At 38.1% G+C, this 57671-nt stretch carries 38 protein-coding genes; 35 read left to right on the top strand and 3 right to left on the bottom strand.

Annotated features, from left to right (window positions below; genetic code table 11):
- Positions 1-210 precede the first annotated feature (210 nt).
- The 27 genes from HDC90_RS18005 to HDC90_RS18135 all read left to right on the top strand — a co-directional run bounded on the left by HDC90_RS18005 (position 211) and on the right by HDC90_RS18135 (position 31005).
- Complete coding sequence (locus HDC90_RS18005) at positions 211-393, top strand: hypothetical protein (protein WP_184468883.1); 183 nt, start codon at positions 211-213, stop codon at positions 391-393.
- Positions 394-490: 97 nt separating this feature from the next.
- On the top strand, positions 491-1471 hold the full coding sequence (locus tag HDC90_RS18010; protein ID WP_184468885.1) for a deoxyhypusine synthase family protein: 981 nt from the start codon (positions 491-493) through the stop codon (positions 1469-1471).
- A 255-nt stretch (positions 1472-1726) separates the two neighbouring features.
- Positions 1727-3022, top strand: a complete 1296-nt coding sequence (locus HDC90_RS18015; protein ID WP_184468886.1) for a c-type cytochrome — start codon at positions 1727-1729, stop codon at positions 3020-3022.
- Between the two features lie 48 nt (positions 3023-3070).
- Positions 3071-6112, top strand: coding sequence for a TAT-variant-translocated molybdopterin oxidoreductase (locus tag HDC90_RS18020; RefSeq protein WP_184468889.1), 3042 nt, complete (start codon positions 3071-3073; stop codon positions 6110-6112).
- 26 nt (positions 6113-6138) lie between these two features.
- Positions 6139-7611, top strand: coding sequence for an NrfD/PsrC family molybdoenzyme membrane anchor subunit (gene nrfD, locus HDC90_RS18025; RefSeq protein WP_167297154.1), 1473 nt, complete (start codon positions 6139-6141; stop codon positions 7609-7611).
- A 2-nt stretch (positions 7612-7613) separates the two neighbouring features.
- Positions 7614-8150 (top strand): DUF3341 domain-containing protein, encoded by a 537-nt coding sequence (locus HDC90_RS18030; RefSeq protein ID WP_090498415.1) that lies wholly within the window; start codon positions 7614-7616, stop codon positions 8148-8150.
- Positions 8122-8727: a cytochrome c gene (locus HDC90_RS18035; protein ID WP_167297153.1), complete on the top strand. Its 606-nt coding sequence runs from the start codon at positions 8122-8124 to the stop codon at positions 8725-8727. Before HDC90_RS18030 ends, HDC90_RS18035 begins: the two co-directional genes overlap by 29 nt.
- Before the next feature lie 14 nt (positions 8728-8741).
- Positions 8742-9956 carry a quinol:cytochrome C oxidoreductase gene (locus HDC90_RS18040; protein ID WP_184468891.1) on the top strand — a complete coding sequence of 405 codons (1215 nt, stop codon included), beginning with the start codon at positions 8742-8744 and terminating at the stop codon, positions 9954-9956.
- Between the two features lie 69 nt (positions 9957-10025).
- A complete protein-coding gene (locus HDC90_RS18045) occupies positions 10026-11255 on the top strand; it encodes a cytochrome c oxidase subunit II (protein WP_184468893.1) in 1230 nt (409 codons plus the stop codon).
- A 23-nt stretch (positions 11256-11278) separates the two neighbouring features.
- Positions 11279-13159, top strand: coding sequence for a cbb3-type cytochrome c oxidase subunit I (locus tag HDC90_RS18050; protein ID WP_184468895.1), 1881 nt, complete (start codon positions 11279-11281; stop codon positions 13157-13159).
- A gap of 81 nt (positions 13160-13240) precedes the next feature.
- The gene (locus HDC90_RS18055) at positions 13241-14299 is read left to right on the top strand and encodes a heme A synthase (protein WP_184468897.1); all 1059 of its coding nucleotides are present in this window, start codon (positions 13241-13243) and stop codon (positions 14297-14299) included.
- Positions 14300-14311: 12 nt separating this feature from the next.
- Positions 14312-15220 carry a heme o synthase gene (gene cyoE, locus HDC90_RS18060; RefSeq protein ID WP_184468899.1) on the top strand — a complete coding sequence of 303 codons (909 nt, stop codon included), beginning with the start codon at positions 14312-14314 and terminating at the stop codon, positions 15218-15220.
- 15 nt (positions 15221-15235) lie between these two features.
- On the top strand, positions 15236-15802 hold the full coding sequence (locus HDC90_RS18065) for a cytochrome c oxidase subunit 3 (protein ID WP_184468901.1): 567 nt from the start codon (positions 15236-15238) through the stop codon (positions 15800-15802).
- 31 nt (positions 15803-15833) lie between these two features.
- A complete protein-coding gene (locus HDC90_RS18070) occupies positions 15834-16541 on the top strand; it encodes a cytochrome c oxidase subunit 3 (protein ID WP_184468903.1) in 708 nt (235 codons plus the stop codon).
- A gap of 25 nt (positions 16542-16566) precedes the next feature.
- A complete protein-coding gene (locus HDC90_RS18075) occupies positions 16567-16920 on the top strand; it encodes a cytochrome C oxidase subunit IV family protein (protein WP_184468905.1) in 354 nt (117 codons plus the stop codon).
- Positions 16920-17615 carry an SCO family protein gene (locus tag HDC90_RS18080; protein WP_184468907.1) on the top strand — a complete coding sequence of 232 codons (696 nt, stop codon included), beginning with the start codon at positions 16920-16922 and terminating at the stop codon, positions 17613-17615. Before HDC90_RS18075 ends, HDC90_RS18080 begins: the two co-directional genes overlap by 1 nt.
- 74 nt (positions 17616-17689) lie before the next feature.
- On the top strand, positions 17690-18232 hold the full coding sequence (locus HDC90_RS18085; protein WP_184468909.1) for a DUF420 domain-containing protein: 543 nt from the start codon (positions 17690-17692) through the stop codon (positions 18230-18232).
- A gap of 179 nt (positions 18233-18411) precedes the next feature.
- Positions 18412-19011 carry an RNA polymerase sigma-70 factor gene (locus HDC90_RS18090; protein ID WP_184468911.1) on the top strand — a complete coding sequence of 200 codons (600 nt, stop codon included), beginning with the start codon at positions 18412-18414 and terminating at the stop codon, positions 19009-19011.
- 62 nt (positions 19012-19073) lie between these two features.
- Positions 19074-20234: a FecR family protein gene (locus tag HDC90_RS18095; protein ID WP_184468913.1), complete on the top strand. Its 1161-nt coding sequence runs from the start codon at positions 19074-19076 to the stop codon at positions 20232-20234.
- Positions 20235-20583: 349 nt separating this feature from the next.
- On the top strand, positions 20584-24210 hold the full coding sequence (locus HDC90_RS18100; RefSeq protein ID WP_184468914.1) for a SusC/RagA family TonB-linked outer membrane protein: 3627 nt from the start codon (positions 20584-20586) through the stop codon (positions 24208-24210).
- Between the two features lie 12 nt (positions 24211-24222).
- Positions 24223-25692 carry a RagB/SusD family nutrient uptake outer membrane protein gene (locus HDC90_RS18105; RefSeq protein ID WP_184468916.1) on the top strand — a complete coding sequence of 490 codons (1470 nt, stop codon included), beginning with the start codon at positions 24223-24225 and terminating at the stop codon, positions 25690-25692.
- Positions 25693-25697: 5 nt separating this feature from the next.
- On the top strand, positions 25698-27083 hold the full coding sequence (locus tag HDC90_RS18110; protein ID WP_184468918.1) for a substrate import-associated zinc metallohydrolase lipoprotein: 1386 nt from the start codon (positions 25698-25700) through the stop codon (positions 27081-27083).
- Between the two features lie 10 nt (positions 27084-27093).
- A complete protein-coding gene (locus HDC90_RS18115) occupies positions 27094-28446 on the top strand; it encodes a DUF4302 domain-containing protein (RefSeq protein ID WP_184468920.1) in 1353 nt (450 codons plus the stop codon).
- A gap of 119 nt (positions 28447-28565) precedes the next feature.
- Entirely contained in the window at positions 28566-28838 is a 273-nt protein-coding gene (locus tag HDC90_RS18120; protein ID WP_184468922.1) for a hypothetical protein, read from the top strand.
- A 4-nt stretch (positions 28839-28842) separates the two neighbouring features.
- Positions 28843-29244, top strand: a complete 402-nt coding sequence (locus HDC90_RS18125) for a DUF983 domain-containing protein (RefSeq protein ID WP_184468923.1) — start codon at positions 28843-28845, stop codon at positions 29242-29244.
- Positions 29245-29387: 143 nt separating this feature from the next.
- Complete coding sequence (locus tag HDC90_RS18130; protein ID WP_184468925.1) at positions 29388-30047, top strand: DUF2461 domain-containing protein; 660 nt, start codon at positions 29388-29390, stop codon at positions 30045-30047.
- A gap of 118 nt (positions 30048-30165) precedes the next feature.
- Entirely contained in the window at positions 30166-31005 is an 840-nt protein-coding gene (locus HDC90_RS18135; protein WP_184468927.1) for a flagellar motor protein MotB, read from the top strand.
- 541 nt (positions 31006-31546) lie between these two features.
- Here HDC90_RS18135 and HDC90_RS18140 read toward each other — a convergent pair.
- Complete coding sequence (locus HDC90_RS18140) at positions 31547-34138, bottom strand: hypothetical protein (protein ID WP_184468929.1); 2592 nt, start codon at positions 34136-34138, stop codon at positions 31547-31549.
- A gap of 240 nt (positions 34139-34378) precedes the next feature.
- Here HDC90_RS18140 and HDC90_RS18145 point away from each other — a divergent pair, with 240 nt between their 5' ends.
- The 4 genes from HDC90_RS18145 to HDC90_RS18160 all read left to right on the top strand — a co-directional run bounded on the left by HDC90_RS18145 (position 34379) and on the right by HDC90_RS18160 (position 53971).
- Positions 34379-47842 carry a putative Ig domain-containing protein gene (locus HDC90_RS18145; RefSeq protein ID WP_184468931.1) on the top strand — a complete coding sequence of 4488 codons (13464 nt, stop codon included), beginning with the start codon at positions 34379-34381 and terminating at the stop codon, positions 47840-47842.
- Between the two features lie 37 nt (positions 47843-47879).
- Positions 47880-48881, top strand: a complete 1002-nt coding sequence (locus tag HDC90_RS18150) for a PorP/SprF family type IX secretion system membrane protein (protein WP_184468933.1) — start codon at positions 47880-47882, stop codon at positions 48879-48881.
- 70 nt (positions 48882-48951) lie between these two features.
- Positions 48952-50952 carry an OmpA family protein gene (locus HDC90_RS18155; protein WP_184468935.1) on the top strand — a complete coding sequence of 667 codons (2001 nt, stop codon included), beginning with the start codon at positions 48952-48954 and terminating at the stop codon, positions 50950-50952.
- A 214-nt stretch (positions 50953-51166) separates the two neighbouring features.
- A complete protein-coding gene (locus tag HDC90_RS18160; protein ID WP_184468937.1) occupies positions 51167-53971 on the top strand; it encodes a lantibiotic dehydratase in 2805 nt (934 codons plus the stop codon).
- Here HDC90_RS18160 and HDC90_RS18165 read toward each other — a convergent pair.
- Positions 53960-55075 (bottom strand): sensor histidine kinase, encoded by a 1116-nt coding sequence (locus HDC90_RS18165; protein WP_184468939.1) that lies wholly within the window; start codon positions 55073-55075, stop codon positions 53960-53962. The two genes, HDC90_RS18160 and HDC90_RS18165, sit on opposite strands and share 12 nt — an antisense overlap.
- Positions 55076-55220: 145 nt before the next feature.
- Between HDC90_RS18165 and HDC90_RS18170 the strand changes: the two genes are divergently transcribed.
- Together HDC90_RS18170 and HDC90_RS18175 are read left to right on the top strand one after the other, a co-directional pair.
- Entirely contained in the window at positions 55221-55370 is a 150-nt protein-coding gene (locus HDC90_RS18170) for a hypothetical protein (protein ID WP_184468940.1), read from the top strand.
- 54 nt (positions 55371-55424) lie between these two features.
- Entirely contained in the window at positions 55425-55565 is a 141-nt protein-coding gene (locus HDC90_RS18175) for a hypothetical protein (protein ID WP_184468942.1), read from the top strand.
- 46 nt (positions 55566-55611) lie between these two features.
- On the opposite strand, the gene HDC90_RS18180 is transcribed toward HDC90_RS18175, so the two are convergent.
- Positions 55612-56355, bottom strand: coding sequence for a LytTR family DNA-binding domain-containing protein (locus HDC90_RS18180; protein ID WP_184468944.1), 744 nt, complete (start codon positions 56353-56355; stop codon positions 55612-55614).
- A gap of 376 nt (positions 56356-56731) precedes the next feature.
- On the opposite strand from HDC90_RS18180, the gene HDC90_RS18185 reads away from it, so the two are divergent.
- On the top strand, positions 56732-57106 hold the full coding sequence (locus HDC90_RS18185; protein WP_184468946.1) for a hypothetical protein: 375 nt from the start codon (positions 56732-56734) through the stop codon (positions 57104-57106).
- A gap of 22 nt (positions 57107-57128) precedes the next feature.
- A complete protein-coding gene (locus tag HDC90_RS18190; RefSeq protein ID WP_184468948.1) occupies positions 57129-57611 on the top strand; it encodes a type I restriction enzyme HsdR N-terminal domain-containing protein in 483 nt (160 codons plus the stop codon).
- Positions 57612-57671 lie beyond the last annotated feature (60 nt).

Consider the following 57671-nt stretch of genomic DNA (forward strand, 5'->3'; position numbering starts at 1 on the left):
CCTAAACCGGATTGACGGGAAAAGCCCGCAAGGCGAGGTACGAGGCGCGGACTTGTACCAGAAAGCCGGACTACCTTTAATAGAGGCTACTGCAACCGCTTTCCTGAAAAAAGATCCTTCGACTACGCTCAGGATGACAACTGTTGGTGAATAGACTCATGATACAGTTTATTGGCGATGGGGTAGGGGAAGTTTTAATAACAGCACAACATGGCCCACCTAAACCGGATTGACGGGAAAAGCCCGCAAGGCGAGGTACGAGGCGCGGACTTGTACCAGAAAGCCGGACTACCTTTAATAGAGGCTACTGCAACTGCTTTCCTGAAAAAAGATCCTTCGACTACGCTCGGGATGACAATGGTAAGAGGAGATTTAGCTGAGATAATTGGCTAAGGACTGCCAACTGGGGACTGTGAACCAAGACAAACGTTTTTACGTTTTCACCTTTCCACCTAAATACCTATTTTTGCGGCAAATAATACAAAACGAAATGAGCAATACAAGAGGACCAATATCTCAGTTTATGGAGCGTAATTACCTCCATTTTAATGCAGCGGCAATGATGGATGCAGCTAAAGGATACGAAACGCATTTAGACGAGGGTGGTAAAATGATGATCACACTTGCCGGTGCCATGAGTACTGCAGAATTGGGAATTTCACTTGCAGAGATGATTCGCCAGGATAAAGTGGCTATTATTTCTTGTACTGGTGCGAACCTTGAAGAAGATATTATGAACCTGGTAGCACATTCACATTATAAACGTGTACCAAACTATCGCGATTTAAGTCCACAAGACGAATGGGACCTTTTAGAGAACCATTATAACCGTGTTACCGATACCTGTATCCCTGAAGAAGAGGCTTTCCGTCGTTTACAGAAACATATCCATAAAATATGGAAAGATGCAGATGTTGCTGGTGAAAGATATTTTCCACATGAGTTTATGTACAAAATGCTTTTAAGCGGCGATTTGGAGCAATATTATGAAATCGATCCTAAAAATTCATGGATGCTTGCTGCGGCAGAAAAGAATTTACCAATTGTGGTACCTGGATGGGAAGATTCTACTATGGGTAATATTTTTGCCTCATATGTAATGAAAAATGAATTAAAAGCCACTACAATGAAAAGCGGTATCGAATATATGGGCTGGTTGGCCGATTGGTATATTGCAAACAGTGGGGGGAAAGGAATTGGTTTCTTCCAGATTGGTGGTGGTATTGCTGGCGATTTCCCGATCTGTGTGGTACCTATGCTTTATCAGGATATGGAAATGGAGAATATTCCTTTCTGGAGTTATTTCTGCCAGATCTCAGATTCGACTACTTCTTATGGCTCATATTCTGGTGCCGTACCGAATGAAAAGATTACCTGGGGTAAGCTGGATATCCACACGCCAAAATTTATCGTAGAAAGTGATGCAACAATTGTAGCGCCGCTAATGTTTGCATGGATATTAAAACAATAATTGCAAGAAATAAATAAACCAAATTGGTTTTTGGTATGCCCATTTGAGATAACCTATCAAAAATGGGCATTTTTATTGGCTTAATGGCTTGAAATGACATTTGTTTAGAATGATTATAAATTGTATTTCCAGTCACTATTATGTCATGGGATTTATTAATAAGTTATACTTTTGTTCAAGTTTTGGTGGGGCTATCCCTAGTTCAGCATCAATTTCACAACAAAAAGTAAATTAAATAAGTATAAAGTGTTCATTATGAGAGATATCTCGATGATTTTAAAAAGCGTTTGGAAGTCGTTATTCGTATTTTCAGCAATTTCTGTAATAGCGGTTTCTACCGTAAATGCGCAGGATGCTAAAGAAGGAAGAACGCTTTTCAAGGCAAAATGTTCTTCGTGTCACGCGTTAGATCACAAAGTTGTTGGTCCGGCATTAACTGGAGTAAGCGATCGTCACCCTGAAGCATTCCTGTTAAAATGGATCCCGAACAACGCGGCAATGATTGCTGCAGGTGATCCCGCTGCTGTTAAATTATTTAACGATAACGGTAAAGTAGCAATGACTACCTTCCCTGAGTTAGATGAGGCGAAAGTAAAAGATATCTTAGCTTACATTAAAGAAGGTGAGCCAAAGCCAACTGGCGATGCGGCACTTTCTGCAGCACCAAAAGAAGATAAAACTTCAGGTTTATCTATTGCAGGTATTGTAGCCATAGTTGTATTGGCTATTGTTATCCTTGTAATTTTAGGTCGCGCATCTAAATTATTAGAGCGTTTAATTCTACAGAAACAAGGTATCGAGATTGAAGAAGATGTACCATTAAAAGTTGGTGTGCGCAAAATGTTCAAAAACAAGAAGTTCGTCATGTTCTTTATCTTGTGTTTGATCATCTGTTTAGGTTCATTCGGTTGGATGGGCATGTGGAATACTGGTGTTCATACCGGTTACCAACCAGTTCAGCCAATTAAATTCTCGCACGAGTTGCATGCTGGTATCAATCAGATCGATTGTCAGTATTGCCACTCTGGAGCATTCAAATCTAAAAATGCATCTATTCCATCATTAAATGTTTGTATGAACTGCCATAAAGCGGTACAGGCAAGAGATAAATATGATGGTGAGATTTCTCCTGAGATCAAAAAAATCTACAATGCTTTAGGTTACGATCCGGAAACACAGAAATATGATGAAAGTAAAGCTAAACCAATGGAGTGGGTACGTGTACATAATCTACCTGATTTTGCTTACTTCAACCACTCTCAGCACGTAGTTGTTGCTGAAGATGCAATCCGTAAAGCAAAAGGATTACAACCAAACGAGCCTGTGTGTTTCGCTTGCCACGGTCCGGTTAATACTATGGAAGAAATTTATCAATATTCTCCATTAACCATGAAATGGTGTATTAACTGCCATAAAGAAACAGATATTTCTGGTCAGAAAAACAATGCTTTCTACGCTAAGGTTATCGAAGCGCACGAAAAAATTAAAAAAGGCGAGAAAATTACACCAGCTTTATTGGGTGGTTTAGAGTGTGGTAAATGCCACTATTAATAGATTAGAGTTTAGTAAGAACGTTCGATAAACAGTAATATAGCTTAAATGGAAAGCAATAAAAAATACTGGAAAGGCTTAGAGGAGTATAACAATACACCCGATTTTGTTAAGAATAACAAAAACGAATTCGCCGAGCCACTTCCAATAGAAGATGTTTTAAATGAAGCAGGGTTAAGTACCGTTACCCCACGCCGCGACTTTTTAAAGGCGTTAGGTTTTGGTTTAGGTGCGGTTACATTAGCTGCCTGCCAAAGTACACCGTTAAAAAAATCAATTCCTTATCTGGTAAAACCTGAAGAAGTAACTCCAGGTATTCCTAACTATTATACTTCTAGCTTTAATGGCCAGAGCATTTTGGTTAAAACAAGAGAAGGCCGTCCGATTAAAATTGAACCAAATCCTAATGCGGGTCAGTTTAACTGCGGTACCGATGCAAGAGCGCAGGCTTCTGTATTAGATTTATACGATGTATCTAAACTAAAAGCACCTGCTACAGTAAAAGGTGGGCAGGTTGAAGAAACTACCTGGGCAAAAATCGACAGCTATGTAAAAGGCGAGTTGGCAAAAGCACAGGCGGGTGGAAAGAAAATCCGTATTGTAGCATCAACGGTAAACAGCCCATCAACTAATGCAGTAATTGCACAGTTTGCAACCAAATACCCTGCTGCTAAATTAGTTCAGTATGATGCGGTTTCTTATACCGGTATTATCCAGGCTAACCAAAACAGTTTCGGTAAAGCGGTTTTACCTAAATACAATTTTGATAAAGCCGATTTAATTGTAAGTTTCAGTGCCGATTTCTTAGGTACTTGGATTAGCGGAGAAGAGTTTACTGCTCAATATACAGCTAACCGTAACTACAAATCGTTAGCAAATAAAAAAATGAGCCGCCACGTTCAGTTCGAAAGTGGAATGAGCTTAACAGGTACCAATGCAGATACCCGCGTTCCGGTTAAATTATCGGAAGAAGGTCCTGCCTTAATTGCTTTATATAATGCAATTACAGGTGGTGCTTTACCAGGCGGAACTTTAGGTAATAATGCAACTGCTGATAAAGTAATTAAATTAGTTGCTAAAGAATTATTGCAAGCTAAAGGTAAAGGCCTTGTAGTTTGTGGTTCGAACGACGTTTCTACACAAATTTTAGTAAATGCCATTAACGCCGCTATCGGAAGTTATGGTACTACTATAGATTTAGATAACTCATGCAATTTATATGCTGGTAACGATGCCGAATTTAATGGTTTAGTTGCTGAAATGGGTCGTGGCGAAGTTGGTGCAGTTTTATTCTTAAACAGCAACCCTGCTTACGATGCCGCAAATCCGAAAGCATTTACTGATGCCTTAGCTAAAGTTCCGGCAAAAATTTCATTCTCAGACCGTGCGGATGAAACGGCTACGCTTTGTGATGCAATTGCCATTAACCACAACTACTTAGAATCATGGGGCGACGCTAACGCTTACGAAGGATATTATTCTATCGTTCAGCCAACCATTAACCCAGTTTTCAATAGCCGTCAGGCAGAAGAAAGTTTATTAACCTGGGCTGATGCTCCAGTTAAAGATTACTATCAGTTTGTACGCAGCAACTGGGAAGCTAAAGTATTACCAGCTGCAGGTTTGAAATGGGAAGAGGTATTAGAGAAAGGTGTGGTTACTGTAACAGCGAAAACTGCTGGAGCGTACTCATTCACCCAATCTTTAGCACAAGTTGCTACTTCAATCGTTAGCAGCAGCAAAGCATTAGCTAAAGGTGGCGATCAGTTAGAATTACAGGTTTATGAAAACGTACCGATGCGTGATGGTAAAAATGCCAATAACGCGTTCTTACAGGAATTACCTGATCCGGTATCAAAAGTAACCTGGGATAACTTTGTAGCACTTGCACCAAAAACTGCAGAGAAATTAAAAGTTAAAGAATTTGATGTTGTAACTGTTAAAGGAGGCAACGGATATTCAGTAGATCTTCCGGTATTGATCCAACCAGGACAAGCACAAGGAACAGCATCTATCGCAGTAGGTTATGGCCGTACCAAAACTGGTAAAGCTGGTGACAATGTAGGTAAAAATGCTTTCCCTTTTGTTTCTTTTGTTAACGGAACAATGCAATATGCTACTTCGGTAAGCATCACCCCAACAGGTGGGCACTACGAATTGGCTCAAACACAAACTCACCACTCTTTCGAAGGACGTGCAGTGATTAAAGAGGCTACTTTTAAGGAGTACCTGAAAAATCCTGGAGCGGGTAACGAAAAGGGCGAGCATAAAGATTACGATCTTTGGGATCAATACGAAAAACCAGGTAACAACTGGGTTATGGCAATCGATTTGAATGCCTGTACAGGTTGTGGTTCTTGTATTGTTGCTTGTAACGTAGAAAATAACATTCCTGTTGTAGGCCGTGATGAGGTTCGCCGTCGTCGCGAAATGCACTGGATCCGTATCGACCGTTACTATAGCTACGAAACTAAAGATGGTGATGTAACGAGAGAGAAAGAAATTGCTAAGTTAGAAGACTTAGATCATGTTTCTGTTGTTCACCAACCAATGTTGTGCCAACACTGTGATCATGCACCTTGCGAAACAGTTTGTCCGGTATTGGCAACTGTACACTCAAGTGATGGTTTAAACCACATGGCTTATAACCGTTGTGTAGGTACACGTTACTGTGCAAATAACTGTCCGTACAAAGTGCGTCGTTTCAACTGGTTTAACTACTGGAACGATTCGCGTTTCGATAACTATTTAAATAACGAGTTTACTCAATTAGTTTTAAACCCTGATGTAACTACACGTTCTAGAGGGGTAATGGAAAAATGCTCTATGTGTATTCAACGTATACAAGGTGGCAAATTACAAGCTAAATTGGAGAAACGTCCATTAAAAGATGGTGATATTAAAATGGCTTGTCAGGAAGCTTGTTCAGCAAATGCGATTGTATTTGGTGATGCAAACGATCCAAATTCAGAGGTTTCAAAAGCATTACGTTCTGAGCGTATCTATTACGTATTAGAAGAGATTAATGTGAAACCGGGTATCGGCTACATGACAAAAATTAGAAATACAGATACAACAGTACAAGCGTAGGCTTTAGTATAAAGAAAATACAAATTATGTCAGGACATAACGAATCAATACTTAGAGAACCATTAATTACCGGAGATAACATCACGTATGCAAAAATTACAGATGATATTTTAAGCCCGGTAGAGAACAAGCCAAACAAGGCTTGGTGGATTGGTTTCATCGTTGCCGCATTAGGTGCTTTACTTTGGGTAGTAGCAGTAAGCTACACTTTCTGGAATGGTATCGGATCATGGGGTTTAAATAAAACAGTTGGTTGGGCTTGGGATATCACCGGTTTCGTATGGTGGGTAGGTATCGGTCACGCTGGAACACTAATTTCAGCAGTACTATTACTTTTCCGTCAGAACTGGCGTAACTCTATTAACCGTTCGGCAGAGGCGATGACTATCTTCGCCGTTATCTGTGCCGCTACTTACGTGGTATCGCACATGGGCCGCCCATGGTTAGCTTATTGGGTTTTACCTTTACCAAACCAATTCGGATCACTTTGGGTAAACTTTAACTCGCCATTGGTGTGGGATATGTTTGCGATCTCTACTTACTTCTCTGTATCATTATTATTCTGGTACACGGGTTTATTACCAGATATTGCTACCATCCGCGACCGTGCAGTGGGTACACGTAGAAAAATCTATTCTATCTTCTCTTTTGGATGGAGTGGAAGTGTTAAAACCTGGCAACGTTTCGAAGCGGTGTCGTTAATTCTAGCAGGTATCTCTACACCACTTGTACTTTCGGTACACACCATTGTATCAATGGACTTTGCAACATCGGTAATTCCAGGATGGCACACTACCATCTTCCCTCCATACTTCGTGGCGGGCGCGATCTTCTCAGGATTTGCGATGGTATTAACTTTATTATTGGTTGCACGTAAAGTATTGGGATTAGAAAACTACATCACTATGTTCCACATCGAGTCGATGAACAAAATCATCATCTTAACTGGATCAATCGTAGGTGTGGCTTATTTAACTGAGTTCTTCATCGCTTGGTATTCAGGTTCAGAGTATGAGCAGTATGCATTTATCAACAGATCTACCGGTCCTTACTGGTGGTCGTACTGGATGATGATGACTTGTAACGTAATCTCTCCACAGTTGTTATGGTTCAAAAAAATCCGTTTAAGCATTAAAGCTACCTGGATTTTATCAATCGTGGTAAACGTGGGTATGTGGTTCGAGCGTTTCGTAATTATCGTTACTTCATTACACCGCGATTATATTCCATCTAGTTGGGCAATGTTTTATCCAACATGGGTTGATATCAGTGTGTTCGTAGGTTCAATTGGTTTATTCTTTACCTTATTCTTATTATTCTTAAGAGTATTGCCATCAATCGCTATAGCAGAGGTTAAATTATTATTAAAAACTGCAAGTGAGCAAGCCAAAATGAAACAGATTAAAGAAGGGCATGAGAATAAAGAATACGTTGCAGAATACGTAGAGTCTTTAGAAAAATTTGATAGTGTTAAACAAGAAGATTACGCAAAAATATAACAATGAGTGATATCAAATATATTTTAGGCAGTTTTGGCGATCCTGACGAAATGATGCATGGCATCGAAAAGCTTCAGGAAAACAACATCAGCATTTATGATGTGTACACACCGATGCCTATACACGGAATAGAAGCCAAATTAGGAATTAAAAGATCTAGAATCGATATCGCAGCATTTTGCTTTGGTATTACCGGTACTTGCTGTGCATTCGCTTTGATTTATTTCTGCGCAGTTATCGATTGGAGAGTAAACATAGGTGGTAAACCATCATTTGCATTACCGGATTTTATTCCGATAATGTTCGAGCTTACAGTGTTATTCTGTGCTTTCGGTATGGTGTTAACTTATTATGCATCTACTCACTTATTTCCAGGAAGAGCACCAAGAGTAATGGATTTACGTGCTACTGATGATCGTTTTGTTATTGCAGTTGATGCAAAAGACAATGTAGAACATACTGTAATTGATGGATTATTAAAAGATGCAGGTGCTTTAGAAATAAAGTATAATGAAAGGAAGTACATTAGCTATGAATAAGAATAAATTTGTTTACACAGCGTTTTTAGCTATCGCTTTTGCAGCTACCTTTTCTGCTTGTAAAGATAAACGCAGTACTGGCTTAGAATATGCCAGAAACATGTATGATCCGATTGCTTACAATCCGGATCAACCAAACAAAAATTTTAAAGATGGTAAAACAGCCCAGTTGCCACCTGCACATACTAAACCAGTAGGTTTTACTGAATATGATGAGTATCCTAATACAAAAGAAGGATATGAGGCAGCAGGTGTAAGCATGGTTAACCCTTTACCAGTAGATACTGTTAATTTAGCTCAAGGTAAACACTTATTTACCGTTTTCTGTAGCCCTTGCCACGGAGAAAAAGGCGATGGACAGGGACACTTAGTTAAAATTGAGAAATTTAGTGGTGTACCTGCTTATCAAACAGGTTCATCATCTAGAGGTGGTAACATGGCCGATCTTACTGCAGGTAAAATTTACCACACCATTACATACGGTGTAAATAACATGGGCTCGCATGCTTCGCAAATCTCGCCAACAGATCGTTGGAAAGTGGTGATGTATGTTCAACAATTACAAAAAGGACAATAGTAAAGCAAATATAAATGGGAACTCACAATATTAATTTTAGTGAACAGTTTGAGTTTACAGGTAAAGTAAAAACATTAAGCATCGTTGGTATCGCTTTAGGTGCCATTGCTATCGCTTACGGTTTTTTTAGTGGCCATCAAGAGCGTACTTTTGCTAACCTGTTGCTTATGGCATATTACTTTGCATGCGTTTGTATGTCGGGTACATTTTTCCTGGCTGTTCAATATGTAGCTCAGGCAGGTTGGTCTGCATCAATTTTACGTGTACCGCAGGCTATGGCAAAAACTTTGCCTATTGCAGCTGTAATACTGGTTGTCGTAATTTCGGCAGGTTTGTACACACATAACTTATACCACCACTGGCACGCTGATGGACTAACTGTAGAGGGGAGTCCTAACTATGATGCCATCATTGCAGGTAAATCAGTTTTCTTGAATGTACCTTTCTTTTTAGGTCGCCAAGTAGTGTTTTTAGGTGTTTATAGTATTTTCTCGATCATGTTTGTTAAGTTTTCTTATAACGAGGATTTAGCAGGTGGTTTAAATTCTTATAGAAAGAGCTTTAAAAATGCTTGTATATTCTTGGTAATTTACGGTTTTACAACGCCAATCTTTGCTTTCGATACTGTAATGTCATTAGAGGCACACTGGTTCTCAACGATGTTCGGTTGGTATAACTTCGCCGCTATGTGGGTAAGTAGTTTAGCTACTATTGCAATTATTCTTATTTTATTAAGAAGAGCAGGTTATATGCAATGGGTTAACAATAGCCACTTGCACAATTTAGGTCAGTTTATTTTTGGTTTCTCTATCTTCTGGACATATGTATGGTTTGCCCAATTCTTATTGATCTACTATGCAAACATGCCTGAAGAGACTGTATATTTCTACAAGCGCTTTGAGTATTACAAGTTCTGGTTTTTCTTAAACCTTGCCATGAACTTCTTAGCGCCAGTATTATTATTAATGGACAGAGATAACAAAAGAACAGATGCAAAATTATTGTTCGTTGCTATCGTGGTATTGTTAGGTCACTGGGTAGATTATTACCAAATGATTATGCCAGGAACGGTAGAAGAAGGACATAATGGTTTCGGTATTATTGAAATAGGTACTGCACTAGGTTTCGTAGGATTGTTTACCTTTACGGTTTTAACATCATTGAGCAAAAAACCTTTAATTGCAAAGAACCACCCATTATTACAAGAAAGTTTGCATCATCAACTGTAGTGGTGATAAGATAAAGCAAATATTTAATTATTATTATAATTAGCAGTACAGCGTACTACTTTTAAGAAAATGAGTTTAAGAAAGTTTATAACGAATAAAACGACCGCAGCTTTAGCAGTATTGATTACTGTTTTTGCAAACACTAGCGTATTTGCGCAAGATGCAGCAGGTGCTGCCGCGGCACCGAAAGTTGATATGGGCGAGGTTTATAAATCGGTAATATTTTATATTCTGGTTTTCCTTGCTGTATGCTTATTCATTGCAATTATTGGTAAAGCAATAAAAGTGTATGAGTTAAGCCGCGAAGCACAAGGTAAACCTGTTGGCATTAACTGGAACAGGGTACACGCAAGTTTATTTGCACTGTTTTTAGTGATCGGTTTATATGGTGTATATTGGGAATATACAGTGCATGGGTCAATGTTACTTCCTGATGCCGCATCTGAGCATGGAAAGAAAATTGATGAGATGTTTAATTTAACATTAATCATTACCACTATTGTATTTGTAGTTACACACATCTTATTGTTCGGGTTTTCTTATATTTATAAATATTCTGCTAAAAGAAAAGCTTACTACTATCCACACAATAATACCATCGAAAAAATCTGGACGATCGTTCCGGCTTTAGTATTAACTGTTTTGGTATTAATGGGTTTCTTAACCTGGAGATCTATTTTCTTCAAAGTTGAAGATCCAAACAACAAACCATTACAGATAGAAGTTACTTCTGAGCAGTTTAAATGGTCTATCCGTTATCCTGGAGCTGACGGAATAGTAGGTAACAAAAATTACAAGTTAACTACAGCTACCAACCCATTGGGTATCGATTTTAAAGATATCAACTCTCGTGATGACGAAATGGCTGATGAGATGGTGCTTCCTGTAGGTAAACCGGTTAAACTGATTTTAACCAGTAAAGATGTAATTCACAGTTTTTATATGCCACACTTCAGGGTACAGTTAAATACCGTACCGGGTATGAGAACTATGTTTGAGTTTACGCCTACAAAAACTACTGCAGAAATGCAGCAAGAAACTAACGATCCTAACTTTAAGTACCTATTTTTATGTGCTAAAATCTGTGGATCTGGTCACTACAATATGCAAAAGGTTGTACGTGTAGTTTCTGAGGCCGAGTACAAAACTTGGATAGCTGAACAGAAAACATACTTAAACGACGATTTAAGAAAACAATTTAATTTGCCAGTGGCACCTGCAGCTGTAAAATCAGTAGCAGATTCAGCAACTAAAGATTCAGTAGCTGTAAAAACTAACCAAATGGCTTTAAATAAATAATATTAAGCAGGAGCGAACGAATTATGTCAACAATAGCATTACACGACGAACACAATCACGATCACGCTGATCATGGGCATCATAAAGAGACTTTGATTTCAAAGTACATCTTTAGTATGGATCATAAAATGATTGCTAAGCAATTTTTGATTACCGGTATTATTATGGCGGTAATAGCAATGGGCTTATCAATTTTATTCCGTATTCAATTGGCATGGCCAGATCAAAACTTCCCGTTCTTAGAAACATTTTTAGGTAAATGGGCTGAAGGTGGTCGTATTAAACCCGATTTCTACCTTGCTTTAGTAACCATTCATGGTACCATTATGGTATTCTTTGTACTAACAGCTGGGTTGAGTGGTACATTTAGTAACTTACTTATTCCGCTTCAAATTGGAGCAAGAGATATGGCGTCGCCATTCTTAAACATGCTTTCATACTGGTTCTTCTTTATGGCCTGTGTGATCATGATGTCATCGTTCTTTATCCAAACAGGTCCTGCATCTGGTGGTTGGACGGTTTACCCACCGTTATCTGTAGTTGCCAAGGCAATGCCAGGATCGGGAATGGGTATGACTTTGTGGTTAGTGAGTATGGTGCTTTTCGTTGCGTCATCTTTAATGGGTGGTATTAACTATGTAAGTACAATCTTAAACATGCGTACTAAAGGTATGGACCTTTGGAAAATGCCGTTAACCATTTGGGCTTTCTTTTTGACTGCTATTTTAGGTATTTTATCATTCCCTGTTCTTGTAGCTGGTGTGGTATTAATGGTATTCGACCGTAGTTTTGGAACAAGTTTCTATTTATCAGATATCGTAATGGGTACTGACATTTTACCAAACGAAGGTGGTTCGCCGATTTTATGGCAGCACTTATTCTGGTTCTTAGGTCACCCTGAGGTATATATTGTAATTATGCCGGCATTGGGTATCTCATCTGAGGTTATCTCTGTAAACTCACGTAAACCGATCTTCGGTTATCATGCAATGGTTTACTCTTTAATTGGTATTACTGTATTATCATTTATCGTTTGGGGTCACCACATGTTTGTAACCGGGATGAACCCATTGTTAGGTGGTGTGTTTATGATTACTACGTTGATCATTGCAGTACCATCGGCAGTAAAAACCTTTAACTATTTAGCAACATTATGGCGTGGTAATATCCGTTTCACCCCAGCAATGTTATTTGCTATCGGTTTGGTATCATTTTTTATCTCTGGTGGTTTAACCGGTATCTTCTTAGGAAATGCTTCATTAGATATTAACTTACACGATACCTATTTTGTTGTTGCCCACTTCCACCTGGTAATGGGATCTGCAGCAATCTTCGGTATGCTTGCAGGTGTTTATCACTGGTTCCCTAAAATGTTCGGAAGAATGATGAATGCTAAATTAGGATATTTACACTTCTGGTTAACTTTTATTGCAGCTTACCTGGTATTCTTCCCACTTCACTTCTTAGGTTTGGATGGTGTACCTCGTCGTTACTATGCATTTACCGAGTTTGAGTTTATGAAAAAATGGTTAACTGTTAACGTATTTGTAACATGGGCAGCTATTATGGCGGCACTTGCTCAGGTAGCGTTCTTGTTTAACTTCTTTTACTCAATATTCAAAGGAAAAGTATCTCCTCAAAACCCTTGGGAATCTAATACATTAGAGTGGACTGCTCCGGTAGAACACTTACATGGTAACTGGCCAGGAGAAATCCCAACTGTTTACAGATGGCCTTACGATTATAGTAAACCAGGACATGATGCAGACTTTATTCCTCAAACTGTTCCTTTCTCTCAAACAATGAGCTCTAATTTACCTCACGATTTTGAAGGAAATGAAGAAGCGGAGAAAATACAGCAAGATTGGGAATTAGCTAACCCTGTTGCAGAAAACAAGGGCTAGTTTAAGCTAAAATAAAATTTTAAAAGGGGTATCTGATTAAGTTTCTGCTTATCCGGATACCCTTTTCATCTTAATAGATATATGGTCAGCAGATCAGAACAACGTTTCATTAACATTAATCTGATAACCATCGTAGTTACGCTATTGGTTATACTTGCCGGTGGTATTGTACGCAGTACCGGATCGGGCATGGGTTGTCCGGATTGGCCAAAATGTTTCGATCGTTACATCCCGCCAACTGATGTATCGCAACTTCCTGCTAACTATAAAGAGAAATATGTTGCAGGTAGGTTAAAAAAGAATGAGAAATTTGCCAAATACTTAGAAAGTATGGGTAAGGTAGCCTTAGCTGATAGTATTAGGCATGATAAAAGTATCACGATACCTGAAGAGTTTAATCCAACTAAAACCTGGACTGAGTACTTGAACAGATTGGCTGGGGTAGCAGCTGGAATATTCTTGTTTTTAACAGTAGTTTATTCTTTTACTTACCGTAAAACAGCTAAACGTATTATTATACTCAGTATTTTAAATCTTTTAGTAGTAGGATACCAAGGTTGGTTGGGTTCGATAGTGGTATCTACAAACCTGGCACAATGGGTAGTAACCGTACACATGTTGTTGGCGCTGGTTATTTTAGCGATATCTATTTATACCTATAATTACGCAAAGCAATTAAACAAAGCGCCTTCTGTAATTATGTACCGTATAGCGTGGCTAAAGGGATTTTTGTTCTTTACCCTTGTAATTAGTATCGTTCAAATTGTTTTAGGAACCGAGGTTAGAGAAGGGGTAGATGTGATTGCAAAGTCGCTTTCTTACGGAAGCAAGAATACATGGATTTCGAAAGTAGGAGAAGTATTCTCTTATCACCGTGATTTAGCTATACTCGTAGTAATTGCCAATGCAGTAGTGTATAAAATGGTTATCGACCGTTTTAGTGGTAAAGCTGCACCGTTGTTAACCGCAAGGTTGATGTTAATAACGCTCCTCATACAGTTATTAAGTGGTTTTGCATTAGCATATATAGCTTTTCCATCTGCAGCGCAGGCATTGCATATTTTGTTCTCTACGCTGTTATTTAGTTTACAGTTTTACCTGTACTTATTGGTTTACCGAACAAGTACATATAAACAATAATATTTAAGAAAATTGAAGCAATATCTTTCAGATTTTTCTAAACTCATCAAATTCAGGCTATCGTTTACGGTAGTGTTTTCGGCGTCGATTTCTTTTTTAATCGGACAGAAAATGCAGGTAGGTAGAGGCCATATCCCTAGTATTGATTGGGGGAACTGGTTAATCTTAATTGCTGGTGGTTTTTTGGTAACCGCTGCTGCAAACTGCTTTAACGAAATTATAGAGAAAGACCTGGATAAATTAATGTCGAGGACTAAAGATCGGCCTATGCCTGCTGGTAGAATGACTACCGGACAAGGATTAATTTTAGGTGTATTCATGGCATTTTTAGGTACCTGGTTACTCGGTAAATTAAACCTGGAAACAGGTTTACTCTCTGTATTCTCGATACTGTTATATGCCTTTGCTTATACGCCACTGAAAAGAAAATCTCCAATTGCTGTATTTGTAGGTGCTATTCCTGGTGCTTTACCACCACTTATCGGTTATTTGGCTGCATTTGGTAGTTTAAAAGCCGAATTATTCCACGAAATTGACTATTATATTGCAGGCATTCTATTTTTAATCCAGTTTGTATGGCAGTTTCCACATTTTTGGGCCATTGCCTGGGTTTTGGATGATGATTATAAGAAAGCAGGTTTTAGGCTGTTACCAACCAAGAAAAGAGACAAAACCTCTGCCTTACTTACTTTTTTAAGTACTTTGGTTTTAATTCCGGTGAGTTTATTGCCAACTATTTATGGTTTTGGCGGTTATTATATTGCTGGTTTATCATTAATCGCTGGATTGATATTTAGCTGGCTGGCTTTTAAACTTTTAATGAAGAGAGAATTGGCAGAGGCCAAGAAAGTGATGTTCTGTTCGTTTTTTTACATCCCAGCAGTACAGTTGGGCTTATTATTAAATTTTATAGCAAAATAATTTATGGTGCTAACAATGGAAAAGATGCAGGATACGTTTGACCCAAAACCAAGAAAATTTATAGTCTGGTTATTTGTCGTATCATCAACAATTATGTTTGGTGGTTTTACCAGTTATTACCTGGTATTTGCTGCCTCGAAAGGAAAGGGACACGGTTTAGTATTGCCCGATGCTTTTATTTACTCTAGTTTGGTTATTATTGCCAGTAGCATCACCTTGGTGCTTGCATCAAAGGCTTTAAAGAAACTAAACTTTAGCTTACAGCGCAATATGTTGTGGATTACCGTAATATTAGCCATTGCTTTTGGTGTTATGCAGTTTAATGCATGGGGAAGTATGGTGCGGACCGGTGCAACTTTAGTAGGAAATAACGCAGCAATATCATTTATTTATGTGGTATCTGGCATGCACTTATTACACATTATTGGCGGTGTTGGCCTTATTATTAATGCTTTAGCAGGTAGCTATAAAAACCTTCCTGTTGCCAAAGTCCAGTATAGAATGGAAATCGCTTCTATTTTTTGGCATTTTATAGATATATTATGGATATATCTGTATGTTTTTTTACTTTTGAACCGTTAAATTTGTTAACAAACTATTATACTATTTCCAAATGAATGCAGTATCACAATTAGATCAAGTTAAAACCGGACCATGGAATGGTGGTCGTTCTCCGTGGTCGGTAGAATATGGTAAAATCATGATGTGGTTTTTCCTTTTGTCAGATGCTTTTACCTTTTCATCTTTATTGATCTACTACGGCGCTCAGCGTTTTTCTAAATTAACATGGCCAGATCCAGATTTGGTTTTCCAATCTATCCCTGGTATTAAAGATACAGGTGCACCGCTTGTTTTTGTGGGTATCATGACTTTTATCCTGATCTTAAGCTCTGTAACCATGGTTATGGCAGTTGAGGCCGGACATCGTCGCGCTAAAAAAGAAGTAATAGGATGGCTTGTAGCGACCATTATCTTTGGTTTTATGTTCTTAGGCTGTCAGGCTTTAGAATGGAGCCACTTACACCACGAAGGTTTTTGGTGGGGAAGCATTCCATCTGCTGAAGAATTAAAACATTTATTTGATGGACCAGTTTCTTTAGTTGCTGCGCAACAGTTTGCAAATTTATTCTTTACCATTACAGGCTTTCACGGTTTCCACGTATTCAGTGGTGTAATGATCAACGTAATTATTTTAATCATGACGATTAATGGAACTTTCGAAAAAAGAGGTCATTATTTAATGGTAGAAAAAGTTGGTTTATACTGGCACTTTGTAGATTTAGTATGGGTGTTTGTATTTACATTCTTCTATTTGGTTTAATTTTCAATTTATAAAAATATTTAACATGTCAGAACATTCACATTTAGAAGAAGGACACGCGCATGGCGAACATGCTGGAATGGATAAAGCAAAAATCTGGAAAGTAGCAGGTATTTTAACGTTGATCACTGCAATTGAATTTATTATTGCATTGTGGGCTATTCCCGGGGGACATATTTCTCAGCATGTAGGTAACTATATTTATATTGCTTTAACACTGATAAAAGCATTCTATATTGTAGCGTATTTTATGCACTTAAAATATGAGAAACTAGGCTTACAGCTGGCATTGACGGTATCATTTATTTTCATTATTTACTTTATTGTTTTAATGTTAACAGAAGGTGGATTCTTAAACATCCACATGATGAACCATTAATGAAAAGAAGTCCTATAAAAAAGGTAATAATCCTGGTAAGCATTTTAGCTATACCGGGATTTTTGTTTTTTTACTTATTGCCACATTTCGCTAAAAACCGGTATAAAAGTTTACCCATCTTTGGTGAAAAGATAGTCGCGTCAACTTACCATAGTATAAAAGGGAAGAAAATTCCTGATACTATTTATCATCTGGTTCCTGATTTTAAACTTATAAACCAGCATAAGGATACTGTTAACTGGAAATCGCTGGAGAACAAGATAGTGGTGCTGAATATATTTTATACCGGCGCAAACAATCAAGGAACAAGTAGCTACATTAAAAAACTAGCTGATGGCTATGAACAGAAACCCTTAGTTAAGTTTTTAAGTCTGTCTGTAGATCCGCTTGATGGAAGTAGAATAAAAGATTTTGCCGAACAGTTTAAGGCAAAAGCCGGAAAATGGGATTTTTTGGTAGGCGATACCATTCAAACCTATCCGCTAATTAGAAAAGGTTTGTTACTCGATGTAGTTGCAGATGAAACGAAGGAGAAAACCAATTTCATCTTTAGCAATAAAATAGTGCTTATCGATAATTTACACCGTATAAGGGGTATTTATGATGCAGATAGTGCTGAAGCAAATGCCAGGTTGGAAGATGAAATAAAAGTGCTTATTGCCGAATATCTAAGGAACGTTAAAGACGGTAGGTAATTGGTTTAGCGGTTAGTGTTTCATACTCCGAAGTCGATACATAAATAATAATATAAAAGAGATTTAAGAAACTCATGGAAAATAGCCCGGTTGAGAAAAAATATAGTAAATGGATCATTATCCTATCCATTTTTATTCCTGTTGCAGTAGCATTTTTATTTGTGGTAAAGCTAAAAGATCTTGGTATCGATGCGCCAACCCTGCCTTTTTTGCCACCTATATATGCTACCATTAACGGAATAACTGCCGTTTTATTAGTAGTGGCCGTATGGGCAATTAAAAACGGTAAAATAAACCTGCATCAAAATTTAATGAAAACAGCTATTGGTTGTTCTTTGCTATTTTTGGTGATGTACATTGCTTACCACATGACCACCCCATCTACCAAATTCGGTGGAGAGGGTACAATTAAATATGTATATTTCTTTATTTTGTTAACGCATATCTTATTGTCGATAGCCATTATACCATTGGTATTGGTTACTTACGTAAGAGCATTAGCAGCGCGTTTCGACCGCCATAGAAAGATTGCAAAAATAACTTTTCCGTTATGGCTTTATGTTGCAATAACCGGTGTAGTAGTTTATCTGATGATTTCGCCGTATTATCAATACTAGTTTTTTCTGCTTAAAAAAATGCTGAGGCCTTACCTAACAAGTAAGGCTTTTTTAGTTAATGTTACTTAGGCGGCGCATGATATTTGGTTTAACCCAATTTTTTTTTCACTTTTATGTTTATTACATCTCACAAAAAAACACTTATAAATTTATAGAAGAGCAGGCAGATCGATTAGTTTATGGCGCTAGGAAGGACAGAAGATGAACGCAAGCTTATAGAAAAGATCGTAGAAGGAGATGAGCAGGCTTTTTCTGTTCTTTTCTTCAAATACCTCCCGGTACTCCAAATCTTTGCCACTAAGTTTACTAAATCTGATGATGCAGCAGAAGAAATTATTCAAGATTCGTTTTTAAGAGTTTGGCTAAATCGCGATAAACTAGCAGAAGTGGATAATGTGAAAGCTTATCTGTATAAATATGTTTCTAACGAATGTTTAAGCTACCTACGTAAAAAATTAAAAGAAGATAGGGTTGTTGATGCATTTGTGGCTAAACAACAAAATAGCGATAACAATACTGTAGAAACGATTAATTTAAATGAGGTGATGAAAATTATTGCTATTGCTGTTGAAAAACTGCCTGATCAACGTAAAAATATATACCAATTGAGCAGACGTGATGGTAAAACCATACCTGAAATTGCAGAAATACTCAACATCTCGCCTAATACGGTTAAAAATGCCCTTGTAATTGCATTAAAATCGATACGTATACACCTCGATCAGCACGGGATTGTATTCTTTTTCCCAATTGTTTTTTTCTTTTTGAAAATAAAATAGAAAAAAATTAATATCCCGATAGTCCTAATTTTCTTTTGCTGCTTCTTAGTATCAGAATCTTTATGGAAGAACGTATACATTATCTCTTACAACAGTTTACAGCTAAGGCCTTAAGCCAGGCCGAAAGGGAAGAACTTTTAGTTTTAGTAGAAAACAGCACATCATTGCTTTCTGACGAAATCGTGAAAATGATTATTGCAGAAGAAGAACATGCGCCTAATGTTGTTGAGGAAAAATGGAATCCGGTTCTAAATAAAATTCTGGCGGTAGATAAACCAAGCCCATCACCTAAGCGTATTTTAATGAACAGCTTAAAATGGGCTGCAGCTGCTGTTGTTTTTATTGTGTTTTCGTTTACTGCTTATCTCTCTCTACAGAAAAAGAAAGAGCATGTTTTTGCTACCGATGTGGCGCCGGGAAAAAATAAAGCTATTCTCACCCTGGCTGATGGAAAGAAAATTTCACTTTCAGATGCAATGAAAGGCGATGTAGCTAAAGAAGCTGGTTTCTCTATTACTAAAACTGCTGATGGCCAATTGGTATATAATGTTGCTGGATCAGAAAATGTAAATGATAGCAGATTAAATACCATTTCGACTCCAAATGGCGGCGAGTGGCAGATTCAGTTACCAGATGGTTCTACGGTTTGGTTAAATGCAGCATCTTCTATCCAATATTCATTAAATATCGGAACCGCCAAACAGCGTGTAGTTAAATTAGATGGCGAAGCTTATTTTGAAGTAGCTAAAAATGCAACACACCCCTTTATTGTGGAGACAGATAAGCAAGCTGTTGAAGTATTGGGAACACATTTTAACATAAATAGCTATAAAGATGAAAAAGTAACTAAAACCACTTTGTTGGAAGGAAGTGTACGTGTTTCGCATAATAAGACCAATGAAAGTGAGGTGCTTAAACCCGGAGAACAATCTCTAGTATCTGTTTCGGGCATAGCTATAAAAGAAGTAGATGTGGATGAAGCAATAGCATGGAAAAAAGGCTATTTTATGTTTAACAATGAAAGGCAAGAAAGTATTTTACGTAAAGTTGCCCGTTGGTATAATGTAGAAATAGAATATGCCGATCAGGATGCAAAAGATGTAATGTACTACGGAACGGTAAGCCGTTTCGAAAAAATATCAAAAGTGCTAACCAAATTTGAGCAAACTGGTGAAGTACGTTTCGATATTAAAGGCAATAAAGTTATTGTCTATAAAGAATAACCGAAAAAAGATGAAGACATAACTAACCTTTATCTCTAAAAACAAAACTAATTAATCAACAATAACCTAAAAACCAATAACAACTAATGAATATACTTCGACAAAACTCCTGACGATTCAAAAGTTGAATAAATAAAAAAGGAGTGCTTGCAACACCCCTTTTTATAATCTGTTCAGCTATTCCGTAAATCGGAATCGATTAAAAATCAATTATTTCTTGGATAACCGCGAAACGCTTTTTAGCGTCCAAACTTTCTTGCGTTCCGCACAAAAAACAGACTATTAAATGTACAAAATTTATATTAGAATTTTATGTACGCATCGCCGCTACATACCTAAATTGCTATTAATGATGAAGTTAATTACGGTCGTTCTGCTTGCCTCGTTAATGCAGGTAAGTGCAGCTTCATTTGGCCAGCTGGTTACATTAAAGGAAAAAAATGTAACATTAGAGAAAATGTTCAGGGAAATCAGACAGCAATCTGGTTACGATGTACTCTTATCAACCAATAAGATAAAAAGCACTACAACAATTAATGCCAACTTTAGCAATGCAACCATTGAAGAGGTAATGAGGAAAATTATTTCAGGAATGGACCTTACTTATACAATAGAAGATAAAACCATCCTGATTACACCAGTACAGAAATCGCTGTTTAGTAAGGTTGTTGATTATTTTGCTCAGGTAAAAGTAACGGGTAAAGTACGTGATAAAAGTGGTGCTGTGATTCCGGGCGTAAGCGTTAGAGAAAAAGGTGTGGCCAATGCAGTATCAACTAATGCAGCAGGTGATTATACCATTTCGGTAAAAGAGGGAGCTATTTTAACCTTCAATTATATCGGATATAAAACGCTTGAGGTGCCAATCGGTTCCAAAACCGTTATCAATGTTACTTTGGAGGAGGATGCTGCTCAGCTTAAGGAGGTAAATGTAGTTTCTACTGGCTACCAAACCCTTGAAAAAAAGACTTTTACCGGAGCTTCAACATTGGTTAAAGCAGCAGATGCCGAAAGAGCAGGGGTTACAGATGTTAGCCGGATGCTGGAGGGCCAGGTTGCTGGGGTTACCATACAAAATGTTTCTGGTACTTTTGGTGCTGCCCCTAAAATCCGTGTTCGGGGTGCAACCTCATTTTCAGGCGATAATAAGCCGCTTTGGGTGGTTGATGGAATTATTTTAGAAGATGTGGTTAACATTTCGAACGAAGCGCTAACCACCGGAGATGCGAGTACCTTAATCGGATCATCAGTAGCCGGCTTAAATCCTGATGATATTGAAAGTTTCAACATTCTGAAAGATGCAGCTGCAACGGGTATGTATGGTGCCAGGGCGATGAACGGGGTAATTGTAGTAACTACCAAAAAGGGCAAGTTAACCGAGGGAGCCGCAAAAATCAGTTATAGAGGTAACTTCACAACCTATGCAAAACCAAGTTATGCTGATTTTGATATCCTGAATTCAGCCGATCAGATGGCTGTTCTAATTGAGATGCAAAATAAAGGTTATTATCAGATACCTGAGGCATCCAGAGGAGTTAACGGTGGTCCGTTTTATAAAATGTACAACATGTTGTATGATTATAATCCGACAACCAATTCATTTGCCTTAAAAAATACCAGTGCCGATAAGATTGCTTTTTTAAGCAGGTATGCTAATGCCAATACTGATTGGTTTGATGTATTGTTTAAAAATTCACTGCAACAAGAACATTCTTTAAGTATAAACTCGGGTACCGAAAAGTTTAAAAGTTATGCTTCTACCTCTTTTACGAAAGATAATGGTGTAACAATTGGTAACAGTGTAAGTAGGTTTACGGGAAACTATCGTGCAAACTTTAATTTAACAGATAAACTGAGTGCAGAGCTTTTAAGTACTGGTTCGGTACGTAATCAACAGGCACCTGGTGCAACAGCGCTCCAATCTGATCCTGTTTATGGTAACTATTTCCGTAATTTTGATATTAATCCCTATTCGTACGCTTTAAACACCAGTAGAATGCTTACGGCTTATGATGAGAATGGTAATTATGAGTACTTTAGACAAAACAGTGCTCCTTTTAGCATATTAAACGAATTAAACACCAATTATTTAAAACTAGGCGTATTAGATTTTAAAGTTCAGGGAAATATCGATTATAAAATTTTTCCCAGCTTAATCTACTCGGTTAATGGTGCTTACCGATTTGTAAAGTCTGAATCACAAATTTCTATTTTGGAAAGCTCAAATATGGCTACCTCTTTTAGAACTGTTGATGATGCTACCTCTTCGCAAAGTAATGGAAATCTTTATACTGACCCAGATTTACCAGGAAGTTTACCAATTAGTGTTTTACCGAGCGGTGGTTTTTACAAAACTTCAACCGACAACTTAAAAAGTTATTATTTCAGACAAAACCTTTTGTTTAATAAAACCTTTAGCGCCAAGCATAATTTTGTAGCTTTTGGCGCAATGGAAGTTCGTTATATCGATCGTCAAAGAGAAGCTTTCGATGGAGTGGGCTATCAGTTTGATAACGGTGGTTTGGTAACACCATATTACAAATATTTTAAAGAGGCTGCCGAAGAAGGTAAACCTTACTTTAGTATGGGCAACGAGTTTGAAAGATATAGCGCTTTTTTCGGTAATGCAGCTTATACCTATGATGAAAAATATACCGTTAAATTTTCAGGAAGGTATGATGGTTCAAATAAATTGGGTAGAACAGCTACAGCAAGATGGTTACCAACCTGGAACGTATCAGCCAGTTGGAATATTAGCGATGAGAAGTTTTGGCCAAAAGGCGATATCCTATCAGGTGCTAAATTACGCGGATCTTATGGTTTAGTAGCGAGTATTGGTAATGCCACAAACTCTGCGGCAGTATTCTATAATCAGGTTTCAAGAAGACCTAGTTTAGGAGATCAGGAAGCGCAGATTTTTATTTCTAATTTGGAGAACTCAGAGTTAACCTGGGAAAAAGCCAAGGATTTAAATATTGGTTTAGATTTAGCTTTGTTAAAAAGCAGAATCAATTTCACAGTTGAATATTATAAAAGGAATATTTATGATTTGATTGGAGGAATACAGACCTCGGGCATTGGAGGAGAATATACTAAAATTGCTAACTATGGAGCTATGTCTGGCCAAGGGTTTGAATTGGCAATCATGGGCAAGGCGATAGATCATCCGAATTTTAAATGGACAACCAATTTTAACTTCGGGATCAATAAAAACAAAGTAAAAGACCTGGAAATCGATCCAAATATTTTCAAATCTGTTTCTAATAATGGTTCGGCGGTACTTAATTACCCGCAACGTAGTTTGTTCTCTATTCAGTTTGCTGGTTTAAACCATGATTATGGCTATCCAATGTTTTTGGGTACTGACGGTAAAGCTACTACTTATGTTAATTTACAGGATGATAATTTACTTCAGCTAAAATATGAAGGGCCGTTAGATGCAACATTTGCAGGTGGTTTTTATAACCAGTTTTCTTATAAGAATTTAACGCTATCAGCGTTGTTAGGATTTTCTGCTGGAAACGTGATCAGGCTAAATCCTAACGTAAAAAGCAATTTTAATGATATATCTGCAATGAGTCGGGATGAACTGAATAGGTGGGTAATGCCAGGTGATGAAAAGTTTACGACTGTTCCTGCCATTTTAGATCCCCTTTCTGCATCTAAAATTGTCGATTCTAAAGGTGCGGTAGTTGATGTAAGATACCCTTATAATTTATATAACTTTTCGACTGAGCGTGTAGCTAAAGGAGATTATATCAAACTAAGACAAATATCTTTAAGTTATAACCTGCCTAAGAGTATTTATTCTAAACTAGGCATGTCAGCAGCTTCAGTTTCGCTCGTAGGTAATAACCTATTACTGCTTTATTCAGATAAAAAATTAAATGGTCAGGATCCTGAATTCTATAATTCAGGTGGTGTAGCCTTACCAGTTGCCAGACAATACACCTTATCATTAAAAGTTGGGTTTTAATTGAAGGAAATTATGAAATTAAATAAAATATCGCTTAGTATAGTTGCCGCTGCATTGTTGTTCTCAATGCCATCGTGCAAAAAATATTTAGAACAAGTTCCCGATAATCGTGCGGAAATTAATACTGTTGAAAAGTTGGCTCAGTTGGTTTCAACTGCATACCCATCAAGAGATTATTTAACATTTACAGAAGCTTCCTCAGATAATGCTGAAGATAAGGGAGCTGGCATAGGGACTACAAATGATGCTATTGATATTCCTTACGCTTGGCAAGATCTAATTGGGGATGCGACCAATACTTCTACTGCATATTGGAATGCTTGTTATGAAGCAATCGCATCTGCTAATCAGGCTTTGGAGTCTATTGAAACTAATAATCTTGGTGCAGGAGCATTACCGTATAAAGGTGAAGCTTTAGTTTGCAGAGCATATGCACATTTTATGCTGGTTAATTTATTTGCAAAACCTTATCAAATTGATGGCGCGAATGATTCTCCGGGTATTCCTTATGTTGATAAGCCAGAAACTAAAGTAATACAGCCTTATAGTCGAGGTACTGTAGCCAGTACTTACGCAAAGATTAAGGACGATTTGGAAGCTGGAATGAAATTACTTTCCGCATCAGCTTATAAAGTTCCGAAATACCATTTTACACCAGCCGCTGCCCATGCTTTTGCCGCCCGTTTCTATTTATTTATGGGGAAATGGCAGCAAGTTGTTGATCACGCAACTTTGTGTGTACCAGGCAACGATTTTGTAAATAATATACGTCCTGTTTCCACAACCTTAAGAACCTATACAGCTGAAGAGCACAGAACAAATTATATGGGTAGCGGACAAAAATATAATCTGTTGTTAATTGGGACTTACTCTACCTATGCCCGTTTTACCAGTCCACGCCATGGCTTTGGTGCAAAATTGCAGAAAATGTTTTCGGCAGCAGGTAATATTACAGGTAAAACGTTGGCCAATTCCATATTACAGTATAGTGTACCAAACTATACCATGTATAAGTTTAAAGAGAATTTCTTTTATACAAGCCCTGATATTGGATACCCTTATCTCACATTTGCAGCATTTACAGCAGATGAAGCTTTGATGAACAGAGCTGAGGCTTATGCTGAACTGGGTATAAATGATCTGGCATTGAAGGATATCAACGATTTTTACAGTGTGCGAATAGTGGGATATAGTCCGGCTAACGATGCGATTAACTTAACAAAAATTGCTAATTATTATCCAAGCATTTCCAGTCCAAAACAAGGACTGATTAAGACTATTTTAGACGCTAAAAAAGCTGAATTTTTACAGGAAGGCTTAAGATGGTTTGATATTATCCGTCGTGATTTAACTGTTGTTCATAATACAATAGATATTACTGGAGTAGAAACTTTTGCTGAACTAAAGCCTGGGGATCCGCATCGAATTTTTCAGTTACCGGTAGAAGTTAAATTGTCAGGCGTTGAACAAAATCCAAGATAATTAAGATGAAAAATATATTTAAAATTAACACACTTATTCTTCTTATTTGTGTGTCATTTTCTTGTCGTAAAACTGAAACACTCAATGTAGATTATAGCAGTTTTAATGCTGACGATCCAAGAACCAACACAGCGTTGGATCAATGGTTAAAATCGAATTTGTTGGATGAATATAATATTGATGTAATTTATCGTTACAATCGGTATTATCATGGGAATACTGCTAATGTAGTACCGAGCAAAATTGAAAATATCCAGCCAACTATGCAGATCGTTTTGGATGGATTTATTGGTCCTTACCGGAAGGTGGCTGGCTCAACATTCTCCAAAACTTACATGCCTAAGGAGTGGGTTTTGTTTGGGTCTTATTCTTATGCAAATACTAGCGATCCCGGAGTAGCGGGTACAGCCTCAGGTGGACGTAGAATCACTCTATATGGAGTAAATGAATACCAGCCGCTTCCAGCAGGTCAGTTTTTTGCCTGGGACAGACAGAGGATTATGCACCATGAATTTGGACATATCTTAAATCAAATCATTCCGATTCCAACTGATTGGGAAAGTATTTCAAAAGGTTTTTATAAACAACCTTATACTGATACACCAACAGAAACCGCTCATCAGAATGGGTTTGTTACCAGTTATGCAAGTGGACAGCCAACAGAAGACTATGCAGAAACCATTAGCTGGTTATTAATAAACGGACAGGTGTGGTACGATAACTGGGCTAATACCGCATCGGCAGACGGGAAAAACAGATTGATACAAAAAGAACTTAATGTGATTAATTACTACAATAATTTGGGAGTAAATTTTAAAGAATTACAAAGAGAGGTTCAATTGTATATGAAAGGAATTAACCTGAATGAATCAAAATTTCCATATTGGTTAGGAAGAAAGCAATTTTCGTCGTTAACAGTTAATTTAGAATCTGATCTTTACACTAATTACGGAATTTCTGATGATTTTAAGACTCCTTACAATCAAATGAAAGCAGCAATTTTAGCTTATAGTAGCAGTGCAAAATATCATATGGATAACCTGCAGATTCTCTTCGATTCACAAACGGGGGCTACTGTAAGAATTCCTTTTACGGCTGCCGCTGGAGGAACTCAATTTAATGCTGACTATACTTTTTCTTATACAGTAAACGCTGCAACCGGCGAGGTAACCTTTACTAAGGTAGCGCAAGCAGGCACAACGGGAACTTATGCAAATGCGGCGCTTTTTACAACCGCCTTTACGAATTCGTTGCAAGCGTACCTAACGGGTAAAACTTTTATTGCAGACTGGATGCCTACCGGTATAAATGCTGCCAATTACATGAAGTATGGTGGTTTTTCAGTAAAAAATGCTGCAACAAATTATTTTTATGGATCATTAGCCTACTAAATTATTGAAAATGAAAAAAATATTATTTTTAATTGCAGTGTTGGCAACGCTTATAGGCTGCAAAAAGACATCATATGTAGCGGTGTTTGAGAAAACACCCCAAGAAAGGGCTGGTGAGCAGATAGCTTTGGTTTCATCGACCCTTACATCAGCTACCAACGGTTGGATCGCAACGTTACCAACATTAGCAGGCGGAGGTTATTCTTTTTATATAACTTTTGATAATCAACAAAATACAACAATGTATGGTGATTTGACAGATCAATCGGCATCGGTAGTAGGTACATCAAATTACCGCGTTAAACAGGATATTGGAACCGAACTGATTTTCGATACCTATAACTATATCTCAATGCTAGACGATCCAAGTGCGGCAATACTTGGAGGTGCTTCTAAAATAGGATATAGTAGTGATATAGAATTTACATACGATAGAATGAGCGGTGACAGTATTGTTTTTATTGGGAAAAAATATAGGCAGCCATTTAAATTGGTTAAAGCTACTGCTGCACAAAAAACGGCTTATGAAGCCGCTGGTTTAAAGACGTCTATGGATAAAATAAAAGCCTTTTTTGCAAATATCAAAAATCCGTATGTTGAAGTTGCTGATGGAGGTAATACGTTAAAAGCTGGTATGTCATTAAATTTTACCAACAATTTGGCCGCAGGTAAACGGGTGAGCTTTACTGGTGTTTTGAGTGATGGTACATCTACTGCATCCGGTACGTCTAAGTTTGCTTTTAAACTTGATGGAGCGGATTTATTAGGATCTGGATTAGTATATAACGGAGTTACCTTTGTAAAAATGGGTTGGAAAGATGCAACTACATTGGCATTTTACGATAATACCGGAAAAGAATACATTATTAAATCGAGTCCAATTCCGTTAACTCCTTTATCACTATTATTTGGGTTTCCAACTACTTTTCCATACAAAAAGATAACAATCCCAACTTCAGGCTTGGCTACAGGAGTTACATCTGGATTTAATGCTACATATAATCAAATGTTAGCATTGTTTACTGCAAGCGGAAGATCTGTTGTTTCTACTACATTCTCTTTGGCTAGCAACACTACATTTTCGGTTGCAGTGGCATATATGTCTGGAACATCAGCTTTTACAGCGACAGTTAATTTTAATTATACACGTAATGGGGATGTGATAACGCTAGATAATATACCTGTGGTAACATCCGACAATAACTGGACAACAAGAGCAGTTCAGGTGAAACCATTAGCAGACTATATAATCTCCGGACCATTTAAAATTGATTGGGTCTCAAGTACTAATCCGAATAGCCCCACGCTTGGCGGCCTTTATCGTACCGCTGATGCCAGTTCGTTTATATATGGAACATTATAAATAAATTAGAATCTAAATTTTAATCCATCTCTCCCGTAACCCTTGCTGTAAAAAGCAAGGGTTTTTTTATGACATAATTTTTAAACCCCTCCAACCGTTTATGCTTATATTTGTAACCCATGAAGAAGAAAGCAATTTTTATCCTGTTTGTATTGGTGCTAACATTTACAATAAGCCCTAATGTTAATGCCCAATGTTCTATGTGTACCATTAATGCCGAGCAAGGTGTTAAAAATGGGAATACACAAACAGCAGGTTTAAATACGGGCGTATTGTATCTTTTATCTCTTCCTTATTTAATGGCTGTTATTGTAGGTGTGGTATGGTATAAAAAGTACCGCAAAAAAAACATTCACCTCAATATGAAAAAAGAACCTTTTAATTTAAATTAAAAGCATGTCTGATCAAACTACCTCAAAGGTTTACGCCATTGTGCATTGTAAATGTCCGCATTGTCGTAGGGGGGATATTTTTACGGGTAGTATGTATGGCTGGAATATACAGCATACCAAAGAAATTTGCGGACATTGCGCGCAGCGGATTGAAATTGAACCTGGTTATTTTTACGCTGCCATGTATGTGAGCTATGCCATGAATGTGATAGAGATGCTAATAGCCAGTTTTATCACCTACTTAATTTTCGGACCGCTTACTGATGAAACTTTCTGGCCTTATCTGATCGTTATTTTTGCAGGTTGTTTTATCCTGTATCCGTTTAACTATCGCTATTCGAGAATTATACTACTTCATGTTTTATCTCCGAATATTAAGTATAAACCATATTACGATAAGAATTAGGTTAACGGTTTAAACTGTGTAAATCGGTTAACTGTTGGTTTGGCACTTAGCGATAAGCATTTGGCAACGATTAAACAATGAACCAATTTGCAGTTTACAATTACCAATGAACTGATGACCCTTGAACGAATGAATCTCAAGATATGTTAAAAAAAGAAACCTTAAACTTTATAAAAAACGTTGCCGAAAATAACAACCGAGAATGGTTTGCGGCCAACAAAGAAGTTTATGAAAATGCAAAGGCTGATGTACTTGAACTTGTAGCCAGTATTATCCCAGAATTGGCTAAAGTAGACCCAATGTTTCCGGCAGAAATGGATCCAAAGAAATGTCTTTTGCGCATTTACCGCGATGTGCGCTTCAGTAAAAACAAGGACCCTTATAAAAATAATTTCGGTATATGGTTCTCTACTAAAAAAGGTGGAAATGAGCCTGGTTATTATCTGCATATTCAACCGGAGAAAAGCTTTATTGCCGGTGGATACTGGATGCCAGAGGCGCCGCATTTAAAACTGATCAGACAAGAGATTGATTATAATATAAGCGATTTTAAAGAAATTATTAATAACGCAGACTTTAAGAAAAACTTTAAACTGGGTGTTGATAATGCACTTAAAAATGCACCTAAGGGATATGATCCCGCAGATCCGAATATCGAATTTTTAAAGTTGAAAAGCTTCGAGGCCACCACAAAAATCAATGATGAAGAATTTTTAAAACCAAACCTCGTTAATAAGTTGATAAGTTCTTTTAAAACAGTACAACCTTTAGTTGCATTTTTACGGAACGCAATAGAACAATAATTAATTAATAACCAATGACCAAATAGCAATAACCAAGTAGCAATGACAGTTTTCAAACATAATAATCTCTCGATACTTGCTACTTAACACTTGCTACTAAACTCTTGAAACTTTAAACATGAAAAATACCTTTCTAGCCTTTGCCGTTCTCCTCTTTTTTTCTTCCCTAACTTCTTGTGTGGTATTATCGCCTAAAAAGTACAAAGCCTTGTTGGGGACTAAAGATTCGCTTTATACTGCTTTTAATGAGGGTTTAATTAAGATCGAAAACCTAGAAAAGGAGATAAGTAAGCTTAAAAAAGATACTACCTTAATGGCTGAAGAACTTCGCGACCTGCAAAATAGTTACAATACCGTTGATGCAAATTATAAAAAACTTAAAAACAATTCTTCAACAGAAATTACCAAACTATCAGGCGATTTAGCTGCCCGCGAGAAACGTTTAAAAGAGGTAGAAGAAGTGTTGCGCAAACGTGATGAGGCTACCAATTCACTCAAAGAAAAACTGCAGCAGGCCTTATTGGGTTTCACCAAAAGCGGTTTAACAGTAGAGATTAAAAACGGCAAAGTTTATGTTTCGCTAACCGACAAACTGTTGTTCCCTTCGGGAAGTATCATTATTGATGAAAAAGGAAAACAGGCCCTTACCCAATTGGCAAATGTACTAAAACAGCAGCCCGAAATTAATATTGCAGTTGAGGGCCATACCGATAACCAGAAAATAAATAACCTGGGGCAGATTAAAGATAACTGGGACTTAAGTGTGTTAAGGGCTACTTCTGTTGTACGTTATTTAACAGAGAACGAGAAGGTAGAAAGTGTAAGGATGACGGCCACAGGTAAGGGCGAATTTCAACCCTTGGGTACCAACGCAAATGTAGACGGAAGAAGCAAAAACAGAAGGATAGAGATTGTACTTTCGCCTAAGTTGGATGAGCTTTATAATCTGATTAAATAAAATAGTATTGATTGGGTAAACGGACGGGCTTATTTTTTAACAGGCGCCGCGCTCCAAATTGGAGAAAGTTTTTTAGTATTAGGAAAAGTGCGGCCTGTGGTTCTTGGCAGCGTAGGCCCCGCTTTTCATTTCATTCCTCTCCCGATTGAAAAAAACGGGATTCGGGCTTTACATAGAATACGGGTTTAGGAACAAGGGTTTTTGCACCCAGCAACCCCACAAATGAAATACTGCTGTGGCCACCTAGCCCCGGTTGCAGCGTTACCCTACAGCAACGAGGCACGAGGCAGCGAAGCGTATAAGCGAAAAACGGGAAGAAGCTGAGTGTTTAGTACAGACGCTGCGCTCCAAATTGGAGAAAGTTTTTTAGTATTAGGAAATGAGCGATCTGTGGTTTTTTGACGCTTCAATCCCGCTTTACTCCGGTGTAACTTTTTGTTCACTTTGACCGGGTTTAGGAACAAGGGTTTCTGCACCCGGAAAACCCTAAAAACTGCTTAATGTAACCAAGACCAATCGAATTTAAAAATACAACCTCTTTTTATAGGTTTTGATGCCGGCGATAAGATTTTAAGATCTTAAACGTATGCTCAAACTCATGGCTGCTTAGGTTAGAGTAATCGGGCATGGAGAGTTTATATACCGTTAAAAAGTTTAGCAGTTCTTTAATCACATTTGATACTTCTTCCGATTCTTCGGTATGCTTTAGGATATCGATCTTACTTAATAATAAGGCTATTTCGAATATCTTAAAATCATTCTTTTTAGTAATATCCAAACCAATATTAGTTTCTATAAGCGCTTGTTCGTAATTATTTGTGGCGTTGTAAAAGTTGGCTTTAAACATACTAAAGCTGGCCGATATAAAATTGGTATAATAGGTGTAATCGCTGCTGATGATTTTATCTACAAACTGTATAATGCGCTGCGCCTTTTTAAAATAGTTGAGTTTGATGTAGGTCTGACCCAAGTGAAGCAATAAAAAAGGAGAGAAAACCGAATGTCTTACGTAAAAGATGTTGGGATATTTAGTCAGTATAGCCATAATAAAACGATGGCATTCTGCATAATTTTTTTGAGAAAATAAAGTAATCAGTACCAATCGGTAAGAGAGTATTTCGGCAGAGGTGATTTCTTCGTTTTTTTGTGGTTTACTCTGATCTATCTCCTGGCAGAGCTTTATTATTTTATCTTCAAGGCTTTTGCTCTCGTTAGGTTTGTTAATCAGGTTATTGTGAAAATAAAGGAGTAAATCGTAAGGGTTGATAGGAAAGAGTTCGTTTAATCTTTTATAATTTCTCTTTAACAGCTGCATAGTATTACCTAAGGCCACTTTATCTACATCAATAAGATTAACATTACATTCTATTACGTGCAGCATAATCTGAATGTCTTCATTCAGTACATTCTCCGATATGGTTTTGATGGTTTCTTTATACAGGCTGCTCATGGTTCGCCCTGTAGCCATAATGTCGATAAAATCGATACCAATGCTCAATTTATTGAAGTTGGAATTGGGTTTGCCCAGCTCATATTTCGATACATAACAGATAAAATCGAAAGCACTGTTTTTTTCACGGTTGGAAAATGGCAGTCTGAAAATGTTTTTTAAAGCAGCAATTTCGTTCCGGTTGATACAGAATCTGATCGACCAGTTAAGAACATGATCTCTTCGGGAGGTTTGACCAGGGAAACTGTTTAAGATGTGCTCGAAAAATGATTTACAAGGCCTATATTCAAATTTATCTGTGATCTGTATAAATAGAAAATATGTATAAATATCATCGTTTAAAAAACGGACAATTTCTGTAGGAATGGTTGTACTTAACCTTTTTTCCTCGATGATAATGCCTGCATGTAAAAGTTCTTCGTATGCATCGGGATAACAATTGATATAGCTCAGAATTTTTTCTTTAGCAACCCTTAGTTTTTTGTTTCCTTCTGAAATACAATCGCTTATTTTTTTGAGGAGAAATATTTTTTCGGTGCTTTTTTTTGCCAGAAATACACGCTTTTCTAAGAAATAGCTAATTAATTCATAACATAATAAGGGATTATTCAGCTCAAGATGGTGATACTCATCTTTGAGTTTGAAATAAACCTGTAACCAGAATGGTGTTTTAAACTGGGTTAACAGGGGCAGACTTACGTCTGCCCGGTTTATTATTTTATTTTCTATATGACTTAAGGTATAGAGTACCTCATCAACATTTAAGGATGGTACATTACTTAGGGTTTCCTCATCATAAAATAAGCCCGTATACCAGGCTTTAGTTAAAGATGCAGAACCATAAATAGCAGGCTGAAGATTGATCCAGCTATCAGTCCGCAATCCAAATACGAGTTTAACAAAATTGTTTTCTTCAATACTATATAAAAAGTCGATAAAGGTTTTAAAATAATTACTTCTTGCTAAGTGTTCATCAATACCATCAACAATAATAGTAAAACGCCCCTCTCTCTTTTCAGGATTTTTTTTAAAAAAGCTGATTAACTCGGTAAGGCTTCCGAATTTAAATTCTTTTAAAAACCATTCTTTTAACGTATTTCCATTTTGGATAATAGTATTAATACTGGTTGAGTTAACCAATAAAACAATATCGTTTTTGTAGAGGGCATTTTCTGAAAAGAAAAAATACTCTACCATGTGTGCAAGTAATATCGATTTACCCTGACCTGGCTGCGCACTTATGGTTGTAAACTGATAATTGTTTTTTAAGAAATAATCAAAATCTGGGTAAAAAAAACTTCTATTGGCAGTGGCATTAAATGGAACTCCAGAATTATTTTTACTGGCAATTAACGATACTTCTGTAATGGCATGCGCTTTTAGCTTTAAATCCTGCCAGATACTTTGAACAGAGATCGTCTGATTTTCTTTGTCTTTACAAAATGAGTCCCAATCGTTATAGCCTATATATTGCGACAGGCTATTTAAAGTAAATAAAGAGAATTTATGTAAAGTGTTTGCAAAGCCAAAAAATCGCTTGATGGTCGTTTCGCTTACATAATTTTTGGTTTCTTGAAATACATATTCAGAAATAATCTTACAATGTGCTGGGTCGATATTTCTCAAACCAGATTTTATAAGGACAAACTTCCTGAGTTCGATAAGGAGATCGTTAGCATTCATTAATTAACAGATGGGATGACTAGCGCTAATGTCATCATAATTTCACAATTGAGGAAATCTATTCATAAAGAAAGCTCTGTATGAATAAAATGAATAAAAAGGAATGCATAAAAATGAATAGCAATGGATAGGATAGGATGCTATTCTAGATTTAGATTTGTCATAGTTATATAATGCGCCTAAAAACATTTACCAAAAAGCGGCATTACCACATAGTAAGTCTCCTAAATAACGCCTGACATGATGAAAACTCATACTTTCTCGTCCCGAACAGGGATAATTCGCAATGCTTGTATTGCAATCATCATTGTATTAACGCTCTTCTCCGCTAAATCGTATGCGCAAACTAAAATTTTTGCAAATACTGTTACTAAATCGGATCATGTTGATAATGCAACAAATGCAACATTAAACAACAATAGCTTTGCTACAGTTAATTCGTATGGCGGAATTGCTGTTGGTATAGGGTCGTTTAGTGGCGAGCTGGAATTAAAATATCCGGCTTCGGTTGCTGCGGGAGTTACCTCCTATATCAGGATAGATTTTGATGGAGATATCCTAAACAGGTTATTGGGTGGTAGTTTGGGTACTTTACTTGCTAATGTAGGCGGAACAGTAATTCTTGGAAACCATTCGTTCCAGGTTGGTGCCAGAAACGGTGCTACTGCAGTACCCCCAACAGGTGGAAATAGTGTAGACGGATTTTCTTCAGATAATTTACGACTAGTAAAAGATGCAAATGGTTTCTTTTACATTGCAATAACCCCCACACAGGCTTACGATAGAGTGTTTATAAAAGATGTAACCAATGCGCTTTTGCTTTCAGTTGCCAATAGCACAAAGGTTTACTACTCATATTATACTTCCGGAACCGACCCTTGTGCACAGGCACTTACCACAGGATATGAAGGTACTGGTATTACACTCGATGCCTTGCAATTGGGTAGTTCTGGTGTAACCAATAGTGAAAGGGCAATTGATTCGGATCCAAACAATTATTCTCAACTCAGTTTAGGTGTACTTGGCGTGGCTTCGTCCATTAGTCAAAATTTTTATTTTGCAACGCCATCAAATCCTGGTGATGATATTAACCTGAGAATCAGCTCTTCTCCTGCATTGTTAACGGCCGGGCTTTTACAAAATATTTCAATAACAGCATACAATGGCGGTACTCAGGTATATACCGGGTCAGTTCCAACAGTGTTAAATCTAGATTTACTCGGCTTACTGAATAGCGGACAACCGGTGTCGATACCTTTTTCTCCGGGTGCAAATGTAGTATACGACAGGGTGAAGGTAACACTAGGTTCGGTAGTTACTTTAAACCTTACACAAACCCTTAATGTTTATGGTGTAATCCGCTCTGCGGGCAGGCCAACGCCAGCAAGCAGTGCAATTGCTGCTTGTTATAATAGCACAGTAGCTTTAAACGCAACTACACCCAATACCAACGAGCTTATTTGGTACGATGCGGTAGAAGGAGGAACAGCATTACAAACAGTTGCTTTTAATGGTACTTTTACTACACCTGCATTAACCGCTACTAAAACTTATTACGTTGCGGCCAGAAGACTAGGTTGTACAGCCGAATCAACAAGGGTTCCTGTTGTAATTACAGTTAACCCACAAATTATTTTTAATGGTGCAACATTACCTAACGCCACACCGGGTTTTGCCTACGCTAAACAATTGGATGTAGCCACAGGTGGAACGGCAGGTTATACTTATGCTTTGGCTGCGGGCAGTGCCTTACCAGCAGGTTTAACTTTATCATCAGCCGGTGCTATTACAGGAACACCAACTGTAACTGGTAATTCAACATTTGATGTTGTGGCCACTGATAGTAAAGGTTGTAAGGCAACTGCAACTTATAGTTTAACGGTAACAGCTTCATTGGTGCTTACGCCAGGTGCACTTCCTGACGGTTTAACGGGAACGGTTTATCCAACGCAGACTATTCCTGCAGCAACTGGTGGAACAGGGCCGTATACCTATACTGCAACCGGTGTTCCTCCAGGCTTAACTTTTAATCCAACAACAAGAGAAATTACCGGAACACCAACGCAACCTGGCATATATACTATACCAGTTACTGTTGTTGATGCAAACGGTAATACCATTACTTCAAACTATACCATAAAAATTACTGATCCTTTATTATTGCCTACAGCTACTCTGGCTGATGGTACTACGGGAACAGCTTATCCAACGCAGATTATTCCTAGTGCAACCGGTGGAACAACGCCTTATACTTATTCGGCAACAGGTCTTCCTCCAGGTTTAACTTTTAATCCATCAACCAGAGCCATTACTGGTACACCAACAACACCAGGAACTTATACCGTACCAGTTACGGTTACAGATGCTGATGGAAAAACGGTAACTACAAATTATAGCATTACCATAAATAACCCATTGGTATTGCCAGCGGCAACTTTGCCAGATGGAACAGAAAACGTAGCATACGCTACACAAGTTCTACCAGCTGCAACAGGCGGTGTTGGTCCTTATACTTATGTAGCCACTGATCTTCCTGCAGGATTATCATTTAATCCAACAACAAGAGAAGTTACTGGTACACCAACCCAAGCAGGTAATTATTCGATAAATGTTACGGTTACCGATAGTCAAGGTAAAACAGCAAGCAACACTTATCCAATCAAAGTAAATGGTACATTAACCTTGCCAACTAAAACTTTACCTAACGGAATTGTCGGTACTGCTTATCCGGTACAAACTTTACCTGCGGTAACTGGCGGCACTTCTCCATATACTTATGCAGCTACGAATCTTCCTCCAGGGTTATCGTTTAACCCAACTACAAGAGAAATTACCGGAACACCAACACAAGGTGGTACCTATAATGTTTCTGTAACAGCTACAGATGCTAACAATAATAAAGCAACTACCACTTATACAATAACTGTAACGGTTAATGCTCCGGTTGTGGCTTCAGCTACAGTATGTACCGGAAGCACTGCTACTTTAACAGTAAGCAACCTTCAGGCTGGTGTAACCTATAACTGGTATGCATCAACAGGAAGCACTCCATTAGCAACCGGTAACAATGGTACTTTTGTAACACCTGTTGTAAATTCGGCAACGGTGTTTTATGTTGAGGCTGTTTCTGGAACAGCAATTAGTTCGAGAACATCAGTTAGTGTTTCGGTTAACCCGCCTGCAACCTTAGCTACGGTTACAACGAACAACCAGGTAATCAATTCAGGACAAACCACAACATTAACTGCAACGGCTGATGCCGGAAATACCATCGCCTGGTTTGATGCCGCAACAGCAGGAACACAAGTTGGGACAGGAACATCATTTACTACACCAGCTTTAACAGCAACCAAAATTTACTATATAGAAACAACAAGCAGCAATGGCTGTAAAAGCGCAAGCCGCGTTCCTGTAACTGTAACCGTAATTAATGGTGGAGGTGCAACCGCTTGTAATGCAGCTAATAGCCAGAATACAGGTATTAATGGTATCTGTTTATTATGTGGTATAAATGGTGCAGGTAATTCAACTGATGCTGATGCGAACAACTTCACCAGGATTTCTCTTGCTGTAGGTGTTGCGGCAACAGGTTACCAACAATTAATTTTCCCATCTACAGGTGTTGCTACTGATAGCATCCGCTTAGATTTAGCTTTACCAACCGGTTTAGCCGATGTTGGTCTTTTAAACAATGTAACCGTAACTGTATTAAATGGTACTACGGTAGTAAGAACAGTACAATTGAGTGGTGGATTATTAAGTCTTCAACTTTTATCGGGTAACCGTTTTGCTGCAACTGTTTTAGCAGGTGGTGCATATGATAGGGTTCAGGTTAGCTTTGGTGCATTAGTTTCTGCTTTAACTAGTTTAGATATTTATGGTGCAACCGTAGTTTATCCTAATCCAACATTTATTGCTGGTGCCCAATCTATTTGTGCAGGCAGTACAGCAACATTAAGTGCAACCGCAAACGGTGGTACAACCTTAACCTGGTTCGATGCACCAACAGGTGGAACGCAGGTGGGTACAGGAGCAACCTTCACTACGCCAGCATTAACAACAACAACAACTTACTATGTTCAGGTAACTAAGGGAACTTGTTCAAATACAACAAGGGTTCCGGTGGTTATTACCGTTAATCCGGTAATTGTATTTGCAGGTACAACGTTAACCAATGCAACAATTGCATCTCCTTATAGCAAACAGCTTCCTGTAGCTACGGGCGGTACACCAGGGTATACTTATACTTTAGCCGCTGGTAGTACTTTACCAGCTGGTTTAACTTTATCATCAAGTGGATTGGTAAGCGGAACACCAACTGCAACTGGTAGCCCAACGTTCGATGTTGTGGTAACCGATACTAAAGGCTGTAGCACAACTTCAACTTTTACATTAACCGTAACGCCTGCTTTAACTTTAGCTCCTGGAGCATTGCCTAATGGTATAACAGGCACTCCTTATACTACAAATGGAATTCCAGCTGCAACAGGCGGAACAGGTCCATATACTTATTCGGCTACGGGCCTTCCTCCAGGATTGACCTTTAATCCGGCAACAAGAGAAATCACTGGTACGCCAACACAAATCGGAACCTTTACTATTCCGGTAACCGTAACAGATGCTAATGGCAATACCATTACAGCTAACTATACCCTTAAAGTAACTGATCCTTTGGTTTTACCAGCGGCAACTTTAGCTAATGGAACTACAGGAACTGTTTATCCTACACAAACTATTCCTTCTGCAACAGGTGGATCAACACCTTATACTTATGCCGCCACTGGTCTTCCTCCAGGATTAACTTTTGATCCGGCTACGAGAGCAATTTCGGGAACACCAACACAAGCTGGAACATTTACTGTACCGGTTACGGTTACTGATGCTGACGGAAAAACAGCAACCAACAATTATACAATTGTAGTGGTTGACCCTTTGTTGTTACCAGCAGCAACCTTGCCTGATGGAACAGAAGGAACAGTTTACGCTACCCAAACTTTGCCTTCGGCAACTGGTGGTGTTGGCCCATATACTTATGTAGCAACTAATCTTCCTGCAGGATTAACTTTTGATCCGGCAACAAGGGGAATTTCAGGCACACCTACGCAAGCTGGTAATTATTCGATTGGTGTAACTGCAACTGATAGTGAAGGCAGAACAGCAAGTAATACTTATGCACTTAAAGTAATAGGGGTATTATCATTACCTGGTGCAACTTTACCAAACGGCACTGTAGGCACACCTTACCCAACGCAAACTCTGCCAGCGGTAACGGGTGGAACAGCGCCATATACTTATTTAGCTACAAACCTTCCTCCAGGATTGAGTTTTAATACGGCGACAAGGGAAATTACGGGAACACCAACTTTAGGTGGAACTTTTACCATCTCTTTAACTGCAACAGATGCAAACGGAAATAAAGCAACAACAGCTTATAGCTTAACTGTAACGGTTGATGCTCCAGTGGTTGCTGCAGCTACAGTATGTTCTGGAAGCCCAGCTACATTAAGCGTTAGCAATTTGCAAGCTGGTGTAACATATAATTGGTATGCTTCTACAGGAAGTACACCATTGGTTACGAATAATACAGGTGTTTTTGTAACGCCTGCTGTAACTGCTCCAACAGTATTTTATGTTGAGGCAGTATCTGGAACGGCTGTAAGTTCAAGAACTGCAGTTAATGTTTCGGTTAACCCACCAGCAACAGCAGCGACGGTAACCACCAACAGCCAGGTAATTAACGCCGGACAGTCTACTACTTTATTGGCAACAGCTGATGCTGGAAATACCATTCAATGGTACGATGCTGCTACAGGCGGAACACAGGTAGGTGCAGGTACTTCATTTACTACACCAACATTATCGGCAACTACAACTTATTATGTAGAAACTACAAATGCAAGTGGTTGTAAAAGTGCAAGTCGTGTACCAGTAACGGTTACCGTATTAAATAATGGTAGCGGTACTCCATGTAACGCTGCTAATTCACAAAACTCTGGCATAAACGGAATTTGTTTATTGTGCGGTATAACCGGCGCTGGAAATTCTACTGATGCTGATCCTTCTAACTTTACCAGAATATCTCTTGCAGTAGGTGTAGGCGGATCGGGTTACCAACAATTAATTTTTCCTACTGCTGGAACCGCTACAGATAGTATTCGTTTAGACTTAGCATTGCCAACCGGTTTAGCAGATGTTGGTTTATTAAACAATGTAACAGTTACTGTATTAAATGGTACTACAGTTGTAAAAACAGTACAGCTAAACGGCGGACTATTAAATCTGCGGTTGTTATCAGGTAACCGTTTCACTGCAACTGTATTGGCAGGTGGTGCATACGATAGGGTTCAGGTTAGCTTCGGCGCATTAGCTACAGTTTTAACTAGCTTGGATGTTTATGGCGCAACTGTAATTTATCCTAACCCAACGGTAACTGCAGGTGCACAAACCATCTGTGCCGGAAGTACAGCAACTTTAACTGCAACAGCAAATGGTGGTACAACATTAGCCTGGTACGATGCCGCAACTGGTGGTACGCAATTGGCCGCTGGCGAAACATTTACTACACCAGCTTTAACGGCTACTACAACTTATTATATCCAGGTAAGCAAAGCAGGTTGCCCGAACACAACAAGAGTTCCGGTAACAGTAACGGTTACCCCGGCATTACCAACGCCAGTATTGGCAACAATTGCCAATGTTTGCGAGGGATCATCAGCAACTTTATCGGTTGCTAACCCAGATGCTGCAGTAACTTATAAATGGTATGATGCTGCAGTAGGTGGAAACCTGGTTTTCACAGGCGCAGTATTCCCAACACCAGCATTAACAGCGGCTACTACTTACTATGTGGAGGCTTCTCAAGGAAACTGTACAAGCGCTGCACGTGCAGCTGCGGCTGTATCTGTAAATCCTCGCCCGGTTTTACCTGTAGTAACTGCAAGTTCATCAACAGTAAGCGCTGGACAAACTGCAATTTTAACGGCTAGTTCAGCAGATCCAACCAATACTTTCAATTGGTATACTTCTAACACATCAACTACTCCTGTTTATGTAGGTGCTACTTATGTTACACCACCACTATTGGCTACTACAACTTATTATGTAGAATCTGTTTCTACTAATGGTTGTACTTCAGCAAGCCGAGTTCAGGTTACCATCACCGTTGATGGAAATGGATCTCCAAATCCTGTACCATGCGAGGCAGCAATCACACAAGTTGGTGGCGTTACGGGAGTAGCTTTATTATCGGGCGTATTTAACCCAACATTAGCTATTGATAACGATACACAAACTGCATCTTCATTGGTAATGCCAGTTGGAGCACTTGGTGCATCTGTTTATCAGAGAGTTGGTTTTGGTTCATTATCTAAAGTTGGCGATACCGTACGTGTTTTAGTCTCGTCGCCAGGAAAACTGTTATCCCTTTCATTATTAGGAAACGCTTCAATTACTACTTATGTTGGAAGCAACAGCAATGGCGATTCGCATCTGTTAAACGATAACTTAATCAATATTCAATTGTTAAGCGGTAATACCCAGGCGCTGATCACTTTTGTACCAACGAATGTTTTCGATGGGGTAGAAGTAAGGTTAAACTCTGGCTTATTGGGTGCCTTAACATCCATTAACTTAAATTACGCACAACGTATTTTGGTGGCACCAACTGTAGTATCAGCAAACGTTACAGCTTGTGTGGGCCAGACTGCCCAGCTTGAAGTAAGCAATCCATCGGCCAGTTTAACTTACAGATGGTACGATGCTACAGGCACTTATTTAACCGGTAAAGACGGTATCATATTTACCACACCTGTGTTAACAGGCGATACTAAATTCTATGTTGCCGCAGTTTCTGCAACTGGTTGTGTGAGCTATAAAACAGTAGTTAATGTAACTACAAACCCAGCACCGGTAGCACCAGATCTATTATCAGCATCTGTTAATACTTGTCCGAATACATCTGTTACTTTCCAGGTTAAAAATCCAATTGTAGGTACAACTTATAACTGGTATGATGCTGCAACAGGTGGAAACTTAGTATTTACAGGCGATAATTTTACAACACCTTTAATTACTGCAAATACCAGTTATTTTGTAGCAGCAGTTAATAGCTGTGGTTCGTCATCAACCAGAACAGAAGGTAAAATTATATTGGGAACCATTGATGTTCCGGTTATTACACCACCATCAGTTACCATTAGTGAGGGTTCTGTTGCGGTATTAAAAGCAACATCAAGTACAGCTGGTGCAACCATTAACTGGTACACTACAGCAAATGGGGTAATTCCGGTATTTACTGGCGAAACTTATGTAACACCACAATTAACCGCAACTACTACATATTATGTAGAAGCAACTGTTCCGGGAGGATGTACTGCTACAAGCAGGGCAACCGTAACGGTTACGGTAATTCCTAACGGTACGCCAGTAACTACACCTTGCGGAGCGGCTACAACAACAGTAGCGAGTGGCGTAACTGGAGTAGCAATATTGGCCGGAGTTTACAACCCAACTTTTGCAGTTGATAACGATATCAATACCGGATCTAGTTTGGTTATCCCAGTGGGATTACTTGGTGCATCTGTTTATCACCAGGTTGGTTTTACAGGATTATCAAATGTTGGAGATACGCTAAGGGTGAAAATTACTACCCCAGGCGTACTGCTTTCGGTAGGGGTGTTAAACAACTTAACGGTAACTACTTTCCAAGGCACTACCAGCAATAACGATGCGGTTTCTATATCTAACCCATTAATCAGCTTAAAATTATTATCTGGCGGTACATCTGCTATATTAACTTTCGTTCCAACCAGTAAATTTGATGGAGCTGAATTAAGATTGAGCTCAGGTCTTTTAGGGGCATTAACATCTGTTAATTTAGATTATGCACAGCGTGTAATCACCACACCAACAGTTACAGCTGCTACAGCAAGTGCTTGTCAAGGTTCATCTGCAACATTAAATGTACAGAACCCACAAGCTGGCGTAGTGTACAAATGGTACTTAGGCTCAACTTATCAGGCAGGAAAAGATGGAGCAACTTTCACAACAGATCCAGCTTTAACAGCGGGCACTTATACATATTCGGTAACGGCAACAGCTAATGGTTGCGAGACCTTAGGAACCAAAGTAGTGGTAACTATTTTACCTCCAGCTGTAGTACCGATTCCATCAACAACCAACCCGGTTACAACTTGTATCGGCTCAACTGCTACCTTAAGTGTACAGGCAGTGGCAGGTATTACTTATAACTGGTACGATGCTGCTTCTGGTGGAAACATGTTGGTAACCAACAATAGTAGCTTTACTACACCGGCATCACTTGCCGCAGGAACATACGATTATTACGTTGAAGCGGTAAGTGGAACAGGTTGTTCAAACCCAACACGTGCCAAAGTTTCGATTACTGTTAATCCATCATCATTAGCTACTGATTTAACAGTAACTGGAACAACGTCGTTATGTGCTTCTGGTACAGCAGTACTTACGGCAGCGAGTACAACAGTAACTAGTCCAGTATTTACCTGGTACAGTGATGCTGCTTTAACACAGGTTGCTTTTGTTGGTGCAGTATTTAATACACCAGCCATTACCACAACTACCAAATACTATGTTACCGTTAGTGGAACAAATAAATGTGCAAATACAGCAGGTAATGCAAAAGAGGTTACTGTAACGGTAAATCCAGTTGCTACCCCAGCTGATATTAACTTAGCAGGAACAAGTACCATCTGTGGTGGCTCTTCTGTTACTTTAAATGCAACAAGTACAACCGTAACCAACCCGGTATTTACCTGGTACAGTGATGCGGCTTTAACTACGGTAGCTTTTACAGGAGCTAACTTTGTTACGCCTCCACTTAATGTAACAACCACTTATTATGTAACTGTTAAAGGCGATAATAAATGTGAGAATACAGCAGCAAGTGCAAAATCGATTACTATAACGGTTAATCCTGCTGCTACTGATTCAGATATTGCCATTAATGGTGTTACCGCTATCTGCAAAGGATCTACAGCTGCACTGTCTGCCTCAACAACAACAGTAATTAACCCTGTATTTACCTGGTATAGCAATGCTGCTTTAACCACAGTTGCTTATGTAGGTGCTAGCTTTACTACGCCTGCACTTAGCGCAACCACTACTTATTATGTAACCGTAAGAGGTGATAATAAATGTGAGAGTTTGGCTGCAAATGCTAAGGCTGTTACGGTAACAGTTAAAGATTTCGCAACATCTGCAGATATTGCCGTAAGCAATGCTAAAATCTGTTCAGGTTCTACCGTAATGTTAATGGCTTCGAGTACTACGGTTACTCAACCGGTATTTACCTGGTATAGCGATGCATCATTAACAAGTGTGGTATTTACCGGCCCAACTTTCACAGTAACTGGTTTAACTGCCACCACTACTTATTATGTAAGTGTTAAAGGTGCCAACAAATGCGAAAACAGTGCTGCAGATGCTAAGGCGGTAACAGTAACTGTTAATCCGTTGGCAACTACTACTGATATTATTCTTAGCGGAAGCACAACTGCTTGCGGAGGATCATCGGCAGTATTAAGTGCAACATCACCAACAGTAACTAATCCAGTATTTACCTGGTATAGCGATGCAGCTTTAACCAATGTAAGTTTCATTGGAGCAACATATACAACACCGGCCTTAACCAGCACCACAACTTATTATGTAACTGTAAAAGGCGATAATAAATGTGAGAATGCACCAGGTACTGCCAGGGTAATTACGATAACAGTTAACCCTGTTTCTACTGCTGCTGACATAACCGCTGCTGATGCAACAATCTGCTCGGGTTCTGGTACTACCTTGGTAGCAAGTACAACAACAGTTACCAACCCAACATTTACCTGGTACAACGATGCTGCTTTAACTTCAGTAGCTTACGTAGGTACGTCATTCGTTACCCCTGTATTAACTGCAACAACTAAATACTATGTTACAGTTAAAGGCGATAACAAATGTGAAAACTCTGGCATTACAGCTAAAGTGGTAACGGTTAATGTGAACCAGAGTGCAACAGCTGCCGATATTACATTATCTACTCCAACACTGGTATGTGGATCGGGTACGGCTGTAATCAATGCAAGCTCAACCACAGTAACTAATCCGGTATTTACCTGGTATAATGATGCTTCATTAACAAGTGTGGCCTTTACCGGACCAATATTTACCACACCGGTATTGACAGCTACTACAACTTATTACGTAACTGTTAAAGGAACCAATAAATGCGAAAGCACTGCGGTAAATGCAGTAGCGGTAACCATTAAAGTTAATCCTATTGCAGTTGCAAGTGATATCGTTGTAAATGGATCGACAAATATTTGCGGCGGATCTGCAGCCGTACTAACAGCAAGTAGTACAACAGTTACTAACCCTGTATTTACCTGGTACACCAATGCAACCCTAACCAATGTAGCTTTTGTAGGTGCCGTATTTACCACGCCAACTTTAACGGCAAATACCACTTATTACGTAACAGTAAAAGGCGATAACAAATGTGAAAGCAGTGCTGCTACAGCTAAATCTGTTAACATTGTAGTTAACTCGGTAGCTTCGGCAACTGATGTTACAGCAGCAGACGCAACAATTTGTGCAGGATCATCGGCCAGCTTAGTGGCCAGTACCACAACAGTAACCAATCCAATATTTACCTGGTACAGCGATGCTGCGCTAACCACACCGGTATTTACTGGAGCAACCTTTAACACGCCAGCATTAACTGCAACCACGAAATATTACCTAACTGTAAAAGGTGATAACAGATGTGAGAGTTCTGCTGCAAATGCGAAAGTAGTTACCGTTAATGTAAATGCAGTTGCAACAGCTGCCGATATTACATTATCTACTCCAGCTAAGGTGTGTGGTTCTGGAACTGCAGTAATCAATGCAAGCTCAACAACAGTAACTAATCCAGTATTTACCTGGTATAACGATGCTTCATTAACAAGTGTAGCCTTTACTGGGCCAATATTTACCACACCTGTATTAACAGCTACCAAAACTTATTATGTAACTGTTAGAGGAACCAACAAGTGCGAAAACACTGCAGCTAATGCGAAAACAATAACAGTTACTGTTAATCCAAGTGCTGTGGCAGCAGATATTACTGTAAATGGATCAACTTCAGTTTGTGCAAGCACAGCCGCAACATTGGCCGCAACAAGCACAACGGTTACGAACCCAATATTTACCTGGTATAGTGACGCTACTTTAAACACAGTAGTATTTACTGGTTCAGTGTTTACCACTCCAGTATTAACTGCCAGTACAACTTATTACGTAACCGTTAAAGGCGATAATAAATGCGAAAATACAGCCGCAGGCGCAAGAGCAGTAGCTGTTACCGTAAATGCTGCACCAAACAACCCTGTAGTATCTGCTCCAAATGGAGGTATATGCGCAGGCGATGGTGCTACCTTAACTGTAACTAATGCACAGGTTGGGGTTACTTACGAATGGTACAATGCAGCAGTAGCGGGTAATTTATTATTCACTGGTACAACATACAATACTACCGCTTTAAGTGCCTCAACAGATTACTACATTTTAGCAATCGGTACAGGAGGTTGTAACAACAACGGTGGCCGTGTTAAAGTAACAGTAACTGTAAATGCGAAACCTACAGTGCCAACAGTAGCAGCAACATCTGTTAATGTTTGTACGGGAAGTTCAGCTGTATTAACAGTAACAAGTCCTCAAACAGGTGTAACATACAATTGGTACACTACAGCAGTAGGTGGAACGTTAGTAGGAACAGGTGTAAGCTTTACAACACCTGCAGTTAATGCAAACATCACTTACTATGTTGAAGGAGCAAACGGAACTTGTATCTCATCATCTAGAACACCAGTAAATGTAATTGCACTGCCAGTACCAGTTGCACCTGCATCAGTAACAGCTGCGAATGGAACACTTTGTTCAGGTAGCTCAACTATATTAACGGTTAATAATCCGGTAACAGGATTAGTTTATAGATGGTATGCTTCAAGCTCTAGCGGTTCTGTCCTAGCAGAAGGTATAACCTTTACTACACCAAACTTAACTGCTACCACAATCTATTATGTAGAGGCAATAGCAGTGGGTGGTTGTGCAAGTCCAACAAGAACAAGCGTAACAGTTAATGTACTGCCGGTATTAGAAAAACCAGTAGTTGTTGTACAAAACACAACACCAAACAGTGTAACCTTTGCATGGGCTGCGGTTGCAGGTGCTACGGCATACGAAGTTTCGTTAGACAACGGTTTAACCTGGGTTAATCCAACAAGTGGATCAACCGGAACAACCTACTTAGTTGCAGGCTTAAAACCAGATCAAAGTGTAACCATTATTGTAAGGGCCAGAGGACAGCTTGAGTGCCAAACCAGCGCAAATTCTACTCCGGTAACGGGTAAAGCAGCTAATCCTTTTGGAGATCAGGTTTACATACCAAATGCATTTACACCGAATAACGATGGTAAGAATGATGTCTTCTTAATCTATGGTAACACCATATCAAGTGCGAAAATGAGTATTTACACACAATGGGGTCAATTGATATTCCAATCAGATAATGTAGCAAATGGATGGGATGGAACCTTTAAAGGTGTAAATCAACCAATTGGAGTATATGTATACATGGTTGATATTACATTCACAAATGGAACAACATCATTGAGAAAAGGAACAGTAACGCTGATTAGATAAGAAGAGGATTAATAATAAACAGATAAAATCAAAGACCATGAAAATACTATCGGCTTTAAAAATATATGTTGCAGTGTTAGGATTACTGCTGTGTACAGCTAAGTCCTTTGCTCAAACTGATCCGCATTTTTCACAGTATTATGCAAACCCGTTGTATCTTAACCCGGCCTTAACAGGGGTAATAGACGGCGATTACCGTGCAACTGTAAACTTTAAGCAGCAATGGAGTGCGCTGAACAGTTCTTTCTTAACAGGTGGAGCATCATTCGATATGGCTCCCAAAAAGAACTTCGCATTTGGAGCAACCATTTTAAACCAAAGGGCAGGAGAGTTAGATTTTAACTACCTGTCGGCCCTGGTATCGGGCTCGTACCGTTTAAGGTTTGGTGCCGAGGGCTTGCAGATGGTGAGCTTTGGTTTACAGGCTGGTATAATTAACCGTAGTTTCGATTTCTCTCAGGCCAGGTTTGGTAACCAGTTTAATCCAATTTCAGGTTATGATGGTGGTATGATGAGCGGCGAAACACTTTCGTCTCAATCATCTTTGGTTCCTGATGTAAATGCTGGTATCATGTTTTTTGATGGTAATCCCAACAAGAGCGTAAATGTTTTCTTAGGTGCAAGTGCCGCACATTTAACCCGGCCTATGGATCGTTTCTCTGGTTCAAATTCACGTATTCCTGTTCGTTTTACTGCACATGGCGGTGCAAGAATTAAGGCTTCAGAGTTATTGGACATTGTACCCAACGCATTGTTCATGTATCAGGGTAATACAAACGAAGTTTCATTAGGCGCTTATGCACAGCTTAATGTCAATCCATCAGCAAATATCCTGTTTGGAGGCAATTACCGTAATAAAGATGCTGCAATTGCCTTTGTGGGCTTACAGTTAAAAAATATGGTATTCGGGTTAAGCTATGATATAAATACCTCTACATTTAATCGTGCTTCTAATAGTAACGGTGGATTAGAGCTTTCAATATCACTTATTGGCCGTAACGGAATTATCGGTCCGAATTTCTTTTGTCCACGTTTATAATTAATAAAATGGAGCTATCATGATTTTCAGGCCATGATAGCTTCATAACCATTGAAACAAGTTTAGAAAGATGAAAAAAATATTACTCTTTTTGTTAGTGGCATTTGGCGGTTTTGCAAACGCACAGTATGTGGTAAATTATAAAAAGGTTGCCGATACTTATTTCGAAAATAAGGATTATTATGCGGCATCAACTTTTTATAAAAAAGCCTTAAAAATTACTGGCGATAGTACCCAGGCCATTTTACCGTACGGTATGGAAAGAAAATCGGCGGCTAATGATAAAGTGGTAGAAGATTACGAAGGATCGATTTATAACCTTGCAGAGTCAAGTAGATTGTATAGGGAGTTTAACGAAGCTGAAAAATATTATGCTATAGCGATAACCTTTACCAATACACGTTATAGAAAGGCACTTTACTATTATGCAGAAAGCTTAAGGGCAAATAAAAAATTTAATCTGGCTATCGATGCTTTTCAACAGTTCATCCAGAAAAATCCTGGTGATGCATTGGCTAAAGATGCCCAAAAGGAAATCGAATCGTGCAAATTTGCGATCGATGAAATGCGTTTCCCGCGTATGGTTCAAGTCAAAAAAATGCCAGCTAACGTAAATGGATTAGGATCTAATTATGCCCCTGTTAAAATTAATAACGAGTTGTATTTTACTTCATCCCGTCCGATTGCTGTAGGGAGTAAAAAAGATATGGTTAAAACTGATGCAGGAGAAGTTCAGGTATCAACTAAAACCAACCCATTTATTAATAACCTTTATTCGGCCAAAGGCGAATTGACCGCTACTGATGTGGCTGTAAAAAAGATTGATATCAATTTCCCTAAAAATATGGAAATTGCGGCGGCCAGTTTTACGCCAGATGGAAATAAGGTGTACTTTACCGCTTGGAAAGATAAAGAAAAATATGCCATTTATTCTTCTAAAAAAGCTGGCGATAAATGGTCAGATCCACAACCTGTTGGTTTACAAGTGAACAGTAAAGATTTTAATTCTTCACAGCCTTTTGTTACTAGCGATGGTAAATTCCTTCTTTTCTCATCTGATAGAAGTGGTGGTTATGGTAAATTCGATCTTTGGTATTGCGCCATACGAGAAGATGGTTCATTAGGTCAGGCAGTAAATTTTGGCCCAACCATTAATACCGAAGATGATGAACGTGCACCTTACTATAACACACTAACCAAAAAATTATTGTTTAGTACCGATGGCAAAATAGGTTTTGGTGGACTCGATTTCTTTGAGTCAGAAGGCGATTTGGTAAATTGGTCTAACCCTAAAAATCTGGGTTATCCATTCAACTCATCAAAAGATGACCTTTACTTTACTGCAACCGATGATAAGGGAACAAAAGGATATATTAGTTCTGATCGCGAATCATCTTGCTGTTTAGAATTGTTTGAAGTGAAAAAAGAATACCTTTCTATTGCGGGGCTTTTAACCGATTGTAAAACTAAATTGCCTTTAGCAGGTGCCGATGTAACTTTAACCAATGCCGAAGGACCACAGAAAGTGACTACAGGTACGGATGGTATTTACAGATTTAAAGTAGACTCGAAAAGACCGATCAAATTGCTTTTTGCAAAAGATAATTATTTCGCGATTACCAAAAACTATCCTTACGAAGAATTGGCAAAAGCAGATACCTTAATTTATAAAGATTATTGCTTAAGTCCTTTCAAATTGGGTATTCCAATAGCTTTGGAGAATGTTTATTATGAATTTAACAGTGCCGAACTTACCGAACCTTCTAAAAAAGTATTAGACTTCCTCATTCCTATTATGGAAGATAATCCTGAAATGGAAATCGAATTGGGCTCTCATACCGATAACATCGGAACAGATGAGTATAACTTAGATCTATCGAATAGAAGAGCAAAATCTTGTACCGATTATTTAGAGAGTAAAGGGATTGCTGCTTCCAGATTAACTTCAAAAGGTTATGGTGAATCGATGCCAATTGCACCAAACGAAATCATAGTAAAACGTAAGAAAAAAGATAATCCGGAAGGAAGAGCAAAAAATAGAAGAACAGAATTTAAAGTAACCAAAAAATAAATACAATTAACATCCCGGCGAGCCATCTTCTTTTTAGGAAGATGGCTTTTTTTGTATATTGGTTGGGATCTGTAATCCCTAGCTAGTGTGCCATGGATTTTTAATCTACTATTAACAGATTGCATAAATGGAATTGGCTACTGCTAACTGAAAACTGCCAATAGATAATTTTTTTAAATTAATCTTTGTAATTTTCGCCTCTCATATAAATGAAATGAAGCTGAATATCCAATCAACCGTAATTTTTAGAACACCTAAATTTTCATATCAATCCGAACTCGTAGATTGCTGGGAGGAATTAAAACTGGCCATTTCAATATCTTCCACTGCTTTTTACGAAACCATAAAAGACGTAAAGGCAAACGAACTCAAAGATCTTCCACCTAAGGTTTATTTTACTATCTGGAAATATTTTAACCGTGCTAAATTTCGGTCAACCCCTTACGGCACTTTTGCTGGTTTTAGCTTGTTAAACAATGCCATTAAGCCGGCTGAAAGCAGAATAGTAATTGAAGAAGCCCAAAAAATACGCGAACTGGTCGATTGGCCTTATAAGAATAATATTCAATTGCCATTGGCAGATCTGTTGCAAAAGAACTGCCTCTTATTTAGTAATAGCAGTTATTATTTAACATCCAATAGTATCCGTTATATAGCCTGTACCGATGGTGTTTTCGAACTGGCCGAGTTAGATCAAAACGACCAAGTACAACAAATATTAGCGGCCTGCTTAAAGCCGATTAGGCTTAACGACCTGTTAAAACGATTAGAATTAAATGATGCTGAAACTGAGGACTTTTTTGGTTTGCTGCAGGATATGCACGATTTACAGCTTGTTTTTACTAACTACGATCCCAATATTATAGGAGATGATTATTTTGAACGTTTAGGCATCTCTGTTACCGCTGAGCTGCCAAAATATCTTATTGCGCAGCGCACTGTTTTATCAGGCAGTATTAATGAACGTTCGCTTCAGGCTATTCCAGGCTTGATAGATACACTGCATGCTATAATGCCTGCTAAAGATCGTGATGCCCTTAGCCAGTTCAGTGCCAGGTTTAAGAAGAAATTCGAAGATCAGGAAGTACCACTTTTATTGGCATTAGATCCAGAAATGGGTATAGGCTACGATGAGTTGGAGCAAGCTGGTCAAAACAGCGAGTTTATCACGCGATTCAATAATAAGCCGCCGAAAAAAGCAGAGGTAGAAAATATTAAAATGGTATTAAAAACCTACCTGACTGAACAAAACTTCGAAAAAGGAAAAGTTGTTTATCTGAACAAACTTGCCTTGGCGCCGCATCAAAAATCAACATTTCTACCCAACTCATTCAGTATGGTAATGTCTGTTCATGATGATTTGATTTTTGTAGAACAGATCGGAGGAGCAACATCAAATGCATTAAGTGGAAGATTTACAATGGCCGACGATGATGTAACGCAATACACTAAAAACATTGCGATGGCAGAGCAACAGGCAAACCCCGAAGTGCTGTTTTTCGATGTAGCCTATATGGTTGAAGCTAATGTAGATAATGTAAACAGGCGTAAACTGATTTATGGGCATCAACTGTCAATCTTAAATTTTGATACTTCGACATCTCCACTTGCTTTAAATGATATACAGATTTCAGTTCGGGGCACAGAGATTATTCTTCGCTCTAGGCAATTAAATAAGCGGTTGGTGCCAAGAATGGCTTCTGCCTACAACTATATTCGCTCAGATCTTTCTGTATTTAGGCTATTGTGCGATTTACAACATCAGGGTTTACAAACAAATCTTTCCTTTCCGCTCGATACTATTTTTCCTGATCTGGATTATTATCCAAGGTTACAATATCAAAATATAATTTTAAGCAGGAGTAAATGGAAAATTAAAAAAGAAGCCCTTTTAGGGCCTGATCAAAAGTTGTTATCCATCGCCGAATGTAGATCACACCTAAACAGCTTAGGTGTTAGCGAATATTTTAAAGCCGGTATGTCCGATCAGACTTTATGCTTCGCCCTACAAAACGACGATGATATAAATGCTTTTCTCCAATATGTGCAAAAGCATGGCAGTATTTACATTGAAGAGATGTTAATGCCGCAAAATAGTATCGTAGTTGATGAAGCAGATAAGCCCTATTTAGCACAGTTTGTTTTAAGCATCGGCCATAACGAACAAATTTATCGCGGTTTGGCTAAAACACCAACAGATGCCGGGGTAACGCGATCTTTCCTGCCAGGTAAAGAATGGCTTTATTTCGAAATTTATTGTCACCAGCAACGGAGCGATCAGATTTTGACAGAAGTAATTGCGCCCTTTTTAACCACTCATACAGATCAGGTAAAAACATGGTTTTTTATCCGTTACAATGAAAATGGAAACCACATTCGGTTTAGGGTTCGGCTAAACAACCCGAAGGACGGGCAGTTGTTAATATCTGAACTTATGAATGAGCTGGAATTGTTTTTAAATTCAGGTTTGGTATCAGATGTGCAGATTAAAACCTATAAACGTGAGTTAGAGCGTTATGGCAGCAACTTGATCGAAGATGTAGAACAGCATTTTGCTACAGATAGTGAATTTGTATTATCGCTTTTAGAAACCCAGACCGACGATTTCAATAAATATAAACTATGTAGCCTTTTGGTTTCAAAGATTATCGGATCTGGCGTTATAGATAAGCTATCTGTTAATAAGATCGTGAAATTAATGTCTGATAATTTTAATGAAGAGCATCGATTAGATGCAGCTGACTTTAAACAATTAAATATTCATTATCAGGAATTCCGAAAAACAGAATGGGCAACGTTAACTGCAGAACAGGAGCAGGGGTTTAACCTGTTTTCGGGCTCGTTTATCAAAATTCTTAAACAATGTGCCCCAGAAAATGCACTAAAGCTATTAACCGATTTAATACATATGCACGTAAACCGACTCTTTAACAAAGATCAGCGAACGCATGAAATGATAATGTACTATTTTCTACTAAAAGATATTCAGCGTCAAAACGCAACAAATTTAGCGGTTTAATCTGGCCAATGGATTAACAACGGTTACATCTATTTCTGTAATATAGCGGTTAAGCGGATCTTTATAATACCTGAATATATAGTCGTTACCATAAAAATTACTAAGGCGCTTACCAATATTGTCAATCCCTACATGATGGCTTTCAGTTTGTTTGCCTTTATTATCGTTAATCATGTTTATGGTGCTGATATTAAGCTTGTCTTTTTCGTAGGTAATTTTAATAATAGCAGGTTGAGTAGAGTGCGAAACATTTCCATGTTTAAATATGTTTTCAACCAAAGTTAGTAATATAAGCGGCGGAAATCTTAATCCAAACATATCGCCCGTTACTTCAAGTTCCAGATTAATGGTGTTGGCTGTTCGGAGTTTATGGAGGTTGATCAAGTGCTCAATCTGCTCAATTTCTTCACTTAGCGGAACCATTTCTGATGCTTCAGGGCGTTTTAGGGCGTAACGCATCATTTCGGCCAGATTCATAATTGCATCTGCTGCCATAGGCGCCTTTTTACGGGCATCGTTATAAATAAAGTTCAAAGTATTAAATAGGAAGTGTGGGTTGATCTGGCTGCGCAGGTAATTGTTTTGCGATTGAACCAGATCATTTTCTAAAGCCTGTTTTTCTATTTGGGTAACCAGGTTCTGCCGCTCTAACGCTTCTACTTTCTTCTGGTCTTGAAATGATTTAATGATATAAACGTAACCTGTAGAATAACCTATATATAATATTGAACGATAGATGCACGGTAATATGAATTCCCGATCAAAGGATCTCGACGGATTTATTTCAATTAATCCTATTTGCTCAAATAAGATAATCAGAAGAAATGTAGAAACTACGTATGCAAAAATCATGAATATAATAAGTGCCGTGATTTTTAAAATTTTTATGGGATTAGATCCCGTTTTGATCATTTTTTTTAACAAAAAACCATAGGTGTAAAATGTCAGAATATTAACAACATAAACGAGTAGATAAGCTCCGGGTTCTCTGAATTTATGAGTGGTTAAACCAAGAATAAATACCTCATAAATGATGTAAAGACTCCATACCAATAAGTGGAATTTGTACTTTTCGTAGAATTTTTTCAAGTATAAAAAGTTCATTTTTTGCTTTTAATCTATTGAAATGGGGTTTTTATCTCCCAAAAGTAGGGGTTTGTGTAAAAAAGTGGTGGCGTTTAATTTTGAGGTGCATCTTTACAGAAAATTAATCACAACGATAATAACAAGAATTTAAATACAATATATTATGAAAGCTCAACACACAAATACTTCAGCAAAACTTTCTAAAAAAACTGTTTTTGTTTATAAAAATATTAAAGTTGAAAATAACTTCGCAACTAATCCGACAGGAGATCAAAGCCATACCGTAATGACAAGTTTTATCTTCGAAATTTAATTTCATAATAACTTATTTTAATAATTATATCCCCATATTTAAAATATCATTGCCATGAAAACTCAACATACAACTAAACTTTCTAAAAAAACTGTCTTTGTTTATAAAAATATTAAAGCTCAAAGCAGTTATGAAACTAATCCAACAGGAGATCAAAGTCACACTGTAATGACCAGTTTCATCATTGGCCTTTAGTTTTCTAACTCATTAATACCAGAAACCGGATGGATACTATTATAGTTTATTGATTTCGATTAGATTTTAACAAACTGTTCTGTACATAGGCGAAGAAAGCTTCCTTGTAACCTTCGCCAATTTGGATCATCTCGTTATTTACCAAACGGATTATATTTCCATCTACTTTTTTAATTGCCGCTTTAGCAACAATGTTCGATTTATTAACACGGATAAATGCGTGATTTTCTAAGGCCTTTTCAATTTCCTTAAGTGTAAGGTAGGTTGTGTGTATTTCGGATTTAGTAATAATCTGTATATAATTCTGTAATGCCTTGATGTAAAGTATTTCATCAATAGCGATGTTGGAAAAAGCATATTTATGGTCGCCTTTAATATAAAGCGCCGCAACCTGGTCTGTTTCTTTAGGAATCGCTTTTGTCGCATTTGCCTCTTTCTTTAAAATTCGGTCTATGCCTAATGCGAATTTTGCAAATGAAATAGGTTTAAGTAGATATTGATCCGATTGTACATCAAATGCTTGCAGGGCATAATCAGGATGCGCAGTAGTAAAAATCAAATATTTTGCTTTTTCTCTGATATTTTTAGCCAGTTCCAATCCATTTATTCCTGGCATATCAATGTCCATAAACAATAAATCAATTTCGTCTTCAGTACTTATCTCAGTAAGTGCCTGGACAGGGCTGGTAAAAGTTTTAAAAACTGTTAAACCAGGCATTTCCGCAATGTGGTCAGTTAATACTTCAATTGCATGTTGCTCGTCGTCTATAACAACGCATTTTAGATTCATGAGTATAAATATGTTTGTTTATTTGATTTGAATGCAAGTTAAATAAAAATGAATTGAATTAATAATTGCGCCAAAAAAAACTTATCCCAGGTTTCGTCTAAAAAAAACCTAGGTTTCGTGTAATATTCTAGGGGGTTGATGTAAAAAAATTACCTGGTCTCCTTCTTTTTGTAATCTTTATACTGTTTGCCAAAAACAAAATAATTAGCAGTGAAAACTACTAATTGTGAAAAACATCTGCCTGCCCAATTTTGTGTAGCCTGTAGATAATAAAATTAAAAACAGGCCATACAACACTGGGTAAGATTGCAAAAACTAAAAAACAGAAAATACCGAAAAGCAAAGAAATATTCCCCTACATCTACCAAGCCTCCACATGAAAAACAACGAATACGAATATTTACTTAATAAAATCTACTACAAAGGGATTCTGAAAAATCAAGGAATTAACGCAGATATGTATCAGAGAATGCAAAATGAATATAGCAATCTTGATGGACAGAATCCTGTTAAGGGCCAATTAGATGGCGAATACGCATTCAGAAAATCTTTTTTAGTTGTGCGTAATTATGTTCAGCAAGCTATAAAAGATGGCATGAAAAGTTTCCAATTTACCATGCGTGCAAGTGATATCAATAAATTAACTTATATGGTTGATATGTTGAACAGAAACTTTTTTGATAAACAAAGTTTAGATCAAATTATTACCACTGCAAATTCGGTATTTAACCAATACAATTTAAAAAACTAACGACCTATTAATAGATAACAACATGGAATTGAAAGACGAAATCGGGCAGTTTGCCGTAAGAATTAAGAAAATGCTTCCACAAGTTCAATCTGAGGATTTAACAAGGAATGCGTTGGTTATGCCTTTTATTCAAATCTTAGGATTTGATCCTTCTGAAGTTCAATCTGAAGCTGTTCTAGACTTCGGGGTTAAAAAAAGTAAAAAAGTTGATTACACCATTATGAAAGATGGCGAACCAACAATCCTTGTTGAATGTAAACACCACAACGATAATTTAGATATTCATGATTCACGCCTATCTAAATACTTCCGTAAAACAAAAGCTAAATATGGCTTACTAACCAATGGTTTAGTATACCGCTTTTACACAGAGAAAATGGTAAGATCAAAGAAAAATCAAGAGCCATTATTCGAATTTAAAATAACCGATACCAAAGCTGCTACCATTGCTAAAATGATTGAAGATCACAAAGATTATTTCAATGTAGATAATAAAACCATATAATAGCAATAGGCTAATAATATTAATTTTAATCTAAGAGTTCCCGAAAAATTCTTATCTGAA

The sequence above is a fragment of the Pedobacter sp. AK013 genome, from assembly GCF_014205835.1.
Lineage (GTDB): Bacteria > Bacteroidota > Bacteroidia > Sphingobacteriales > Sphingobacteriaceae > Pedobacter.

Coding starts and splice junctions, on each gene's coding strand:
- HDC90_RS18005 (WP_184468883.1), top strand. CDS start 211: ATGGCCCACCTAAACCGGATTGACGGGAAAAGCCCGCAAGGCGAGGTA.
- HDC90_RS18010 (WP_184468885.1), top strand. CDS start 491: ATGAGCAATACAAGAGGACCAATATCTCAGTTTATGGAGCGTAATTAC.
- HDC90_RS18015 (WP_184468886.1), top strand. CDS start 1,727: ATGAGAGATATCTCGATGATTTTAAAAAGCGTTTGGAAGTCGTTATTC.
- HDC90_RS18020 (WP_184468889.1), top strand. CDS start 3,071: ATGGAAAGCAATAAAAAATACTGGAAAGGCTTAGAGGAGTATAACAAT.
- nrfD (WP_167297154.1), top strand. CDS start 6,139: ATGTCAGGACATAACGAATCAATACTTAGAGAACCATTAATTACCGGA.
- HDC90_RS18030 (WP_090498415.1), top strand. CDS start 7,614: ATGAGTGATATCAAATATATTTTAGGCAGTTTTGGCGATCCTGACGAA.
- HDC90_RS18035 (WP_167297153.1), top strand. CDS start 8,122: ATGAAAGGAAGTACATTAGCTATGAATAAGAATAAATTTGTTTACACA.
- HDC90_RS18040 (WP_184468891.1), top strand. CDS start 8,742: ATGGGAACTCACAATATTAATTTTAGTGAACAGTTTGAGTTTACAGGT.
- HDC90_RS18045 (WP_184468893.1), top strand. CDS start 10,026: ATGAGTTTAAGAAAGTTTATAACGAATAAAACGACCGCAGCTTTAGCA.
- HDC90_RS18050 (WP_184468895.1), top strand. CDS start 11,279: ATGTCAACAATAGCATTACACGACGAACACAATCACGATCACGCTGAT.
- HDC90_RS18055 (WP_184468897.1), top strand. CDS start 13,241: ATGGTCAGCAGATCAGAACAACGTTTCATTAACATTAATCTGATAACC.
- HDC90_RS18065 (WP_184468901.1), top strand. CDS start 15,236: ATGGAAAAGATGCAGGATACGTTTGACCCAAAACCAAGAAAATTTATA.
- HDC90_RS18070 (WP_184468903.1), top strand. CDS start 15,834: ATGAATGCAGTATCACAATTAGATCAAGTTAAAACCGGACCATGGAAT.
- HDC90_RS18075 (WP_184468905.1), top strand. CDS start 16,567: ATGTCAGAACATTCACATTTAGAAGAAGGACACGCGCATGGCGAACAT.
- HDC90_RS18080 (WP_184468907.1), top strand. CDS start 16,920: ATGAAAAGAAGTCCTATAAAAAAGGTAATAATCCTGGTAAGCATTTTA.
- HDC90_RS18085 (WP_184468909.1), top strand. CDS start 17,690: ATGGAAAATAGCCCGGTTGAGAAAAAATATAGTAAATGGATCATTATC.
- HDC90_RS18090 (WP_184468911.1), top strand. CDS start 18,412: ATGGCGCTAGGAAGGACAGAAGATGAACGCAAGCTTATAGAAAAGATC.
- HDC90_RS18095 (WP_184468913.1), top strand. CDS start 19,074: ATGGAAGAACGTATACATTATCTCTTACAACAGTTTACAGCTAAGGCC.
- HDC90_RS18100 (WP_184468914.1), top strand. CDS start 20,584: ATGATGAAGTTAATTACGGTCGTTCTGCTTGCCTCGTTAATGCAGGTA.
- HDC90_RS18105 (WP_184468916.1), top strand. CDS start 24,223: ATGAAATTAAATAAAATATCGCTTAGTATAGTTGCCGCTGCATTGTTG.
- HDC90_RS18110 (WP_184468918.1), top strand. CDS start 25,698: ATGAAAAATATATTTAAAATTAACACACTTATTCTTCTTATTTGTGTG.
- HDC90_RS18115 (WP_184468920.1), top strand. CDS start 27,094: ATGAAAAAAATATTATTTTTAATTGCAGTGTTGGCAACGCTTATAGGC.
- HDC90_RS18120 (WP_184468922.1), top strand. CDS start 28,566: ATGAAGAAGAAAGCAATTTTTATCCTGTTTGTATTGGTGCTAACATTT.
- HDC90_RS18125 (WP_184468923.1), top strand. CDS start 28,843: ATGTCTGATCAAACTACCTCAAAGGTTTACGCCATTGTGCATTGTAAA.
- HDC90_RS18130 (WP_184468925.1), top strand. CDS start 29,388: ATGTTAAAAAAAGAAACCTTAAACTTTATAAAAAACGTTGCCGAAAAT.
- HDC90_RS18135 (WP_184468927.1), top strand. CDS start 30,166: ATGAAAAATACCTTTCTAGCCTTTGCCGTTCTCCTCTTTTTTTCTTCC.
- HDC90_RS18140 (WP_184468929.1), bottom strand. CDS start 34,138: ATGAATGCTAACGATCTCCTTATCGAACTCAGGAAGTTTGTCCTTATA.
- HDC90_RS18145 (WP_184468931.1), top strand. CDS start 34,379: ATGATGAAAACTCATACTTTCTCGTCCCGAACAGGGATAATTCGCAAT.
- HDC90_RS18150 (WP_184468933.1), top strand. CDS start 47,880: ATGAAAATACTATCGGCTTTAAAAATATATGTTGCAGTGTTAGGATTA.
- HDC90_RS18155 (WP_184468935.1), top strand. CDS start 48,952: ATGAAAAAAATATTACTCTTTTTGTTAGTGGCATTTGGCGGTTTTGCA.
- HDC90_RS18160 (WP_184468937.1), top strand. CDS start 51,167: ATGAAGCTGAATATCCAATCAACCGTAATTTTTAGAACACCTAAATTT.
- HDC90_RS18165 (WP_184468939.1), bottom strand. CDS start 55,075: ATGAACTTTTTATACTTGAAAAAATTCTACGAAAAGTACAAATTCCAC.
- HDC90_RS18170 (WP_184468940.1), top strand. CDS start 55,221: ATGAAAGCTCAACACACAAATACTTCAGCAAAACTTTCTAAAAAAACT.
- HDC90_RS18175 (WP_184468942.1), top strand. CDS start 55,425: ATGAAAACTCAACATACAACTAAACTTTCTAAAAAAACTGTCTTTGTT.
- HDC90_RS18180 (WP_184468944.1), bottom strand. CDS start 56,355: ATGAATCTAAAATGCGTTGTTATAGACGACGAGCAACATGCAATTGAA.
- HDC90_RS18185 (WP_184468946.1), top strand. CDS start 56,732: ATGAAAAACAACGAATACGAATATTTACTTAATAAAATCTACTACAAA.
- HDC90_RS18190 (WP_184468948.1), top strand. CDS start 57,129: ATGGAATTGAAAGACGAAATCGGGCAGTTTGCCGTAAGAATTAAGAAA.